The sequence below is a fragment of the Calothrix sp. FACHB-168 genome (assembly GCF_963889195.1).
GTDB lineage: Bacteria > Cyanobacteriota > Cyanobacteriia > Cyanobacteriales > Nostocaceae > Aulosira > Aulosira anomala_A.
Map to the genome: position 1 here is coordinate 1 of NZ_CAWPNJ010000046.1, position 57,671 is coordinate 57,671.

The 57,671-nt window shown below is 41.3% G+C and carries 48 protein-coding genes, 1 tRNA gene, 1 pseudogene and 1 CRISPR repeat array (1 of these 51 running past the window's edge); of the genes and pseudogenes, 28 read left to right on the forward strand and 22 right to left on the reverse strand.

Annotation, left to right across the window (positions count from 1 at the left end; all coding sequences use genetic code 11):
* Window positions 1–91: 91 nt before the first annotated feature.
* Window positions 92–643: a hypothetical protein gene (locus AACW45_RS25925; RefSeq protein ID WP_190541537.1), complete on the reverse strand. Its 552-nt coding sequence runs from the start codon at window positions 641–643 to the stop codon at window positions 92–94.
* 238 nt (window positions 644–881) lie between these two features.
* Here AACW45_RS25925 and AACW45_RS25930 point away from each other — a divergent pair, with 238 nt between their 5' ends.
* The 11 genes from AACW45_RS25930 to AACW45_RS25980 all read left to right on the forward strand — a co-directional run bounded on the left by AACW45_RS25930 (window position 882) and on the right by AACW45_RS25980 (window position 19,228).
* Window positions 882–1,139, forward strand: a complete 258-nt coding sequence (locus tag AACW45_RS25930) for a hypothetical protein (RefSeq protein ID WP_190541540.1) — start codon at window positions 882–884, stop codon at window positions 1,137–1,139.
* Between the two features lie 245 nt (window positions 1,140–1,384).
* Window positions 1,385–2,050 (forward strand): type I-MYXAN CRISPR-associated protein Cas6/Cmx6, encoded by a 666-nt coding sequence (cas6, locus tag AACW45_RS25935; RefSeq protein ID WP_190541543.1) that lies wholly within the window; start codon window positions 1,385–1,387, stop codon window positions 2,048–2,050.
* Window positions 2,047–3,627 carry a type I-MYXAN CRISPR-associated Cas8a1/Cmx1 gene (gene cas8a1, locus AACW45_RS25940; protein WP_199331234.1) on the forward strand — a complete coding sequence of 527 codons (1,581 nt, stop codon included), beginning with the start codon at window positions 2,047–2,049 and terminating at the stop codon, window positions 3,625–3,627. Before cas6 ends, cas8a1 begins: the two co-directional genes overlap by 4 nt.
* On the forward strand, window positions 3,608–4,573 hold the full coding sequence (locus AACW45_RS25945) for a CRISPR-associated protein (RefSeq protein WP_339385094.1): 966 nt from the start codon (window positions 3,608–3,610) through the stop codon (window positions 4,571–4,573). The genes cas8a1 and AACW45_RS25945 overlap by 20 nt, the downstream gene beginning before the upstream one ends.
* The gene (cas5, locus tag AACW45_RS25950) at window positions 4,570–5,208 is read left to right on the forward strand and encodes a type I-MYXAN CRISPR-associated protein Cas5/Cmx5/DevS (protein WP_190635738.1); all 639 of its coding nucleotides are present in this window, start codon (window positions 4,570–4,572) and stop codon (window positions 5,206–5,208) included. Before AACW45_RS25945 ends, cas5 begins: the two co-directional genes overlap by 4 nt.
* 248 nt (window positions 5,209–5,456) lie before the next feature.
* Window positions 5,457–5,852: direct repeats of the CRISPR family, unit length 36 nt; unit sequence GTGATTCGTGGCTTGATGCCGTTAGGCGTTGCTCAA.
* Window positions 5,853–6,559: 707 nt separating this feature from the next.
* On the forward strand, window positions 6,560–8,869 hold the full coding sequence (locus AACW45_RS25955) for a DEAD/DEAH box helicase family protein (RefSeq protein ID WP_190635739.1): 2,310 nt from the start codon (window positions 6,560–6,562) through the stop codon (window positions 8,867–8,869).
* A 9-nt stretch (window positions 8,870–8,878) separates the two neighbouring features.
* A complete protein-coding gene (locus AACW45_RS25960; protein ID WP_190635741.1) occupies window positions 8,879–10,360 on the forward strand; it encodes a type I restriction-modification system subunit M in 1,482 nt (493 codons plus the stop codon).
* Entirely contained in the window at window positions 10,360–11,547 is a 1,188-nt protein-coding gene (locus AACW45_RS25965; protein ID WP_190635743.1) for a restriction endonuclease subunit S, read from the forward strand. The genes AACW45_RS25960 and AACW45_RS25965 overlap by 1 nt, the downstream gene beginning before the upstream one ends.
* 62 nt (window positions 11,548–11,609) lie before the next feature.
* A complete protein-coding gene (locus AACW45_RS25970; RefSeq protein ID WP_190635745.1) occupies window positions 11,610–15,539 on the forward strand; it encodes an N-6 DNA methylase in 3,930 nt (1,309 codons plus the stop codon).
* A gap of 2 nt (window positions 15,540–15,541) precedes the next feature.
* A complete protein-coding gene (locus AACW45_RS25975) occupies window positions 15,542–17,131 on the forward strand; it encodes an AAA family ATPase (protein ID WP_190635747.1) in 1,590 nt (529 codons plus the stop codon).
* Between the two features lie 42 nt (window positions 17,132–17,173).
* On the forward strand, window positions 17,174–19,228 hold the full coding sequence (locus tag AACW45_RS25980; protein WP_190635749.1) for an AAA family ATPase: 2,055 nt from the start codon (window positions 17,174–17,176) through the stop codon (window positions 19,226–19,228).
* A gap of 225 nt (window positions 19,229–19,453) precedes the next feature.
* Here the strand turns inward: AACW45_RS25980 and AACW45_RS25985 are convergent, their stop codons facing one another.
* Window positions 19,454–20,461, reverse strand: coding sequence for a TniQ family protein (locus AACW45_RS25985; RefSeq protein WP_242045762.1), 1,008 nt, complete (start codon window positions 20,459–20,461; stop codon window positions 19,454–19,456).
* Window positions 20,462–20,493: 32 nt separating this feature from the next.
* Window positions 20,494–20,754 carry a helix-turn-helix domain-containing protein gene (locus AACW45_RS25990; protein ID WP_190541569.1) on the reverse strand — a complete coding sequence of 87 codons (261 nt, stop codon included), beginning with the start codon at window positions 20,752–20,754 and terminating at the stop codon, window positions 20,494–20,496.
* 173 nt (window positions 20,755–20,927) lie between these two features.
* On the opposite strand from AACW45_RS25990, the gene AACW45_RS25995 reads away from it, so the two are divergent.
* The 8 genes from AACW45_RS25995 to AACW45_RS26030 all read left to right on the forward strand — a co-directional run bounded on the left by AACW45_RS25995 (window position 20,928) and on the right by AACW45_RS26030 (window position 30,995).
* On the forward strand, window positions 20,928–23,624 hold the full coding sequence (locus AACW45_RS25995; RefSeq protein ID WP_190635751.1) for a TnsA endonuclease N-terminal domain-containing protein: 2,697 nt from the start codon (window positions 20,928–20,930) through the stop codon (window positions 23,622–23,624).
* Between the two features lie 2 nt (window positions 23,625–23,626).
* Window positions 23,627–24,778: an AAA family ATPase gene (locus AACW45_RS26000; protein ID WP_190635753.1), complete on the forward strand. Its 1,152-nt coding sequence runs from the start codon at window positions 23,627–23,629 to the stop codon at window positions 24,776–24,778.
* Window positions 24,768–26,150 (forward strand): TniQ family protein, encoded by a 1,383-nt coding sequence (locus tag AACW45_RS26005; RefSeq protein ID WP_190541578.1) that lies wholly within the window; start codon window positions 24,768–24,770, stop codon window positions 26,148–26,150. The genes AACW45_RS26000 and AACW45_RS26005 overlap by 11 nt, the downstream gene beginning before the upstream one ends.
* A 951-nt stretch (window positions 26,151–27,101) precedes the next feature.
* Window positions 27,102–27,317 carry an NAD(P)H-quinone oxidoreductase subunit L gene (ndhL, locus tag AACW45_RS26010; protein WP_445223157.1) on the forward strand — a complete coding sequence of 72 codons (216 nt, stop codon included), beginning with the start codon at window positions 27,102–27,104 and terminating at the stop codon, window positions 27,315–27,317.
* Window positions 27,318–27,341: 24 nt separating this feature from the next.
* Entirely contained in the window at window positions 27,342–27,653 is a 312-nt protein-coding gene (locus AACW45_RS26015) for a DUF3007 family protein (RefSeq protein WP_190635756.1), read from the forward strand.
* A gap of 366 nt (window positions 27,654–28,019) precedes the next feature.
* On the forward strand, window positions 28,020–28,820 hold the full coding sequence (gene trpA, locus AACW45_RS26020) for a tryptophan synthase subunit alpha (RefSeq protein ID WP_190635759.1): 801 nt from the start codon (window positions 28,020–28,022) through the stop codon (window positions 28,818–28,820).
* A 266-nt stretch (window positions 28,821–29,086) separates the two neighbouring features.
* Complete coding sequence (locus AACW45_RS26025; protein WP_190635761.1) at window positions 29,087–29,725, forward strand: heterocyst differentiation related protein; 639 nt, start codon at window positions 29,087–29,089, stop codon at window positions 29,723–29,725.
* Between the two features lie 844 nt (window positions 29,726–30,569).
* Complete coding sequence (locus AACW45_RS26030) at window positions 30,570–30,995, forward strand: hypothetical protein (RefSeq protein ID WP_190635814.1); 426 nt, start codon at window positions 30,570–30,572, stop codon at window positions 30,993–30,995.
* A 314-nt stretch (window positions 30,996–31,309) separates the two neighbouring features.
* Here the strand turns inward: AACW45_RS26030 and AACW45_RS26035 are convergent, their stop codons facing one another.
* Window positions 31,310–33,760 (reverse strand): GNAT family N-acetyltransferase, encoded by a 2,451-nt coding sequence (locus tag AACW45_RS26035; RefSeq protein ID WP_190635763.1) that lies wholly within the window; start codon window positions 33,758–33,760, stop codon window positions 31,310–31,312.
* A 526-nt stretch (window positions 33,761–34,286) separates the two neighbouring features.
* Between AACW45_RS26035 and AACW45_RS26040 the strand changes: the two genes are divergently transcribed.
* Window positions 34,287–34,907 (forward strand): GNAT family N-acetyltransferase, encoded by a 621-nt coding sequence (locus AACW45_RS26040; protein ID WP_190635764.1) that lies wholly within the window; start codon window positions 34,287–34,289, stop codon window positions 34,905–34,907.
* Between the two features lie 220 nt (window positions 34,908–35,127).
* On the opposite strand, the gene AACW45_RS26045 is transcribed toward AACW45_RS26040, so the two are convergent.
* The 8 genes from AACW45_RS26045 to AACW45_RS26080 all read right to left on the reverse strand — a co-directional run bounded on the left by AACW45_RS26045 (window position 35,128) and on the right by AACW45_RS26080 (window position 40,406).
* Window positions 35,128–36,069 carry a ribonuclease Z gene (locus AACW45_RS26045; RefSeq protein ID WP_190635766.1) on the reverse strand — a complete coding sequence of 314 codons (942 nt, stop codon included), beginning with the start codon at window positions 36,067–36,069 and terminating at the stop codon, window positions 35,128–35,130.
* 8 nt (window positions 36,070–36,077) lie between these two features.
* A complete protein-coding gene (locus tag AACW45_RS26050; protein ID WP_190635768.1) occupies window positions 36,078–36,266 on the reverse strand; it encodes a hypothetical protein in 189 nt (62 codons plus the stop codon).
* 78 nt (window positions 36,267–36,344) lie between these two features.
* Window positions 36,345–37,184: a M48 family metalloprotease gene (locus AACW45_RS26055; protein ID WP_190635816.1), complete on the reverse strand. Its 840-nt coding sequence runs from the start codon at window positions 37,182–37,184 to the stop codon at window positions 36,345–36,347.
* Entirely contained in the window at window positions 37,184–37,603 is a 420-nt protein-coding gene (locus AACW45_RS26060; protein WP_096642420.1) for a BlaI/MecI/CopY family transcriptional regulator, read from the reverse strand. The genes AACW45_RS26055 and AACW45_RS26060 overlap by 1 nt, the downstream gene beginning before the upstream one ends.
* Before the next feature lie 146 nt (window positions 37,604–37,749).
* On the reverse strand, window positions 37,750–39,198 hold the full coding sequence (locus AACW45_RS26065; protein WP_190635769.1) for a DUF3370 domain-containing protein: 1,449 nt from the start codon (window positions 39,196–39,198) through the stop codon (window positions 37,750–37,752).
* 89 nt (window positions 39,199–39,287) lie between these two features.
* Window positions 39,288–39,869, reverse strand: coding sequence for a DUF3611 family protein (locus AACW45_RS26070; protein ID WP_373462099.1), 582 nt, complete (start codon window positions 39,867–39,869; stop codon window positions 39,288–39,290).
* Window positions 39,870–39,885: 16 nt separating this feature from the next.
* Complete coding sequence (locus AACW45_RS26075) at window positions 39,886–40,089, reverse strand: hypothetical protein (RefSeq protein ID WP_190635771.1); 204 nt, start codon at window positions 40,087–40,089, stop codon at window positions 39,886–39,888.
* A 161-nt stretch (window positions 40,090–40,250) separates the two neighbouring features.
* On the reverse strand, window positions 40,251–40,406 hold the full coding sequence (locus tag AACW45_RS26080) for a hypothetical protein (protein ID WP_190635773.1): 156 nt from the start codon (window positions 40,404–40,406) through the stop codon (window positions 40,251–40,253).
* Between AACW45_RS26080 and AACW45_RS26085 the strand changes: the two genes are divergently transcribed.
* Window positions 40,405–40,878: a TspO/MBR family protein gene (locus tag AACW45_RS26085; RefSeq protein WP_190635774.1), complete on the forward strand. Its 474-nt coding sequence runs from the start codon at window positions 40,405–40,407 to the stop codon at window positions 40,876–40,878. The two genes, AACW45_RS26080 and AACW45_RS26085, sit on opposite strands and share 2 nt — an antisense overlap.
* Before the next feature lie 113 nt (window positions 40,879–40,991).
* Here the strand turns inward: AACW45_RS26085 and trhO are convergent, their stop codons facing one another.
* Window positions 40,992–41,897: an oxygen-dependent tRNA uridine(34) hydroxylase TrhO gene (trhO, locus tag AACW45_RS26090; RefSeq protein WP_190635776.1), complete on the reverse strand. Its 906-nt coding sequence runs from the start codon at window positions 41,895–41,897 to the stop codon at window positions 40,992–40,994.
* Between the two features lie 71 nt (window positions 41,898–41,968).
* Here trhO and AACW45_RS26095 point away from each other — a divergent pair.
* Window positions 41,969–42,041 (forward strand) — tRNA-Ala (locus AACW45_RS26095).
* Between the two features lie 281 nt (window positions 42,042–42,322).
* Window positions 42,323–43,405 carry a photosystem II q(b) protein gene (gene psbA / locus AACW45_RS26100; RefSeq protein ID WP_190635777.1) on the forward strand — a complete coding sequence of 361 codons (1,083 nt, stop codon included), beginning with the start codon at window positions 42,323–42,325 and terminating at the stop codon, window positions 43,403–43,405.
* A gap of 66 nt (window positions 43,406–43,471) precedes the next feature.
* Here psbA and AACW45_RS26105 read toward each other — a convergent pair whose 3' ends face one another.
* Complete coding sequence (locus AACW45_RS26105; RefSeq protein WP_190544520.1) at window positions 43,472–43,834, reverse strand: ArsR/SmtB family transcription factor; 363 nt, start codon at window positions 43,832–43,834, stop codon at window positions 43,472–43,474.
* 376 nt (window positions 43,835–44,210) lie between these two features.
* Between AACW45_RS26105 and AACW45_RS26110 the strand changes: the two genes are divergently transcribed.
* Entirely contained in the window at window positions 44,211–44,858 is a 648-nt protein-coding gene (locus AACW45_RS26110) for a DUF4142 domain-containing protein (protein ID WP_242045763.1), read from the forward strand.
* Between the two features lie 241 nt (window positions 44,859–45,099).
* Here AACW45_RS26110 and AACW45_RS26115 read toward each other — a convergent pair whose 3' ends face one another.
* The 3 genes from AACW45_RS26115 to AACW45_RS26125 all read right to left on the reverse strand — a co-directional run bounded on the left by AACW45_RS26115 (window position 45,100) and on the right by AACW45_RS26125 (window position 47,234).
* Window positions 45,100–45,492 carry a DUF309 domain-containing protein gene (locus AACW45_RS26115; protein WP_190635779.1) on the reverse strand — a complete coding sequence of 131 codons (393 nt, stop codon included), beginning with the start codon at window positions 45,490–45,492 and terminating at the stop codon, window positions 45,100–45,102.
* Complete coding sequence (locus AACW45_RS26120) at window positions 45,489–45,854, reverse strand: ferredoxin thioredoxin reductase catalytic beta subunit (protein ID WP_096642430.1); 366 nt, start codon at window positions 45,852–45,854, stop codon at window positions 45,489–45,491. Before AACW45_RS26120 ends, AACW45_RS26115 begins: the two co-directional genes overlap by 4 nt.
* 222 nt (window positions 45,855–46,076) lie before the next feature.
* On the reverse strand, window positions 46,077–47,234 hold the full coding sequence (locus AACW45_RS26125; RefSeq protein WP_190635781.1) for a DUF58 domain-containing protein: 1,158 nt from the start codon (window positions 47,232–47,234) through the stop codon (window positions 46,077–46,079).
* 347 nt (window positions 47,235–47,581) lie between these two features.
* Here AACW45_RS26125 and AACW45_RS26130 point away from each other — a divergent pair, with 347 nt between their 5' ends.
* The gene (locus tag AACW45_RS26130; RefSeq protein ID WP_190635783.1) at window positions 47,582–48,772 is read left to right on the forward strand and encodes a type IV pilus twitching motility protein PilT; all 1,191 of its coding nucleotides are present in this window, start codon (window positions 47,582–47,584) and stop codon (window positions 48,770–48,772) included.
* Between the two features lie 72 nt (window positions 48,773–48,844).
* Here the strand turns inward: AACW45_RS26130 and AACW45_RS26135 are convergent, their stop codons facing one another.
* The 3 genes from AACW45_RS26135 to typA form a co-directional block, all read right to left on the reverse strand.
* Window positions 48,845–49,432, reverse strand: coding sequence for a Uma2 family endonuclease (locus AACW45_RS26135; protein WP_190635784.1), 588 nt, complete (start codon window positions 49,430–49,432; stop codon window positions 48,845–48,847).
* Window positions 49,433–49,443: 11 nt separating this feature from the next.
* Entirely contained in the window at window positions 49,444–50,088 is a 645-nt protein-coding gene (locus AACW45_RS26140; RefSeq protein WP_190635786.1) for a Uma2 family endonuclease, read from the reverse strand.
* Window positions 50,089–50,344: 256 nt separating this feature from the next.
* Window positions 50,345–52,135 (reverse strand): translational GTPase TypA, encoded by a 1,791-nt coding sequence (gene typA, locus AACW45_RS26145; RefSeq protein WP_096642436.1) that lies wholly within the window; start codon window positions 52,133–52,135, stop codon window positions 50,345–50,347.
* A 254-nt stretch (window positions 52,136–52,389) separates the two neighbouring features.
* Here typA and AACW45_RS26150 point away from each other — a divergent pair, with 254 nt between their 5' ends.
* Window positions 52,390–53,688, forward strand: a complete 1,299-nt coding sequence (locus AACW45_RS26150; protein ID WP_242045764.1) for a serine/threonine protein kinase — start codon at window positions 52,390–52,392, stop codon at window positions 53,686–53,688.
* An 887-nt stretch (window positions 53,689–54,575) separates the two neighbouring features.
* A pseudogene (lepB, locus tag AACW45_RS26155) lies at window positions 54,576–55,127 on the forward strand (signal peptidase I); the annotation flags it as partial.
* A 13-nt stretch (window positions 55,128–55,140) separates the two neighbouring features.
* Here the strand turns inward: lepB and AACW45_RS26160 are convergent.
* Window positions 55,141–55,716 (reverse strand): Uma2 family endonuclease, encoded by a 576-nt coding sequence (locus tag AACW45_RS26160; protein ID WP_190635789.1) that lies wholly within the window; start codon window positions 55,714–55,716, stop codon window positions 55,141–55,143.
* Between the two features lie 176 nt (window positions 55,717–55,892).
* Window positions 55,893–56,915, reverse strand: coding sequence for a ribose-phosphate pyrophosphokinase (locus AACW45_RS26165; protein ID WP_096642440.1), 1,023 nt, complete (start codon window positions 56,913–56,915; stop codon window positions 55,893–55,895).
* 745 nt (window positions 56,916–57,660) lie between these two features.
* Here AACW45_RS26165 and AACW45_RS26170 point away from each other — a divergent pair.
* Window positions 57,661–57,671 carry the start of a serine/threonine-protein kinase gene (locus tag AACW45_RS26170; protein ID WP_190635791.1) on the forward strand. 1,672 nt of this gene lie beyond the right edge of the window, so 11 of the gene's 1,683 nt are visible here — the first part of the coding sequence; it begins with the start codon at window positions 57,661–57,663; its stop codon lies off the right edge, out of view.

Consider the following 57,671-nt stretch of genomic DNA (forward strand, 5'->3'; position numbering starts at 1 on the left):
GAGTAAAACTGTTGGGGAGTCATTCCTAAGCGACAGTTAGCGTAAAGCTGAATCAACTTTTGCTCTCGTTCAGTTATGGGACGAGTTTTGTTCATGATGCTTCTGCTGGCGCGAAAGGTTCGAGGTCTTCTTCCCAAGCCGTATCAGCAATTGTCCAGGCGGCGCTAGGACTATCTTTAGCCAGCCAAATCAGGTAGCGCCACATCCAACAACAGCGATGGGGTGCAAAGCTGTAAAATCTGCCGATCGCAATTCCCCAATCTGTGACATCATCAGACGAAACCCAGCGTAGTTTGTCACCGTACAAAAAGCGAGGTATTTCGACGTTTGGGAAATGATTTGGTAGCTCAATCGACGGCGGCGGGATTTCTACATTAATTTGACTTAGCACCAAATCTGATTTGCCTTGCTCAATAGCGCTTAAATAACTGGCGATTAAATTACTTTCAAGGCTATTAGTTAACCTTTGGATGAGTATTACTGCTAGGTTTTCTAGTTCTTGTCTCTCCACCAAGTATGCTGCATCAAAATTTGGATGGGAAAAATTGCTTAACCGCGATAGTAGTTCTGTAATGCCAAAGTCATCTAAAGCCTGTTGATAAATATCCGAGCGATCGCGTTGAACACTCACAGGGTTTACCATAGATAAAATCTCCTTGAATGGGGAAACCAAAAGCCAGCGTCAGCCGTGGAAAGTTGGGCGCTGGCTTTTGCACAGGCGATTGCATGGTTTGGCAACTAAGCGATCGCCTTTGTTTTGTTACTCTATTGTAGTTATTTGTTATTACTAAATCAAGAGCGTCACTACAAAATTTTCCAAACCCTGCAAAATTGAGGTAAATAGAGTTATTACAGATTTAGGGCTTGAAGCAATAACTAATATGGCAAAGCGTCAGACAACAAAGCTGAACAATCAAATTATCGTCAGGATGGACGATGAGACCAAGGAAGCTTTTATGAATAAAGTTCAGTCTGAAGGGAAAACAGCTTCGGAATTAATCATGGGATGGATTCGTTCTTACCTTGCAGAAGAACGTCACGAAGTACCTGATTTAAGCGCAATTCATCAAGACTTAGAGAATTTAAAGCAGCAAGTTGCAGTAATTCAAAACGAACTCTTGGGAAAAATCGCAGCCTGAGAGATGAAAATGATTCTCTCAGGCGATGGATAGACGAAATCATTAATTCTGCACCCAGGATTCCAAAAGACCCATCAGACACATGACGAGTTTGGTTTTCTTAAAGGAAAACTTGTTATTACAGGTATATATACATAGTAACTAATAATAGTGTTTGCGATGACAATGAGGACAATTTTGCACAAGAAAATGTTGATGTATTAACAAACTCTGACATCTTTAAATTTTTCTCAAAATTTCCATCTATGGCAGCCATATTAATTCAAAGTGAGGAATATGTAGACTTAACGTTTAAGCTAAGAGGCGCACCGATTCCTCTTGATAATGGTTATGTTATCTATAGCGCATTGTCCAGGATTTGTCCTATCCTTCACGAACTAGAGTCTATTGGGATTCATCCGATCGCCGGAATCCCGACCAGGAACAAGTTGCTTGAACTTACTGCTCAATCTCGTCTAAAAATTCGGATTCATCATCAACAAATTCCTTTAATTTATCCTTATTTAGCGGGGCAGGCTTTTCATATAGGACAAAATTCTTATCAACTAGATATTCCCGACTACAAACCGTTAATTTCTTCAGAAAGTGTCTATTCCAGATTAGTCGTAATTACAGGGTTTCAAGATTCTACTAACTTTATTGAAGCTGTTCAACGGCAACTAGATAATTTAGGAATACAAGGAAAAATTGAACTTCTTACCAGACAAGATGGAATACCTCAAAAAAGACAATTAACCATCAATAAACAAGGTAAACAGTTTAAAGTTAGAGGACTTGGCGTAAAAATAAGCGAACTCAACCCAGAAGATTCCTTAACTTTGCAAGAACAGGGAATTGGTGGGAAACGAAAGATGATGTGTGGAATATTTGTTCCAGCGACTCGCAGCCAGGAAGAAGAAGAAACCTCATGATAGTCCCTACCCAACCCAAAATTTCCCTATCTCTCGATGCTGCGGATACGACAATAATGCACCGCGTCGGAATGACCGGGCTTTACATGACTTTAAAGCGATTAGAAAAGCAATATCCCTCATCTCGTCAACGCGGAGGACATATATCATGGTCTTTGACTGCTGATACTATTGAATTATTCTGGCAAGGAAGTGATTTCGTTGCTCTATCTTGGTTAATTAAGGAGTCTTTTCAATTAGATGATACAGGTTTAATTCATTTAGCAGGATTAGACAATGATGCAATAGATTTAAGTCAGAAAATCCATATTCATGAGGGAATATGTGCTGTTTTTCTGCGTCTTAATAAGTTTTATCAAGCAGGGGAAATAGTTAACACTGAACTAACGGTTGAAGAAAAAAAAGTCGAGTATCAATATAAATCCCTAACTTGGTACGCACATCAAACCTTTGCTGAGAAATTATGTGAGGTAGATACCCAACAACTCAGGCAGGATGATGTGCAAATAACCAGTTGGTTGTATTTAGGGGGAATTGTCCGCCATGCTAGGACGCAGAATACTACAAAACTGGAAGAGAAACCTGAATACGCCTTAGCATTATTATTTGTACCAGTAGTTTGTCATTATTGCTTACTTCATATTCCATCAGAAGACTTGAAGGAAAAGAAACCCCATCGCTACTTGGTGGTGATTCCAGAAATCAAGGATTTTGAAGATGCTTCTCAAAGAAGATGGCGATTACAGCAATTAGAAACTAAACAGCTTCATGTTAGTAGCCTTGGTGAAGCTGGATTACTTTATTACAGCTTAGACGATATTCAGCCTGAAGGCAGCTACTATCAAGCTTGTCAAGTTTGGTTATATGAAAAAATGAATCAAGCTTCTCGTCAAAGAACATTGATGAGTATAGAAGAAATTGAAATTGATAAAAATACTTTAATCACTTATCAACAGGCTCAAAAATATTTTCAACCCAATTATCACAAGATTGAATATAAGCAAATTTTTATTAAAGTAAATCCGATTCGCTCCCTGATTGCTGATAATTTAGTTACAGGAATTCATTGGTGGTCTAATTTTTGTGAAAAATTGGTGATGGAGGATTCAAAAGGATATTTATTTAACCAGCTATTTTTCAACCGCGAAGGATTAATAATAATGGCAGAGAATAGTGAAGAAGACAAGCAGTATCTTATTTTTATTAAGGTATTTCAGCAAGCCATGAAGGGCAACTTTGCTAAAATGTATGCCAAAGCTGAGGAAGGGAAAGACCCTCCCATTAAGAAGAAGGTTGAACGATTAAGGGCAGAGCTAAACAATTGTTATGATGAATTGTCGTTTAAGGAATATTTATCAGACTTTTTAGTAAAAGGGGGATTAAATAAGTATTTTAATGAGCATCAAGAAGAAATTTTACTACTAATTAAGAAATCATCTTGGCAAGAAATAAGAATTTGGTCATTGTTAGCGATCGCCAGTTATAAACCCAAAGATAAACCCACAAATACGGATGATACTTCATTCCCAAATAATCAAAAATTAGAAGAAGTGAATGATGAGTCAGAAGAAGAATGACAATAATATCCCCAATTATTATCTTTACGGAACAGTCCTCACTCGCTATGGTTTAGCCTCCTTAAATCATGACATGAGACGAGGAAATAAGACTACTCTGCAAAAAGGCTATTGGAATGGTAAAATTCATTCTTTTGTAGGTTCCAGTGCAATTCGTTGGGCGTTACGCTTTTATCTTCAAAAGCAAGGTTATTTAGTAAATCGAGTTTGGGATGAGGACGAACATATTAATCGATTAACAAGTGAAGATTTCGATCCAGAACAATTTTATGATGATGATATTTTTGGGTTTGCTTTATTAGAGTCTGCGGAAACAGAGGACGAGACTTCAACAACCAAGAGAAAAAAGAAACAAACAAAAACTAGCACTCCTAATCAGCGAATGGGTGCTTTAGCGATGAATATGGCTGTGTCGCTAACGCCTTATGATGGTGCAGTCAAGTTAGGAGCGAAAAGTGGCAGAGAAAAGGATAGCACATCGCTTCACTTTACAGAATATCATGCCACTCGGTATCAATATTATTTTGGAATTAATGCCACTCATCTCAAAAAATTTTCGCGGATTTTACCTTTGATAGATGGGATTATGAATATTCCCAAGGTAGGAGGGAGTAGTAATATTTTTAATTATCCTTTCTGTCCTGATAGTTTGGTATTGCATTGGACAAATCATTTTGCTTCATATATTTCCTATTGTTTTGAATATTGCGATCCTAAGAGTAAGGAAGCAAAATTCACCAAAGAATTTATAGATGAAGTGGAATGCGGACAGATTGACTCTAGTCAATTATGGATTGGGGGAACAATTGTTAAGGATTTACAGCAATTGCATAATTTTGAGAGTTCTCCTTTTAAGAAGGCGCATATTTATCGGAATCGAAATGAACTGATTGAAAATTTGAAAACAGTCATTACAAGAGATTTGGGGTTAGAAGAATCAAAATGACTGTGCCATTAATTCTCTATTTGGATGTTCCCTTTGCGACTTTTCGGGAGTCCCATGCAAGGGAAATAGGAAAAACCTACCCTGTCCCGCCTCCAGCAACAGTGTATGGGATGTTGTTGTCTTTGGTAGGGGAAACGGATGTCTATCGCCACTGTGGGGTAGAATTGGCGATCGCAATGTTATCTATCCCCAAAAAGTCGCGAATTTTGCGTCAAATGAGACGCTTTAAGAATGCCGATTTTAGCCATCCAGAGAATGTTATTCCCGGTTATCAAGAAATTTTGTCTAATCTCAAGTGTTTGATTTGGGTTCGTTCTGACGGGGAGAAGATACAACCAAGTTTAAGGGAAAGAATACAGTTAGCGTTTGACTATCCTGAACTAGTAAGGCGGTTTGGTTGTTTATTTTTGGGAGAAAGTGACCAATTGATTAAAACGATCAAACTTGCAAGGGAAGATTATCTAGAGGGGGTGCGACAGTGGGCGATTAGGGATAATCGAGGTAGGTTAACCTTACCCTATTGGGTTGACCATGTGGGGTCAAGAAATACTCGATTTTTGAGATATCGGATTGAGGAAATGACAAGTTCACTACCTCCTGATTTGGCGTGGACAATGATTCAATCCCCAATTTGACAAGTATCTCTTATGGTAAAGGGAATTTAGGGTAAAAGAATAGTGGAAAGGTTTACGCGGTAAGGGATATGGTAATTGAGGCAAGGAACAAGGTGCTTGCCATTTTTGGGAAAGTTTATCGGCACTTGGTTTGAGGGGCTGAAAGTAAGGGAAACTTTAGTAAGTTTTGTGTTTTTGGTTTCTCGATCTGAAAGGTACTTGTAAGATAGTAAATGAGCCTTGCTCAGTTAAGGGTTTTCACCTTTGCTGTGATTCGTGGCTTGATGCCGTTAGGCGTTGCTCAAACATAACAACGGGCTACACCAGCAAACCAATCTGATAGAGTGATTCGTGGCTTGATGCCGTTAGGCGTTGCTCAAGTTGAACCCCAGGTTTGCGCGATAGCTGTTAGTCCGTGATTCGTGGCTTGATGCCGTTAGGCGTTGCTCAATTTCTTATCCTTGGTTCCCTGTGTGCAAGGCTTAAGTGATTCGTGGCTTGATGCCGTTAGGCGTTGCTCAAATTTCTTTTTCCATCCTTGAGGGAGGCTTGGGATATGTGATTCGTCGCTTGATGCCGTTAGGCGTTGCTCAAGTAAGGTTCCCTACCTCGCCCAAGGTTGCTATCCAGTGATTCGTGGCTTGATGCCGTTAGGTGTTGAGCAATGAGATACAGGTGAATTAAGGTTGTGTTTACCACAAATTCCTCTTCAACAACTACTTTGACTAGAAATTTTTCCCATTGCTCAATTTGATGAAGCAGTTCTAACCTGCGATAGCTACTTAGTGCAAATGAAGCAGAGAGAATTTCTATGCATACAAGAAAGAGAGGTAAATTGAATCACCTCTCCAAGCGATGGGATAGGTTCTTGTGTTTTATGCTACGTCGGCTACAAGTAAGCCATTAACAGCGATGATGATTATTTGTGCTGCCAAAGGAGTGTCACAGCATTGCCTGTCATCCCTATTACAGGGTTGTGCTACCCATTTCCCCTAGAGATTTTGTTAGAAAGTGCCAAGTAGTTGAGAACCATTCCAGACTTGATACAGTTCACCCAAGTTATCTGGTACTGAGTAAATTTCAATTTCTGGTAATACTGGGTCGGCAAGTTGGTCAATTATTCCTCAAACTCTGATTCAGCTAAGGTTGAGTGTTACAAAAATTTATAGATATTAAGCAGCTACCAGCCATTGATAGAAATTTTCGTCATTCGCATCAGATGGCTGGTAATTATCTATGTAGTTATGTATAAATGAATTAGAGTTTTGTTTTAAATTCTCATTCTTCGGTAGGGTGATCCCAACAACAGAATATGGTAAAGGCAGACTAACGAAGGCAAAACTCAGTCACTTTTAGGCAGAAAAAGCAAAAGATGCCGCGAAACGAGCAACAAACGTGTCGAGAGATTATTGAACCTGCCTTAAACCAGGCAGGCTGGGAGTTTGACAGGGAGGTGGAGATTGGCCCTGGTAAGGTAAATTTGAGTGGGGAGCAGATGTATGACCCGACACAAAAGATTGTTGCTGACTACGTGCTGCGTCTGTCACGGATGCCTTTGGCAATTTTAGAGGCAAAGGCTGAACATAAGCCTGCTGCTGATGGAATGCAGCAAGGATCGCGTTATGCCCAACGGCTAGGGCTGCGGTTCTCAATTGCTTCTAATGGACAAGAATACATACTCACTGATAATCATACAGGTGCTTATCAGCGGTTAACTCAGGTTCCTACGCCTTGGGAAATTTTAGATCGACTGGGACGCTCCAACATTGATTGGGATGCATGGCAACCTGTATTTGAGTACCCCTGGTATGAAGATCAGATTACTCGCCGCAGAGTGCGCCCATACCAGGAGATGGCTATCTTTGAGACACTATACCGCTTTAGCCAGGGAATGACCCGTGTTCTGTTGTTAATGGCAACGGGTACAGGCAAGACCTTCACGATTTTTCAATTAGCCTGGAAGCTGCTGCATGGTAATGTATTGCAGAACAACAGAATTTTATTTGTCACCGATCGCAATAGTCTTAAAGACCAGGCTTACCGGGCGTTTGCAGGATTTGCTTCTGATGAACGGGTGGTGATTGATAAGAATACAGTACGTCGGAACCAGCACCAGGTTGGCAAGCTTTTCTTCGCCAATTATCAGAATTTGGATGAAGAATTAAATGATAAGAAAATTTACGAGTATTTTGAGCCAGATTTCTTCGATCTGGTGGTAGTGGATGAATGCCATCGTTCTGGATTTGGCGACTGGTTTGGGGTGTTAAAATATTTTGGCTCTGCTTACCAATTAGGCTTGACCGCAACTCCACGGGAAATTGATGATAGTGGTCGTCCTTTAACAGAGGAGGAGCAGCGACGGGATACCTATAATTATTTTGGGGAACCTGCCTATACCTATTCATTAAAGCAGGCGATTGAGGATGGCTACCTAGTTCCCTATCTGCTGGAAGAGCGGATCAGTAACGTAGATGCAAATGGATACACGGGGCCTGATGGCAAACGCTATACAACGAATAACTTTGAGCGAGAGATCCGTTTGCCAGACCGGACTCGGTTTATTGCTGAGGATTTGTGGCAAATTTTGGGTCGATATGGGCTACGCCAGGAGAAGACTATCGTTTTCTGCGTGGATGATACCCATGCGGCATTCATGGCGCAGGAACTCCGCCGAATTTCGGGTGATAATAATTATGCTGCCAGGATTACGCGATCAGAGCGTAATTCTCACCAGCTTGAACGGAATTTTGCGGAAATTGGCTCAGGTAATCCTCGTGTTGCAGTAACGGTTGATTTACTCACGACTGGCTTTGATGCGCCGGATGTGAAAAACATTGTCTTTGCACGTCCGCTTAAGAGTTCCATCCTTTATAAACAGATGAAGGGGCGGGGAACCCGACTTTGTGAGGACATTGACAAACGGTACTTTACTCTATTTGACTACGCTGGAGCAAGCCAGCTTGAGGATTCAGAATTTGATGGACATCCAGCAAATACTCAGAAGCCAAAATCGAAGTCCAAGTCTTCATCTGGCTCTGGATCTACTCACAGGGCGGAAGATACAACTCCTAAGCCCGTGGCTGAGGGTGTATCAGTCATTCTCTCGAATACGGAACGCTATGTCTGTTTAGCTGATGGGCGCAAGATTCCTTTTGATGATTATTGTGAGCAATCGAAGGAAATTATTCGCAGCATTTCTAGTGCAACATTAGATGAACTATTACAAATCTGGATTGACCAAAGCAGCCGAAAAGAACTTTATGAGGAATTGAAGGATCGGGATATTTACATCTCTGCTTTCCAGCACTATCTTGATTTAGATCACACAGACGGGGTAGATATTCTAGCCAAAGTAGGCTTTGACCTAGTAAAAGTTCCAACTCGGCATGATCGCGTAGTGCGTTTTTGGGATCAGGAAGAATATTGGCTCATGAATCAGGTAGATGAACAAGACATTCCAGAAGAGGAGCAGCTAAAGTCTCGGTTCTGGCAAGCAAGCTTAGATCACTATGCCTTGTTTGGCATTGACGACTTGGAGCGGGGAGCTACCTACAGTGCGCCTCAGTTTGTTGCCTTATTTGGTAATTTCAGTAGTATGCTGAGACGCTATGGCGGTGCATCTGCTCTGAGAAATGACCTGGAAGCAGTAAAGCATCATTTATATGTGCCGATGGTAGCATGAGGATAGCGAATGGTAGGGACGACTACAGGAAACGGGACAGTTGATCATCGCCGCCAAGAAGTGCAGCAGGCGGTGAAGAATGCTTGCGATCAACTAAATAGTGATGGGGTAACTCCTCGTGACTATGTTGAGCAATTGGCATGGCTGTTTTTCTTAAAGGCATTTGACGAGATTGAGCAACGGCGTGAAGATGAGGCAGCATTTGAGGATAAACCCTACACTCGCCTTCTGAATGGGGAATTTCAGTGGTCTGAGTGGTCAAAGAAGACTGACAGACCTGACGAAATGTTGGAATTCGTCAACGGGCGTTTGTGGGGGCATCTACAAAACCTAGAAGGAGATGGAGCAGCCGAGCGGATTAAGCGCATTTTTTCTTCTGTTAAAAATCATTCTCGCCGGGGAGCCAGTTTCGCCCGTGTAGTACAGCAGATTAACCGTTTGCACTTCAGTGATGATACTGATGTAATCGTGCTGTCAGAAATTTATGAGGACTTGCTGAAACGGGTAGCAGGTGATTCTGCTGGGTATGCTGGGGAGTTTTACACCCAAAGGCATCTGATTCGGGCTATGGTTCAGGTAGTACGTCCAAAGATGGGCGATCGCATTTATGACCCGTGCTTTGGTACAGCAGGCTTTTTGGCGGAATCTGCGGAATATATTCGCCATAATCATGGCGTATTAAGCGGTGGTGAATTGGAGTGGTTGAAAGATGAAACCTTCTTTGGAGTTGAGAATAAGCCTCTCACCTACCTGCTTGGTACGATGAATATGCTGTTACATCAAATTGAAGGAGCGCGGTTAGAACAGGCGAATACTTTAGAAATTCACACTTCCAATGTGCCAGAGAAACACCGTTACACCGTCATTCTGGCAAATCCGCCCTACGGTGGCAAGATGGCAAAGGAACTGCAAACCAATTTCACGATTAAATCAGGTTCAACTGAAGTTCTATTTTTGCAGCACATTATGGCGAACCTTGCAAAAGGTGGACGGGCAGGGGTAATTGTGCCGGAGGGTGTAATGTTTCGAGGCGGGCCTGATGCCAAAGTGCGAGAACGGTTGCTGACAGAATTTGATGTTCATACAATTCTGTCATTGCCTGCGGGTTGTTTTTTGCCGTATACGGCAGTTAAAACCAGCGTCCTCTTCTTTGATCGTCGAATGGACGGAAAGACGACTGAGAGTGTTTGGTTCTACGACCTCAAGAATGATGGTTTTGAGTTACAAACAAACCGTCGTCCTATTGAAGGTAATCAAATCCCTGATTTCTTAAATAAGTGGGAAAACCGGGTGGAGAGCAAAAGTTCTTGGATGATTTCTCTCAAAGTTCTAAAGGAAAAAAAATGGGATCTCCTACCTAGAAATCCCTATGTTGTTGATGATTATGAACATCGTCCTGCTTTGGAATTAGTAGAAGCTATTAAAACTAGAGAATTAAGAATTATTGAATTGCTAGATGAGCTTGAGGAATTGCTAGGAGTTGAAAAGTAATGGTTTCTAAAGATTGGCAATCTGCAAAGCTCGGAGATGTATTGCTTATTTGCAGGGGAGGAGCATGGGGGGAAGATTGCGATCAACCTAATGTGGGTGTGCTGAGGGCGAATAACATTACTGAAAATTTCCGTCTCTCGTTTGATGGTGTAGCCTGGAGAAAAATTCCTGATCAACAACTTGCTTCGTTGCGCCTAGAAAATGGCGACATCATTTTGACCAAATCAAACAGTATAGGGCGAGTTGGTAGCTGTGCATTATTTCATCAACCTGATGATGACAGAAATTATATTGCAGCTAACTTCTGTCAAATGCTTCGTTTTAACCAAGAAATAATTAATGCTGAATATGCTTATTACTGGCTGATTTCACCTGATGTTCAACAGGCTATAAAGGCAAAAGCTACTGGCACTAGCGAAAGTCTACAAAATATTAGTAGAGAGAAGATTAACCAAATAGATATATTTTTTCCCTCTCTTGATCAGCAGAAACAGCTTGCTGCTCGTATCAAAGAATGTATAGAAAAAGTAGACGAGATTTACCAACTTCACAAAGATAATAGGAAGGAAATAGGGAAACTCAAGTGCAGTTTGGTATTAGGTAAGCAACGTTCTGAGCGTAACTGGATTGAGATAAATGAATTAGTAAGTTGGATACAAAATACTGAATCTGTTAAGGAAAACGAAATATATCATTTTGTTGGTACTAAATCCTTCGGTAAAGGTCTTTTCCATAGTGCAACCCGCACAACCCAAGACTTTAAATACCAGAACTTGCGCCGCTTGAGACATCGAGACTTCATATATCCCAAACTCATGGCTTGGGAAGGTGCATTTGGCATGGTTCCTGAAGAATTCGATGGTTTTGTTGTCTCCCCTGAATTTGTCGTCTTTCGCACCAAAGATGACATCATTTGCCCCGAAGTCCTAGATACTTATTTCCGTTCCCCCATTTGCTTAGAAGATGTTAGAAATGCTAGCACCGGATCAAACAAACGTCGCAGACGACTTAATCCGCAGGCATTTCTAAAACTAAAAATGCCCGTGCCCCCCCATGACGTACAGGAGCAACTGAAAAAAGTTTATGAGTTTGAAGCAAAAGCAGCAGAGAGTTGGAAAGATTTACCAGAGACTTTGGAGAAAATCCGCCAGGGTATTTTGAAGAAAGCATTTGCTGGAGACCTTTAAGCATTTAGGCGAGATTAAGTTATTTTTCTTTCTCTGTTCAGTATCTAAGCATTAGCAATCGGATGAATTTAGAACAGCGAGATTTAAAAAAAGAACTGTGGGGGGTGCTGAATACCTACCGCAGAAGCGGCAGAATGCTTGATCGTGATGTTGTCATTCATACTGCTGCTCTGTTGTTTTTGCGGTGGGCAGATTATTATGAAGCAGAACAAGTAGCGATCGCCGAATTCGAGCTATCTTACTATACCTCTGCTCTGCGAGATAACATTCGTTGGTCTACATTGCGCCTACAAGATCCTCGCGATCTCATGAGAATTTTCCAGCGCGAACTTGTTCCTTCTCTAAAATATGCCGACTCAACACCGCTTGGAAAGAAGCTTTACTGTCTTGGAGTTGCCCTTGAACAAACCGGAATTGAGCAATCTGAATCGCTACCCGCGCTAGAACCTCTCTTTGAGTTATTTCAGTGGATCGACTCTTTACCCTTTGACTCTGCAAGCGATCGTGCTGCTGCCGGAACCATCCTAGAAATTTTGCTCTCAGGCTCTGTGGAAGCCAAAGACATAAGGCAATCAACCACCCCTCAGCCGCTCGCTGATTTAATGATCGAACTTGCTGACCCAAAACCAGGCGATCGCATCTACGATCCCTGCTTTGGTATGGGTAACTTACTCGTTGCCAGCACCCGTCGCCTGCATGAGCAAGCTAAGTTTCTGTCTCCCCGCAACTGGCTAGAAATTCAAGAAGCCAGTATTTTTGGCGTTGAAATTAATCCCATCGCCTACGCGATCGGGATAACTCGTGTTGTACTAGCGGGCATCGATCATCCAAGACTAGAACTTGGTGACACACTGGAACGCTCATTACTCCGCAATCGAACCTCTGAAGGGTTTGACATAATTCTGGCACATCCACCCTGGGGGCAGAAGTCAAACTCCTACGCTTACCGAAATGAATTCCCGATCCACACCTCAACTACAGAAGCCCTTTTCCTGCAACACATCATGGCTTCACTACGTCCAGGTGGTCGAGCCGTCATCGCCTTTCCTCAAAGCATCTTCTTTCGCTCAGGTGCAGAAAAGCAGATTCGCCAACGTTTGCTTTCCGAATTTTGTGTTGAGGGGGTTCTGGCACTTCCTCCTGAAGCTTTTACGCCATTTGCCAACATTCATGCTAACCTGATCGTCTTTCGACGCGACAAGCCTGCCTCCTCTGTTCGCTTCTTTTTAGTCGAGGATTTTCCCTCCGGTCTGCGGAAACGAGAAGCAGCACTACCCGTAGAACAGCAATTATTTGCCAAACAAGTTGCCCAAACTTTCCGCCAAGGCAAACCTGGAACCTACCTCTGGAACACTCCAATTACTACTCTTGAACAAAGAGACTGGGAACTGCTTGTAAAGCGAACGGGAGATGATGCACTTGGCGAACAGTTGAAAACCCTAACAGAAACTGACCCAGAAATAAAGCTGCGATCGCTTGACGAAGTTGCTGATGTTTTCACCGGAATTTCTTACCAGCAGGATGTAATCACCAAAGATGCCAAGCACCCTGACGTTTTAGCTGGATTATTGCGCGTCTCTGATGTAAAAGACATAGGTGTAAAAGCCCCAAAATTATTCCTGACTCAAGCCGGAGAATCGAAAGTTAAAGAAAAATACTATTTGTCTCCCTTAGATATTGTCGTTACAAAGTCTGGCACGATTGGTAAAGTCGGATTAATTTCAGATACTCCTGGAACTGTAAGGGCTATTGCGACTCAAGGTCTGGTTGTCATTAGACCTAAAGAAGGTATTACAGCCCAGTACCTAGCAGAAATTTTACGCTCCCCAGTCTATCAGTCCTGGCTGAAAGGACACTCCCGTGGAGCAACAATTCAATACCTTTCGATAGAAGCACTAAAAAATCTTAGAGTGCCTGTTCCACCCATTCAAATGCAACATCGTCTGTGGCAAGGCACTCATGGACGAATTTCAGATGCTTTAAGCGCATTAGTGCGAATAATAATCGGTGCCAGCGATGATCCTGTATTAAACTGGCTCGAACAATCTAAAACTATTCGAGCAATAGCAGAACTTACTGAGGATACCGAGAGTAAAGCAAGGCTATTATGGTTTGATCGCTTTGGCAAAGAACTTTATCAGCTTAGAAATCAAGGAGTTAGTGAACTTGATACAGTTCCCGCAGATATCATGCCCTGGTTAATGGCAGCTGCAACAGCAGCCGCTGCCCTAAGAGGAATTCATGAGATTCCAGATGGAACAGGCCGTTTGGCTGTTTTAGAGAATGCCCATCGCCAAATTAAAGATGCCCTTGAACTACTTAATAACGCTTCTGTTGCTGTGGTCGAAAGAGCACGAGAGGTAAGCATTGTTACTATTAAGCTCATCACCCGTGAAATTGAATCAACTTTGGCAGTTGTAGAAATTGAGATGCGGCTTGAGCCTTCTAGTGTTGTGGTTGGTACACCCAACGAAGTTGCTTTGCTGATCCGAAATACATCCTCAGTCGCAATTAGAAACCTGACAATTAAGACCACCCCAGCAATTGGAACTGGCAAGATTTCATACCTCCGTAATGGCGATGAGGCCAAAATCTCCCTGCTAGTAGAACCTCAGCAAGCATTCGGTATCTTTAATTTCAATATTACATGGGCTGCATCTCGGTTAGATGGGACATCTATTGTAAAACAAGTACCCTTGACCCTTGCCATTCGCTCCACTCGCGATTTAAATCTCAGCAGTGATTTAGGAACTAGTCCATATATCGTCGCTAGTCCTGTTGACCGGAAAGAAATGTTTTTTGGGCGAAATGATGTAATTGAGCAGATTAAGCGTCAACTCTCTACAAGTAAACGAGCCAATGTAATCTTGATAGAAGGTAATCGGCGTACAGGTAAGACTTCTATTCTCAAGCAACTTCAGAAACTGGAAGTTCTCCCAAACTGGATTTTGATAGATTGCTCTTTCCAAGCTGGAGAAGGGCATCAGAGCAAAGTAGGAATACTAACTCAGGATGTTTATCGGCTCATGGCTCGCAAGATTGCCTCGGCTTGTCATCATGCAGGTGTTAATGTTTGGTTGCCTGGACAATCTATATCAACAAGCAATAAACCGTTCAACTTGCAGTTTACATCAGGATTGAAAGAAGCTTTTTCTGCTGATCATCCTTTTGAAACCTTTGAACTTTACCTACAATCTGTGCTGAAAGCTATCCAACCGCGTCGGCTTCTCCTAATGTTAGATGAATTTGACAAACTCCAAGAGGGTATCGACTCTGGAATTACCAGCCCACAGGTTCCTGAAAACATTCGCTATTTGCTCCACGAATACCCAAATTTGTCAGCAATTATTACAGGCTCGCGACGGCTTAAACGCCTTCGCGAGGAATATTGGTCAGCACTGTTTGGGATTGGGCAACGAATTGGAATTAGCGCATTACCTTTAGAAGCCGCAAGAGCACTGGTCACTGCACCTGTAGCAGGAAAGCTCATTTATCTCCCTGAAGCGAGAGATCGTATTGTAGAGCTTTGTGCCCGTCAGCCTTTTCCAATTCAAACATTCTGCAATCTAGTTTTTGAATATGCAGCAAGGTCGGGTGAACGCACTATTACTCCTTCCCATATTGAAAAAGTTGTCAATGAAATGGCTGGAGACAACGAACACTTCCAAACTTTGTGGGGGTATGCAGCAACTGATCGCCGACGAATGATTTTGGCACTTTGTGAGCAGCTAGCCGGAGGAGATGATCCAGTTAACCTTGCATTACTGGAAGTAAAGTTTGAGGAAGCAGGCATCTTAGTTCCACAAGATTCTGGGCTAGGTTCAGATTTAGAATTTTTACGGGAATTGGAACTAATTGAGCTAGATCCATCAGATCGGCGCGGCTCCTCCTATACTCTTACGATTCCACTAATGGGGGAATGGATTAGGAGAAATGTAGATTTTGCTGATTTGAAACGCAAAGCCATCAAGGAAGCTGAGGAGGAACTGTAAGAATGGATGTTTCATATCAAGTGCTAGGAGCTAATGTTCCTAACTTACTAGGGCGTGAAGCATTATTGACAAAACTTGAGCGTCAATTATTAAAAACCACACCAGATCACGTTTGCGTTGTTGGCCCGGCTCGATATGGCAAAAGTGTATTACTAAACCATCTAGCACAAAAATATCGCAGTGGCAACGAGTATTACATCACTGCTATGTATATCGATCTCAGACACAGCACTCCAACCACGGATGAGGAATTCAAGCAACGTCTTGCTAAGGGGCTTAGAATAACGCTGTCTGAAATCAATTCAGAATTTGCTGACTATCTTGAACCAGATGAAAACGACAGTATATATGAGCTTTTGGATTTAGTATTTGAAGAACTGGATAGCAAAGGTGATCGCTTACTTATAATTTTAGATGGGTTTGATCATGTTCTTCAAGAAACAGGGATCACCCGAAACTTATGGGATCAGCTTAGAAATTTAGCTCAACACAGTAGCCTTCGTTTAGTCACAGGCAGCCGTAAGCACTTACGTAATCTTCGCGATTTCATGCCAACGGATTCTCGTGTTTCAGATTTTTGGGAAATATTTAATCCCACTCCACTTACAGTTGCCAAATTAGACGACTCTGATTGGGATGGTTTCTTACTGCCGTTAAATACAAGAAACATTGAGCTTGATAGCTCTGCTTGCAAAGAAGTCAACAATTGGACAGGCGGAATTCCAATCCTTGCAGCTGCCCTTCTGAGACAGTTGGCTGAACAGACTGAGAATGGAACTAACCTTTCTAAAATTGATGTTGATGCGATCGCTGAGTCTATGGTAGCCAGTCACCATCATCTACTAGAAGATTTGTGGGAAGATTGCACAGATGAGATGAAAGGGGATTTAGCCAGGTCTGCTGAACAAGATATTGACGCAAGCAGTCTACCCCACGAGCGAAAAACAGCTTTAGAGCAACGGGGCTTGCTTCAGCTTGCCGGTAATAAACTCAAGTCTTGCTGCCGCCTGATGAAGAGATATGCTTTACTACGAGCACCTAGCGTTGCAGTGCTACATCGCTTGTTCCAGACTAGCGAAAATTTTGAAGCAAATATTCAACAGGTGTTGCAGATGCGCTTAAACCAAATTCAGGAGGGCGATTCGCAACTGCTTGAATTAATCCAAAAAGCGATTCGGGATATTTCTCCCAATCCTATGGATGCAACAAATTGGATGCGTCGAGTTGTTTCTCGATCCCTTGAGATTATTTGGCTACATGAGTTGCCACCTGACAGAATACTGCCAGTAGGCTGGATCAATGAATGGCAAAGTAAAACAATAACTTACCCTCATGACGCTGGCAGACTTCCTGCAAGCATCGGGGGGCAATGTAATATCCTACAGTTAATTACTGGTTCGCGACAGGGACTAGATCCAATTTCAAAGTATGTAACAAAGCCAACTTATATTCTGGTTAATCACATCCGCGAAGTAGCTGACTTTGGGCAACATACAACTCCTCGCGACAAAGTAACAACTGGGATAGCTGCTGCTTATTGCCTATCTGCCATTAGCCTTTGTGAAAGTCTAAAAAATGATTTGCCTACATAAGTCTAAATGTCCAACTAGAATTCTGTATTTTTCAACTTTGGCATGAATACTCCCCTTGTTTGCCATTTTCTGATAGGCCCACCAGGTAGTGGTAAATCTACCCTGGCTGCCCAGATGAGTCAGCTTATTGCCAATAGCCGAATTATTTCGAGTGATCAAATTCGGGGAAAGCTTTATGGAGATGAACAAATCCAGGGAGATTGGGCAGAAATTGAACAAATTATTTTAGAAGAAATTCAAGAGGCGCTCGCACAGCAGCAACCTGTTATTTATGACGCAACGAATGCCAAACGTGTTTGGCGAATGGGTCTGCTTCAGAGAATAGCTGATTTTGAAGCCCAGTGGGTTGCCTGGCATCTTAAAACTCCACGTCAGTTTTGCCAGAACTGGAATATGCAGCGCGGGCGGCAAGTTTCTCCAACAGTCTTGGATGATTTATTCCAGAGCTTAAAACACTTTCCACCTTTAGCAGGGGAGGGATTTTTAGCAATTTACGAGTTAAATTCAGCCCAGTCTCAAGATTTAATAAGTGAAGTTAAAAGCAAAATTAACCTCCTTCCTCGTAGCGTTATTAATCGCACAAACCGCACTCAGCATAGCCAGAGTGTCTTACATCCCTACTCTAAATTGCTGGATTTTGATCGCCTTTTGTATTTGATTAGTTTGCTGATTCGCTACCCCGGTATTGGTAACTTACAGAGTACAAATCCAGATATCCTCCAGCAGCTCATTGGGGAAGAAATCCAGTTCCAAACAGAAATATCGGAAATATGTGCTATTTTGCAGCGTTTGTACGGCTCTATTTATGCAGATCCTAATGCTATCACCGCAGATATGGAATGGCTGGAAGCAAATAATTTTCTCAGCCCCATTGCTGTTAACCAAGAATTGGTAATTGCTGAAGTCGCAACTATTAATACTGCAACCCATCCATATTCTGACCGAGAAGCATTCAAAAGATTATTAACAACAATACGTTTCATTCTTCAAAATCCCTTTCAATGGAATTCTGATCAGGGCAGCTTGAGAAGCCTGGTTTCTGCTATGCAAAAGCAAGGATTAATTGATGGGAACCAGACGGATGCAATCCGCAAAGATATTGAACGTATACTCAAGCCGTTTCAGCTTCTACCAGAATTTGCCTTAAAACGTGGCTACTTTATAGGAACAGGCATTTTATCAGCATCCCAACTAACTAAGGTTTTTCATGTTCTGCAAGCCCAGGCTAAAAATTTACAAGACCCGATCGCCTTGGGAATTTTGGAAATATTTGACGAACGGATGAGGCAGAGCCAATTGAGTAATCAAGCTATCTACCCTATCCGAGCAATCTGCAATCGGACAATTGTTGACCCGCAACTGCTGCCTCAATCTGCGCTTGCTAGAGAAATCGAGAAACTGGAAGACGAAATTGAACAGGGGCAACTCTTAGAATTAAAACGTTTTTCCGGGGTTGGTCGTTACGCAGAAGAGCAAGAAGAATTCTTCCGCATCTGGCCCCTGCAAATTGTGTTTCATAACATTGGTTGGTATCTCGGCTTTGAAATTGCTGAAGGACAAAACCAAGGGCTATTACAATTTGAACGCCTAGATCGCTTATTTAGAGGCTATCCCCAATCAAATAAACGCGATCGCAGTCAGCAGGATAAGTCTCTCAAAAAACTCCAGTATCTTTACCAAGCTTGCGGAGGACTTTACCTCGGCACAAGTGCCGCCGATCAGCGTCAATTTTTGAGCAAATCCCTAAGCAATAGGGATGCAGTCAGTATAACTGTAGAACTTTGGTTCAATGACTACACTTTTCGATTCATCAGCGAAGGAACCCAACGATTTCCTATCACACAAATGAAGATGTCTCCACGGCTCTCTGGCAGTCAAATTTCCCAGGAACAGGCTTCCCTTTTTAGCCTATCTAAAAGCCCAGATCCTACTCATCCAAACCGATTTCGAGTAAAGTTACCCCGTTGGTCACTAGACGACATCGATCTCCGTCGCTGGATTTTAGGCTTTGGGGATCAGGTGAAAGTTGTTGAACCGGAAGAGTTAACCCAACAAATTCAGGGGATTGGAGTGGCGATCGCAAATCTCTACAGCTAACCGAAGTTTGGGTTTTGTCGTTAGGACATTACCAATTGCCAATAAGGATTGGATTTACAGCCAAGATTCAATAGGCAATGTACAAAGATTAGAATTTGTAATCAAGAATTTATCAGCTTAGTTAAATAATCCGTCACTCTATTGGGTAGAGAGCGTGCTACCAAAACTGAGCAAGATCCACCGTTTTGTCGCAGTTGGATTGGGGTTTAGGGCGTTGCATCACTTCTACAACTTTAATTCCAGACTAAAATTCCCGAACAATATCTTGCTCAATTCCTGAAAATCTAACCCAAACAACTGGGCTATACTAATCTTCGCCTTTTCGCACACAGGAATAATCAACTTCACCAAATGATAAGGTTGACTTTGATTTGTTGTTGAGGCAATCCTCAACGATTCCATGATTCCCCCTAAATCTCCCAATAGCTGCAAATCCTTGCCAATTGCTTGTTCAAACACTAACAAAATTAATTGTAATTTTCGGGTTAACTCAATAGGGATAGGTTTATATCCTAATTGGGGAGTAAGTGCAATTAAGTCGCTAATTCCTTGAATATTAACTCTATATTTCTCTATATCCTCTTCACCTTTAATTTCCTGTCCTAACCACCCGTCACAACGAGAACAAAATCCTGCAGGCGAAAACTTAGCCATTACAGGTAAACGTGAACCACAATGAGAACATTCTTCTATTAATCGCTGTTTGTGAATCAAACAAAATTCTAAATCCTTAAATGACCATAATAAGGGTTCATAGATAGTTTTGTTCTCCTGCATCCACTCTTGCCAACAACAAGGACACCAAGCACGATAGTTCCGAAATAACCCTTTGTCATAAATCATTCCTTTCCAGCTTAAAAGGGTCAAGAAACGTAAATCCTGACGCATTGTTAACTCTTCTAAGACCGTGACTAACTTCCCTGTCATTTCTCGCATTCCGTTGATAGCAGGTTTCGCATCGCTATTTCCCAATAGGTGACTCAGATTTTTTGCCAATAGCTCAGATTTATCCTCATCTTTGAGGATAAGTGGCGCAATTTCTCCCATAACGAGCTTTTGAGAGGTTAAACAATGCGCCTGCGCCAAACGATGGAGATAGCTACTAAGACTTTCTGCGTAGGGAGTTCCCACCGCCACAGGTTCAAGAGAGAATAACCGACTCCGTTGCGGTATTTCTAAAGGTTTTAGGTTCCAATTTTCTAAGTAAATAGTCATCCCTTTTGGATTAACCATTACGCTGGTACTTTAGTTTTAACAGCCGAATTTCAGGAATTAGTCTCCGATTCACTCTTAACCTCGATGCCGTAATTAACAAACAGATCGGAGACAGATATCTCCAAAGCTGCCGCTAACTTAACAATATTTTTTAACGAAGGGTTACGTTCCCCGTTTTCGATACCTGAGATGTAATTGCGATGAAGCCCTGACTTTTCAGCCAGTGCTTCTTGGGATAAATCTAGCTCTCGCCTTCGCCGCCTAATCGCTTTGCCAAAGCGGTACTCAATACTGGGGTATTTCTGCGTCACAAAACAATACTGAACCAGTATCGCGGTTAAATCCACACACTATCAGTAGATTTTTGCACACTATAAGTGTTACAAAGTTAAGTAGTATGGCATCTGCTAAATAAGTTCCTAACTTTATGGTCTGATTTTGATAGGTTCATAAAATCAAGTGCAAAGCGCTTAGTAAGGACTATATGAAAGAGCAATTTGAACAATGGGTTGCTCGCCTGCAAATATCCGAGGCAGGGCAAAAAATTATTGAGAAAGTTCGCTCATCTGAACCATCCCGTCGCGTTGGTGGCGGTAGTAAGAATGTTTCTGGACGCTACCCTAGTCGCAAGATGGGAGTCACGATTCAATTTGAGTCTCATCGGGTTGAACTGCCAGTTATCTATCTGTTAGAACATGATGAAGATGTTCTAGAATTCTACGATCAACCACCGCAAATTAAACTGGACTATCAAGCAAGTAACGGACGTAGATTAGGCGTTTTACACACCCCAGATTTCTTTGTCATCCGAACCAATTCGGCTGGTTGGGAAGAGTGTAAAACTGAGCAGGATTTGAAAAAACTAGCAGAGAAAAGCCCCAATCGTTACTTTTACTCTCAAGAAGATAATCAATGGCATTGTCCGCCAGGAGAAGCCTATGCTGACCAGTTTGGGCTTTATTACCAAATTCGTTCTGATAGAGAAATAAACTGGGTTCTGCAACGTAATCTGCAATTTTTAGAAGACTATTATCGCTCAGAATCCCTAGCAGTGGAAGACACAATTGCTCAATCATTACTTGCAATTGTGTCGTCTCAACCAGGAATCACTTTAGCAGAACTACTCAATCAGTCAACAGGAGCTAAATCTGACAATATCTACACCTTAATTGCTCTTGGGCAAATCTATTTTGATTTAAATGCTGCACCACTTGCTGAACCAGAAAGATGTCTCGTCTTCCGTGACGAACAGACTGCTAGTGCTTATAGATTAATGGTGGAGCAGCCAAGTGTAAATCTTCCGGCTATCTCTCCTGTAATCAATCTTGCTACTGGAACCCCTGTTAGTTGGGACGGCAAAGGTTTAAATATCATCCATGTTGGCGAAACAGAAGTTATACTTGGCGCAGAAAATAATCAGTTAATTGAACTCAAAAAATTTGTATTTGAGAATCTGGTTCGTCAAGGAAAAATCACCAGTCTCCAAACACCAGAAAAAACAGCTATTAGCACAGAATCTTGGCAGCGATTTTATCAAGCTAGTCCAGAAGACCAAGCAGAAGCTCTTGAACGCTACAAAACTATCGAGCCTTACTTAAACGGTCATCCCCCAGAAAACGAAACAATACCTGCTCGTACCATTCGTGACTGGAAAGCTAAATATCTAACTGCACTTCAAAAATACGGTTGCGGCTACATTGGGCTTTTGTCCCATCGCAGTGTCAAAGGTAATTGTCAGCGCAAGCTGCCCGAAGACACCTTAGCAATCATGAAGAAATTTATTTTAGAAGACTACGAAACTCTGAAACAAAAAAAAATGTGGGAGGTTTACGGGGCTTTAGTTCTAGCTTGCGAAAAATCTGCTGTAATTGCTCCGAGCTATAAAACATTTACTAAAGAAATAAAACGCCGTACTGGTTACGAACAGACTAAAAAACGCCAAGGTCGCCGTGCTGCTTATCAGTATGAATCTTTCTATTGGGAGCTTACCCAAACTACCCCAAGACACGGCGATCGCCCCTTAGAAATTGGACATATCGACCATACCCCGTTAGATGTAGAGCTAGCTTGCTCACGTACAGGTCGCAATCTTAACAAACCTTGGGCAACATTTCTCGTAGATGCTTATTCGCGGCGATTGCTGGCAGTTTACCTAACGTTTGACTCACCCTCATATCGTTCTTGCTTAATGGTGCTAAGAATTTGTGTCCAACGTCACGGTAGACTCCCGCAAATTGTAGTCGTAGATAACGGTACAGAGTTTCACAGCGTTTACTTCGAGACACTACTAGCTACTTTTGAATGTACAAAAAAGCAAAGACCCCCAGCCAAAGCTCGTTTTGGTTCGGTTTGCGAACGCCTATTTGGGACTGCCAATACTGAATTTGTTTATAACTTACGCGCTAATACACAAATAACTCGTAACGTCCGCCAAGTCACCAAGTCAGTTAACCCTAAAAATAAAGCTGTATGGACACTTGGTTTACTTTATGAATATCTTTGTGCTTGGGCTTACGAAGTTTACGATACAGACGAACATCCAGCACTTTTCCAAAGTCCGAGGGATGCGTTTGCAGCAGGTATGGCGATTGGTGGCAGTCGGCTTCACCGCATGATTCCTTACGATGAAAACTTTCAGATTCTTACCCTACCTACCACCTCAGAGGGGAAAGCAAAAGTTCAAGTTGGACGCGGTGTAAAAATTAACTACATCTACTACTGGTCTAATAGTTTCCGCGACCCGCAAATTGAAAATACCTCTGTTCCAATCAGATATGACCCGTTTAATATTGGCATCGCTTACGCCTTTGTTCGAGGACAGTGGGTACAGTGTATTTCTCAATATTATGCAGAATTCCAAGGTCGTTCAGAAAAAGAACTGAAGTTAGCTAGTATCGAGTTACGCAAACGCTCCTCAAATCATGCACAACAATCTAAAGTTTCGGCTAAGAATCTAGCAAAATTTTTAGCATCTGTAGAAGCACAAGAAGCTCTACTAGAACAGCGTTCCTATGACGCAGAAGCCAGGGAAGTCTTTAGGGTAATTGAGGGTGGAAAAGCGACAGCAAGCCGCAACGAACAACCAAAGGTTATTCAAGTTCCTTTTGAAAATACTGATACTCAAGTGGCTGAAGATGAAGCGCTCGTCCCAGAAACACTTGTAGTGTATGAGGAGTTTTAATTGTGACAAAATCTACTGGATTTCCGCTTGAACTCCTCACACGACCTGCTACAGAAAGGCTGGCTTACTTTGAGAATTACACCGTAGCGCATCCTCGGCTTAAAGAAGTCTATGAAATTCTCATGCGAACAATTGCCGAACCCGCAGGGGCATCATTTATTTTTGTTTATGGGCCTAGCGGTGTTGGTAAAACAACTTTACGATTGCGTGTTGAGCAGAAATTAACAGAACTAGTATTACCATTACTGGAAAGCGACCGCGGTCGTGTTCCTGTAGTTGGTGTTGAAGCTATAGCCCCAGAATCAAGAAACTTCAACTGGAAAGATTACTACACACGCGCTTTAATCGCCTTAGAAGAACCTTTAATCGATCACAAGTTTGATTACGGTGTGCGTGGTATCTCTCGCGATAATTTTGGCAAAATCAATGTTGAGCCAAAAGTAGTTGCACCTGCTTTACGCAGAGCTTTAGAAAATGCTCTCATCCATCGTCATCCCGACGTATTTTTTGTAGATGAAGCCCAACATTTTGGCAAAATGGCAAGCGGGTACAAGCTGCAAGATCAATTAGACTGCCTCAAATCTCTAGCAAATATGACAGGGATTTTACACTGTCTATTAGGAACTTACGAATTACTGACATTCCGTAATTTAAGCGGTCAACTCTCACGCCGTAGCGTCGATATTCATTTCCGCCGTTATTGTGCTGAAAATCCAGAGGATGTACAAGCTTTCAAAAGTGTATTATTAACCTTCCAGCAGCAGATGCCGCTTGCAGAAGCTCCAGATTTAGTTAGTCATTGGGAATATTTTTACGAACGTACTTTAGGATGTGTTGGCATACTGAAAAATTGGTTAACACGCGCTCTTAAAGATGCTTTGGATCGAGAAGCAACAACAGTCACGCTCAAAGACTTACAAAAACGTGCTTGGTCGGTTGCTCAGTGTCAGAGAATGTTCAAGGAAATTCAAGAGGGTGAACGACAATTATCTGAAACAGAAACAGATATACAAAACTTACGCTCTGCATTAGGACTTGGAACAAAATCAATTGTGCTACCCGAAGAAACGCCAAAAACTACTCGTCCTCCAGGAAAGGTTGGTAAACGCAAACCAAAAAGAGATCCCATCGGAGTGCAACAAGATGTTAGCTAGTGCATTAGAAACATACGAATCTTGGGATTTAAAAAAGCTTTCTATTCCATCTCGTAGTCGCTTGTATCAATTACAGCCTGTTGGTATTGGTACTCCGTTGGTAGAAAGCTTAACTGGTTATATATCTCGGCTAGCAGAAGCCCATTGTGTAACCCCAAAAGCTTTAATATCCAGAGAACTTGTGTCCTTTATACCCAAGACTTACAAAACTACAAATCTTTTTGAAATGCGAAGTTTAACTGGGGCACTCAATGGAATAGGTACGATGGCTCTTGATTTAGTTACAGTGCTAGAGTCATTAACTCTACGTAGTGATTTGCGTTTTCTCTCTCTATTAACATGGGCTGGTATCTTTCCCCAAAGGAGATTACTTCGTGCTAGACGAGCTTGGTGTCCCTACTGTTATGAGGAGTGGTATTCCTCGAAAGACAAAGTAATTTACGAACCCTTAATTTGGTTTTTTGAGGCAGTTAAATTTTGTCATTGGCACAATCAGTCTTTATGCCAACAATGTCCTCATTGCCAACGACAGCTTCCTCCTCTTGCGTCTTATTCGAGACCAGGTTATTGCCCCTATTGCTTAGAATGGCTGGGCGTTACTGATAATTACCCATTTTCCGATAAAGCCCTACCGAGTAAGGAAGAGATTATCTGGCAAAAGTGGGTTATCAAGACTATTGGAGAATTAATTGCTAATACCCCTCACCTACCAAAACCTTTGCAAAGGGAAATAGTTGCTCAAGCGTTCTGTAGATACGTAAACCAATTTACTGAAGGAAACACAGCTGCTTTTGCCCGTATGCTCGACATTCCCAAAAACAAGGTTTGGATGTGGCAGATGGGAAAAGTCTTGCCAGAACTGAATGTAATTTTGAAGATCTGTTTTACTCTTCAGGTATCTGTGCTGGATTTCTTTACTCAAGAGACTGTTAAGGAGAATTATAGTCAATCTCCTGCTATACCTCAAAACCAACTAGGAGATAGCATTACAAAAAAGCTTGAAGTAAAATTCGATAGCGATCGCACTCAACAGTTACTTGAAGATTTGCTTCAAAATAATCAACAACCGTTACCTATGACGGTAGTAGCCAAACGCCTTGGATATCCTAAGCGAATTCTTTATAGACATTTCCCAGAGCTATGCCGAGCAATTTCAGCCCAGTATGTTAAGTATATGAAAGAATCTCGCATCAAACGAATTGAACAGTGCTGTGAGGAGGTAAAACAAGCGGTTAAGCAATTTTACACTGAAGGTATTTATCCTAGTGAAGCAGCTATTTCAAGGCTATTGGCTAAACCTGGATGTTTTCGTGATAAAGAAGTTCGCAATGCCCTTAGAGCAGCACGAAGAGAAATTGGTTTGGAACCATAACTTTGCCACTGTTTATTGGAAACATAAGCTTGCCGTTGCGGCAAAGTTATGGTTCCAGTCACAGTGACAAAAAACTGATAATTTAATTTTTGCATGGGGGTGGAGGGACTTGAACCCACACGACCTTTTACGATCAACGGATTTTCATTCTCTCGCAGCTTTCGCTACTGCCTCATAGTTGTCATAACTCTCGGCTTTGAGAATTGGACTCTCCCTTTACCCTCGACTTTAACGTTAGGGTAGCTCCCGTCGGGTCTCTGCACCTTCCCGCAATCAGAGATTTTGAGTTTTCAATTTTGGATTGTCACCAATCAAAAATTAAAAATCATCATCTGTTCTTGTGGGCTTGGCTCAGGATTGCCATGTCTGTAATCAGATTTAGGTTTCCCTGAGTTTGAGAGCTTACACTTACAAGATTTCTCTAGCAAGGCTCAGTTTTCTAAGTCCGTAGCGTCTACCATTCCGCCACACCCCCCTAATTTTGAGTTAGGAGTTGATTTGATTGAGAGGTAGTAAATACTCTCTCATACATTTCAGCATTAATTACGTTTTTTGTGCAACTAGATTTAATAATTTTGTTGACAAAAAGCAATTGTACTGAATTGGTGACTATGCCAAATACTTGTTGAACTAACAACAGTATTTACTAGCTTTTTTGCGATCGCCACCTAAGAGTAGCATCCCTATTTAATTAGGTAGCTTTAACTCCTTTCGCAAAAGCCTTAACAAAACTAACACATCAATTTATGAATTGCAAGTACCACCGCCAAATAATTTGTCGATAACAATATCTAATACCAACCCCAAAAAAATTATATGCCCCATGCCCACTCGCCCTGAGCGAAGTCGAAGGGATGCCCCATGCCCCATGCCCCATTATCCATATTTCGCCATTCAGCCTATGATGGAAAATAGATGTAATCAACCATCTTGTCTATTACAGAAGCGAAAATTATGATCGTAGCCCTGCTGTATCTGGCTTTGGCTGGAGCTTATTTGTTAGTTCTTCCAGTGGCTGTGCTGTTTTATCTCAAACTGCGCTGGTATGCAGCTAGTTCTATAGAGCGCACCATCATGTACTTTATGGTGTTCTTCTTCTTTCCAGGATTGTTGGTTTTATCGCCATTTGTAAATATTCGACCCCAGCGCCGACAAATTGAAGTTTAACAACATTGGTAGGTCATAATTCTCATGCGACGCATTGATGCTATAGGAATCGGCTTTGGCGTTTTTGTTGCTGGAGGCATAGCATATCTAGGCTTACAGCTAGTAGGTTTAGATAATCAACAAGCTGGTATTTGGAGCCAAGTCTTGCTAGTCAGTTGTTTGCTGGGTTGGCTAGCTACCTATGTTTTTCGTGCGGTGGGTAAAAAAATGACCTACCATCAACAACGCGAAGATTATGAACAGGCGTTTTTCCAAAAGCGGCTAGACGAACTCACCCCGGAAGAACTAGCCAAACTGCAAGCAGAAGTTGAACAGGAAAGACAAAGTCAATCTTAGGGATTTATAAGTAAAAAATATTGCCGAAGGGATTGTTGACTGTTGACTGTTGTACAGACGCGATTAATCGCGTCTCTACTGACTGTTGACGGCTTGAAGGGAATAGTTGATTTTTTTGAGTTTCCTGATTAGGTTGATTGGTCGTTGGTTCGGTGTACGTTGTTTGGTAGGATATGACAACTAACTCTTGAATCTTGACCGTACTAATTTTAGATTTTAGATTTTAGATTTTAGATTATTTCGCCAAAGCCGACACTTAAGGGTGAAACCAGTCCAAAATCCAAAATTTAAAATGTTGAAACCCTGTACGCTAGTGTTCGGGGTAAATCCAAAATCCAAAATTTAAAATCCAAAATCAATTGACCAATGACTGCTATTTCCGACTGCTTTGAAACTCTAGGACGCAATCAAGAATGCGCGCTGATTCCGTTTATTACGGCTGGCGATCCAGATTTAGCAACAACGGCAGCCGCATTGCGAATTCTAGACCGCAGTGGAGCAGATATTATTGAACTGGGGGTTCCCTACTCCGATCCTTTGGCAGATGGCCCGGTAATTCAAGCAGCTGCTACCCGCGCTTTAGAACGGGGAACCACCCTCGACGCAGTACTGGAAATGTTGCAAAAAACTACTCCAGATTTAAAATCGCCTATCGTCCTGTTTACTTACTACAACCCAATTATGCATCGGGGAATTGATAAATTTCTCGAAGAAATTGCTGCGGCTGGGGTAGCAGGTTTGGTAGTACCAGATTTACCTTTGGAAGAAGCTGCTGTGTTACTGGAACCAGCTAGCAAGATGGGAATTGACTTAATTTTACTCATAGCACCCACTAGTTCTGTCGAACGCATAGAAGCGATCGCTCGCGCTTCCCAAGGTTTTATCTACTTAGTCAGTGTTACCGGTGTCACTGGGATGAGAGCGCAGATAGAAACACGAGTTTCAGATTTACTCAAAGAAATACGTAATTTTACAGATAAGCCCATTGGCGTAGGTTTTGGAATTTCGCAAGTAGAGCAAGCGCGTCAAGTGAGAGATTGGGGCGCAGATGCGGCAATTGTGGGCAGCGCTTTTGTCAAACGTTTAGCCGAAGGGACACCGGAAGCAGGGTTAAATGCGATCGCGGAATTTTGCCAAAGTCTTAAAGCAAATCTCCAAGCAAAATAGCATTAGTATAAATACTAGTCTTGATGACTAGGGAAAAGTAGATTAAAAATATATAACAGTGTAGTTTTTTTGCTGGGGATTGGTAGATAATTTAACAGATATAATATTGAATATAAGCAGCAGATATGATGCTGTGCTAAAACCACCTGGGAACATCGCTGATACTTTGGGTATTATGTGAAGTGTAAGTAAACTAAAAAATATGAGTGTGAGAGTGAGTCAGTTAAAAATGATAATTATTACGTCGCATTTGAGGGGCTTAGGCGATGAGTGAGAGTATGGCATTTATCGGTGGAGTCGCCGTAGCTGGTTTAGCGGCTCTAGTATTGCTCAAAGGGGCAGGTAATAATTCTCTACAACCTAATTTTGCGGTTACCCCACAGATGCCTACTGTTGTAGCACCTCAGGTGATGACGCCGCCCCAGTATCCTTATGGGCAACCGATGTATCCCAATAATCAGCCGCCAACTGCGCCCAATTCAGATCAGCGAGCTGAATTAGAAACGCTAAAGTCGGAGATGGCGCGGTTAAGAAGCGATAACGAGCAGTTGAGAACCCAAAATCAACAACTCCAGTGGCAATTCCAAAGCTACAATCAGCAGCAACAACAACTGCAATTCGCCCAACAAAATAATCAGAAAAACGCTCTACAACCGCAAAATCCTTGGTGGTCTTCACCTATAGTTTGGGCGGTAGGCGGTATGACTTTAACCATTGGTGGTGGCGTTGTTGTTGCTGGTGTATTGGCTTTGTTCTCTCCAAAACAGCGTGCTAGGACTGTACAGGTAATTCACCCCTACCAAGGTCAGACATCGCCTTTAGTTCCCATCCGTCGGGCTGAGTTTTTACCGCCACGGATGGAAGCAAGACGGGTAGAAACAGCAGAATATGACGATGTACATTAACGTCAAGCTATAGTGGTTACCAGGGTTAGCAACTACCCCTATATCTCATATTGAATAATCCGATTAAGCGTAACTCGCATTTTTACTTCAGCAATGAAAGCAAATGTGAGTATTTTTATATACATACAGCGAATTGCTTGTTGGTGAGGTACAGATAATCGTTGATTGTAGGGGCATTGGCACTGCCATGCCCCGAAGCGCGTACCTCATTTACCTAAAATATGCTGTATATAAGATAGAAAGAGCGATCGCCTCAAGGTTGGAAGCATCCCCAATATGCAAAAACGCCTTCACCCTCAAGGTTATTGCGTCCAAATTGGGATGTTTCCAGGGAGCATCCCAAATGTGCAAAAACGCCCTCACCCTATAAGGGTGGGGCTAGAAATACGAAGCCTGCCTTCGCAGGCTATCAAACTTTTAGCAAAAGAAGGCAGGCTTTGTTGGTATAGCAATACCCTTGAGGGTATTGCGTCCAAATTGGGATGTTTCTATAAATTTCTTAATTTATACCAATTTAAATAATTTTTGCGGCATATCAATATATTCTATAGGGCATGGCATTGCCATATCCCTACCATCTGTCGCATTATTTTTGCAAATTGGTATTATTTCTCAGCAAACTCTGACTTTTGTTAGAGGGATAAATAATTTTTTCTAGTTAGTCTTAATTTGTAATCAAAAGAGTCATTGGCTTGATTTCATCACTAAATCCATAATTCCATTGATAGCTTAATTTCCTAGAGAAACTAACTTCAGTTTTTCATGAGTTAGCTAATTTTGGAGTGAGCCAATGATATCTCGAAGCTCTAGAAATTATCGAGAATTTTACCAAGGGAGTATTAGCATGAAGAATGTGATTTCTAATGCGATCGCTTATATTAGTTCTTTGTTTCAAGGATTTCAATTCAAGCGGTTTTTATCTGTTGTTTTTATTGGCTTGATTGTACTAACAACTAATGTCGATCATGGTAATAATAGCGCCTACATTGACGATACTGGACGTAGTAGTAGAGAGTTACGCGACCAAGTCCGCGAAAGAGTATCAGAAAATGATGCTCAAAGACCTAAAACTACAGGTCAATGGAATCGCGAAGCAAGGGAAACAAAAGGCGCACCTGGTGAACGTTTACAACGGATTGGTCAACAATCAGCCGAAGCTTTGAAAGAATTTGGCTCTGGCTATGTAGAAGGTGCTAAGGAAACTGCTGGTGGTGTTAAAGATAGTGCAGCTAAAGCAGGTAGAGATATCTCTAACTCAGTGCAACGCTAAATTGTAAATAGTGTAATTGCTATTTGATTTTTGCATAAAACGTAGTGGCGTGTCTAGCTTTAAATGTTGCAATATAATTTTTTTGTGGGTTGGACATCTTGTCCGCCCAGGACGGGCGAGACGCCCATCCCACAAGAGTTTTATTAATGCACTTTTTAGCCTTGCCACGCCAGTAGGGTGTGTTACCGCGCAGCGTAACGCACCGTTTTCACTTAAATTTAGATTTAGGACTTTTGCAAGAGGCGATCGCGATCGTGGCAGTATCATTTTCTTTAACAAGGTTTAAGAAGTCGGGGATATATTACCCCTGAGAATTATTTATTTGTCTTCAGTTGCAAGATACTATTTAAATCTTTGATGGTGATGGTTTGGCGATCGGATGCTGCGCCAATCAGATTTAAACTGTCGGGAATCAGGACAGCATTATGTTTTAGTCCATCAACCGAGGAAATATATTTGTTATTTTGCCAATTCCATATATTTGTAGAACAACAATCGTTAAAAATGATTGTTTGACTATCAGGCGTAACGGTTAAAGATGTTAAGAAAGTAGAATAACCCGGTAATGTTTTTAATAGTTTTAAAGTTTGCGCATCCCAAACTTTCACCATCCAAATTGTACTTAAGTCTTGCCGATCGCTACCGCCAGTGACAATAAATTTACCATCAGGGCTGAGGGCGATTACTTCAACTTCGCGCGAATGTGCCGCCCAGCTTTGGACGAATTTTTGTTGACGTAAATCCCAAATCTTAACTCCGCCCAGGCTAGCGATATATAAATTCTGATTATCTTTGCTAATGGCTAAAGCAAACACATAACCGCGAGAATTAACTTTTTGTAGTAAGTTACCATCTGCTAAATTCCAAACTTTTACAGTTGGATCGTTGGGACTTCCAGTAACTAAGATTTGAGCATCGGCGCTGATGTTTAAAGCTTTAACTTCTCCTAAATGTGCGGGGTAAAATGTTTTATCTAAAGTGCCGCTTTTGTAATCCCATTTTTGAATTATACCTGTAGATGTACCCACTACTAAACTTTGATTATCTGGGCTGACGGCGATAGATTGAATTTTGCCAGAAAATACGCTTAAGGTTTGTTGCAGACTCTTTTTGTTAATATCCCAAACTTGAATTTTGTTGTCCCAATTTCCACTGACGAGTGTTTGGTTATCCGGCGCGATCGCTAAAACTCCAATATGTTCTGGTATTTTCCAAGCTGGGATGGCTGGTTGATTAGTGGAGATATCTTGTTTGGGAGTTTGCGGCTGTGAGTTAGCGTAAATTTGCGGTATTTGCCAAAGTGGTGTCAGCATGTAAATTACCAAGAAGATGACTGCATCGCCAATCAAAAACCACTTGCGATCGCGTGACTTTTTTACTGGTATATTTGCTGGCTGTACCGTTTGCTGGGCGCTAATAGCGGCGATAGTTTTCGCTAACTGATTAGATATATTTGTCGCCCCTTGGGATGTCAGTTTGAAATATACTTGCTCGCTCAATTGAATGATTCTAAATTCTAATGGGAGTTCTTGACGATGAGCGGAAATAAAACCCAAACCATTATAAAACTGTTTATCTCTCCGCCAACCAAGACAGTAAAGAGGTAAGGTGATTTGCGGCTGAATTCGAGCTAATATCAACTTCGTCATTTCTTGAGGTTGATATTGTGCCTCAATATGTAAGTTAAATAACATCGAATAGTTATTATATTTACCAAAGTGAATGTAACCTATTGGGCGTTTATCTTTCTCAATTAGTAACTCTTGCCATCTAAAAACAAACCGATTCAAGATGAAGAATAGAGAAATTAACCAAATAGCGATCGCAATTCCCGAAACTGGCAAATCTAATACAGAATAATCAAATTCAGCGAGCCATGTTAATCCTAGTAATTCTTTGATGATAATTACAGTTAAACTAATTACTACAAAACTGCCGCCAGCTAGTGCAGTAATTATTGTGGCAATATAAATTAGAGACTTTCTAAATCTTTGTCTCTGCCAAAATGTTTGATAAATTTGCCATTGTTCTTGAAAATTTTGGAAAGGACGAATAGAAATACCTGGCGGTAAAGGAAAACTTGTAGATTGTTGTTCGCTGATGGGAATTGGTGGTTGCAATAACACCATTGCAGGGAGTGGAGAAAACTTTAATTCTCTAGGCTTCTCATCATTGGGGAGAGAGACGAACCCAAATTTTTCATAAAATGATTTGAGATAAGGAATATAAATTAGATATACAGGTAAACTGAGATTTTCTAGACAATGCCAGAGTAATTGTGAACCAACACCTTGGCTGCGATGTTTCGGCTCAATATAAATGTTAGACAGGATATTATAGTTAGTTTTAACTACAATGAATGCCCAACCAACAATTTGCTTTTCATACTCAACAAACCATACTTTATCTTTGGTATAACTACGTGCCATTAAATATTCTGAAAGTTTATATATAGCAATGCCAAAGGCAACTGCACTACCCATTGATAAAAACACAAGAAAATCACTTAGTTTGATGGCTGAAGAAATTATTTGCCAATCGAAAAAGTGATTTGGTGGTTTGCCATATTCAAATAAATATGCTTTATGATTTATTTCTAATCGCTTGACAAATGCTTCTAAAACTGTTCTGATACTGACAACTATTGCCAAGATAGATATTAAAATAATTACCCAACCAGAGTATTTAGAGTGGTGCGCTTGTAATTCTGCAACAGAACCTTGACGGAATGAGTATCCTGACGGTGTTTTTGCGGATGAAGACATTGATGAGTCAGCCTTTTAATAGTTGCAAGCCTGGAAAAATATTTATGCGATCGCTCCCAGCTTTTCACGTAATTTAGAAAATAGAGAACCGCAATTACACCGAATGTTCTTATAGATGAGTCTGTTTTATTTTTTCTTTCAGGTACTTCCAGAAAATCAATTATCCAATTTACGAGAGAGAATATTTTCTTTCTCCCCTTGCTCCCTTCCCCTTTACCAAAAAAGCGATAGTATATTTTTTTAGCCGGAAGTCCCTAAACGGGTACATAACTATTCCTTTAACAGTATTTTTACTTAAAACAGTAATATTTTTGACAATGAATGTGGCAATGGATTGAAAAAGTGTGTTTTTTATCCGCAAATTTGTCAATTACTAATCAAAACTTCACTGAAACGAAATATTACTGCCTAAGTAAATCCATATAATAATACTTATAGAAACTATTTGAAAGCGCAAATTTAGTTGCAAATATATTTGCTGTTTTCAAAGCATTAAAAATATTTGCATTTAACTTTAAATAGGCTTATGTTATCAGTAGCATCAGCAGTAGAAGAGTCTGTCAAAATTTTCCATAATGTTCATAATGAATATGTGCCCGCCAAGATTGTACCTATATCTGCCAAACATATTCAAGACATTGAATTACTGTGGCTACCTCAACTGAGAAATCACAATTGTTGGGATCGAGATTTAGATATACACAAATATTTAAATAACCCAGACATTTATGAAGTTTATGTTCTGGAATACGATGCGATCGCGCAAGGTATAATTATTCTCCAAACTAATAAATGTCATTCTCGGTTGGATGTAGATAAAAATTTAATTTATGTCCACTTATTAACTGTAGCGCCTTGGAACCGTGCAGCGATTCTCGGTAGAAGGAATTATAAAGGAGTGGGTACAGTTCTTTTAACATTTGCGATGTTACATAGTTTTAACTTAGGCTTTCAAGGAAGAATTGCCTTAAATACTGTTCAAGAAGCCGAAAATTTTTATCAAAAGTTGCCCTTTTTTGATGGCGGATATGATTTATTCCCATCTGGTAATGATGGCAGATATATTGGTTTAAAATATCTAGAAATGCCGGAAGAGGAAGCAGAATTAGTGATGTTAAATTTATATTTAACAAGTTATTTAAATTAGCATTTATATCTGTTGACAGTTGACTGTTGACAGACTTAAAAGCGTTTTATTGTCAGGATTTTATCTTCGGTTGATGTCCTAATCTATCTGGCTACAGCTATATTGTACATTCAAGGGTTTAAAACCCCTTTATTGACAATGAGTAAATTTTCAGTGGCGGTTGAAATTTCCGATTGAAAATGTCTGAAGTTTTGAATTTTGAATTTTGAATTTTGAATTGTTAATCTGCCTCACGCCGCCGGGGTACATCATAAACCATGAAATCATGAGCCATATTAGTATTGGGAAAAATTGCTCTAGCTTCTTGTAGCAAATCCTTCAATTCTATATTGTTGCCTGGAGCATAACGCGGGCTGAAATGAGTCATGATTAAGCGATGTGCTTGAGCCGCTAAAGCTGTTTGTGCTGCCATTGTACTAGTGGAATGTAGCCTCTGAAATGCCATCTCTGCATCTTGATGGGCAAAAGTCGCTTCGTGAATTAACACATCTGCATCCTGTGCTAATTCCACTGCACCTTCGCAAAATACCGTATCCGTACAATAGGCAATCTTACGGCCAATCTCTGTAGGCCCGCATAATTCTTTACCATCAATTACTCGGCCATCTGTCAGCGTAACAGTTTCACCCCGCTTGAGTTGACCGTAAATCCGACCTGGGGGAATCTGCAATTCCTTAGCTTTTTCTATATCAAAGCGTCCGGCCCGGTCTTTTTCCGCTACTCGGTAGCCAAAAGCTGTAATCCGATGATGTAAAGGCCCACAGGTAACCGTAAATTCATCATCTTCATAAATTACCCCCGGACGGACAGCGTGAATTTTTACCGGGTAAGAAAAGTGCGTATGGGAGTAACGTAAAGCCGATTGGATATATTCATTTAATCCTGGCGGCCCGTAAATATCTATTTTTTCGACATTTCCCGCCAAGCCACAACTAGCTAGCAATCCCATCAAGCCAAAAATGTGGTCGCCATGCATGTGGGTAATAAAAATTCGGGATAGTTGGCTGATTCTGAGTTCACTCCGCAACAGTTGATGCTGAGTACCTTCGCCACAATCGAATAACCACAGTTCTGCCCTTTGGGGTAATCTTAAGGCAACACTGGAAACATTACGCGCTCTTGTGGGTACCCCGGAACTTGTCCCTAAAAATGTGATCTGCACAGCGTTTTTTAGTTTTCCTTTGGCTGATTTGGATACTTTATTTTATTATGGGGCATTGGGCATGGGGCATGGGGCATGGGGCATTGGGTTATCGGCGGAACTAGTGCTGCATGGCGTAAATAACCATACCATTTTATAAATTCATTTTGATAATCTAGAGTAGTGCGAGCATCTTGCTCGCGTTTGTCAGCGAGCAAGATGCTCGCACTACAATGGTATGTTCATTTCCGCCGACCTGTACTAGAACATTTATTACCAGTCCGCCGCGATTGAATTTAAGTATGAAATATTACAGTTAATAAGGGTAAAAATGCTAGGAGAAAGCCATGCCAGGAATGCAATTTAACTGCGGGGATGGGTTCTGGTGGTGCTAAGAGCGCTTCAATTCTTTGTTCTAAGCGATCGCCTGTGGGCGAACCTAAAGCAGCACAACAAATCTCTGATAATACTGGTGTATTGCTAACTACCATGAGCAGCGATTCTGCTAACACTAAGGGGTCTACTTTGCTGGCTGCGTATCCATCGGCGCGGAGTTCGCGCAATACTAGCAATTCTTCCCACAAGGAGTCTGTGTTGGGTAACCAGGCGGTACAAGTACGCACCCAACCTAGCCAGAAAAACCAAAATGTATCTCGGTAATGATAATGACCTTGTTCGTGCGCCAAAACACTTTCTAAATGTTCTGGGGAAAGTGTTTGCAGCAATCCTTGACTAACTACGAGTTCGGGGTGCCAAAAACCAATTTGACCGGCGAAGAGTGCTTCTGTGTTTAAGAGGCGGATTTGTCTGTGACCAAAATTTACTAAGGGACAGTTCCGCGCAGATTGGACAGACTGCCAGCCTTGAATGGTAATTTTGATACATAAAATGCTAAAAATTCCGATATAACACAGAGCTAGGAGATAACTACCCCAACCTGTATACATCCCTGCCATTTTACCTTGAGGCCCCATACAGAGGACAGCGATCGCTGTCATTAATAGTAGCAAGGGGGGGAAGAGAAATAAAAATAGCGATCGCCGCCAGCGCAGATTCCAATTACCTTGAGAACCATTCCAAGAGGATCTTAACCCCCAAGCCACTGCCACAGCAGTCAAAATCATGATTAGATGTATCATTTCCCCTCCCTAGCCTGCCTTGCGGCTTGAATGCGTTTTGCGATCGCTTCTATTTGTTCACTAGCTGTTTCATCCAGACTATCAGCAAAAGCAGCCACGACATCGGGATTACCTACCGCTAAAAATCGCTGCAATTGCTCGTGCGCTCTAATTACTTCTGCTTGCTGTTTCGTCACTAAGGGACGCCAATAAAATGCTTTACCTTTTTTATCGCAGACTAGCCAACCTTTATCGGTGAGGCGGCGCATTACAGTAGTGACAGAGGTGTAAGCTAATTCTCGGTTGGGATCGGACAAAATGCGATCGTGTACATCCTTAACTGTCGCTGAACCCAATTCCCAGATGATTTGTAAAATTTCTGCTTCTAAAGGGCCTACAGATAGCTGTTTAGGTCGGTAGTCGGGTAATGGAGCCATATAAATTTTCCATTAGAGATGGTGGATAAGTAAGTAGATTAAACGCCCAATTCCCTTGTGAATTTGATTAGCTGAGACGGTCAACAGTCAACAGTCAACTGTCAACAGCCCTCACCATAGATTGTGCAACTTAAAAACACAATAGCTTATATTACAGTTCTCACAGTTAAAACCTGTGGTGGTGTTGAATCTGGTGGATAAATTAAATCTACCTGCACTCTACGTTGACTTCCAGGCGCTAGGTTTAGCTGGAGTAAAGGCTCTAAAACCTGGCCTGTTCTGTGCCATAAATGTACGTAGCGCGTTTTTTGTTGTCCTTGCTCGTCTAAATAGCGCAATCGCACCGTACCCCGAAAAAAGGGAAAATCTAAGGATGGTTGACGAAAACGCAGACCACCTTGGGATAATTTATCTTCTTTTAATGGTGTTTCTAATGTGACACTAACTTTCTGATTTTCTTTAGTGTTATTACTTAAGGGTAAGGTGAGATTGTATTCCACTCCATAATTACCATGAGCTTCATAAGCTGTATCTGGATAGCGTACTAACATTTTTGCAGTTTGAATTTGTCCGCTACCTAATTGACCACCGCGTAAGCTACCAATAGCATAAGAAATTGCCTCACCACGTTGGGGAATAGTCAGAGTTTGCGCTTTAGTATTATCTGTCAGTACAGCTTGCCATTGGGAACCGCTAGAGACGCCTGCTACACGCCCATAAATTAGCACACCGCCTGTAGCATTGGGAGGAGTAGGGGTTTTATCTCTGGGGCCGGCAAAGTTGCCATTATTGAGTAAAGCTTGCCATTCTGTTAATGTGGGAGAGCGATCGCTGCCATCAGGATTTTTCTTGGCATACATTGCCAAACTAGCAGCATAAACTTTTCCACTACTACGTAACCGCATAAAAGTAGACCGACCATTGACAGGCTTTGCCAAATTTCTTACCTCAATGCCATGATTCAGCAATAATCGGCTTTGTCCTGGTGGAATAATCAACTTAGCCGGAAACTCTGCTTGGCGTACTCCCCGCAACACATCACTCACCGCACGCGCACCAGGCCCGGAAAAAGCTTTACCATCATTATTTTCGATGTAGGGCGCTAAAGTAGCAAAAGGCGCATCCTTTAATAAATAACTCGCTGCTTGCAAAACATCCACTGTTACAGGTTTTTTACCAGGGTTGTACAACATCACACCCAGGTAGAGAGTCTGTAAATCTTTAGGAGTGTGAGTATAGTGATGGGCAAATAAATCAAAGCGTCCCTGAAACGGAAAATTCAGATGAGCGCCTGGGACTTTTTTACCATTTGGGGGAAATGTAGACAGTAAAATACCCTCTTGTTTCACCCATTCTGGGCTATTGCTATTAAATACGGGGATATTATCCAGCTTTCCAGGTAAAGGACGGACTTCACCAGCTTGCACAATTATTTGAGGTGTTGGCTTAGGTGAACTTTGAGCAACTACTTGAGAATTATTACCTTCATTATTAAAGTTAAAAACTCCCGGTCTAAAAACTTGAGTAAGTGTAACTCCTAATAAAAATAAGCAGATAAATATAGGTAATTTATACTGAGGCTGAGGCGCTGGCATGAGTGTTGATACTCTCAGGAACTTTAATCTTTAGGATGACCTTTTGTAACTACAAGTTCCTGAAGGAATATTTCTCATGTTATGAATTTCTAATGTTGATTGACGCGCTCTAGCAGCCACAGTGAAGAAACTGTACCGACAAAATGAGCCGCAATTCCATTGATGTTTGCTACTGCTACAAATACATCAAGGGCACGAATAATTTTATAAGGGTCAGTAAAAGCTACTCCGGGAGGCTGAGAGATAGATTTTGCTACTAAAACACCTATCGTAGAACCAGCGCCTAAGAGATTTAAAAGTATGCCAATTAAAGCAGCCATAATTCCCCAGCGAATTGCTTTTACTGTATCTGCTTTACTAGGATGAAGTGCTGGATTAACATTTCCTAAACGTTTACCGATGCGAGTATAACGAAAATCCCAATAAACGCTAAATAATAATACAAGAATTCCACATCCAGCCCAAAACACCCCAACCCCAAGACCTGCAATTTTTTGTTCGGCAAAATCTCGCCCAGTAGCAGCAAATAATAAAGTTAAGCCAGAAACCACAGCCAATCCCAACTGTATCCAAAAGGCAATCCAGCCTGTGAAGCGAATAGTATTAGCGATGCTTTGAATTTCTGGCGCGATCGCGCTTGTTTCTGATTGAGTTTGCATATTGCTTTCCATCTGATTAGCTGCTCCCCTAATCGTTAAGAATATGTCTTTCAGCTACCCTCATACCCCCATCCCCAGACAGAATCACTACCACATCCAGAGAAATACAATCGCAACTATCTGGAATTACCCAATTATCCTTTGGCGAAGCAGTTGACAATAAATGTGGTTTTTGTGACAATTTCCAAGCGGGAATTACGGTTGACTCCAAAACCTTACAACCATTCCCCATCAATAGCTATGTAACAAAGAAACAGAGCTAATCTGGATGAAAAAATTTTCATCGCTATGTATGAAAGAGAAGGAGGACAAACAATTCAAAATTCACAATTCAAAATTAAGAATTCTATTTGACTTTTGCCCAATGCCCAATGCCCAATGCCCAATGCCCAGCTAGAAGTAAGCATTTGCAGACTGGGGAAATATCTCTGACTGATGGCGAGTAATCAAACTCAAGGATGATGAGATAAAAGGGCTAAATTGCCAATATTGGACTTGAATGTATGAAATTTCGATAGTTGCTAGCGATCGCAAAGGATAAAGCAGCATGATTAGATCTTGGATGGTAATAGGCGGCGTAGCTTTCGTAGTTGCCTTAGCAGCTAATTTGATTACGCCAAGCGATCGCAAATGGTTTCAGCGATTGCAAAGACCTAACTGGTTAACTTTTGAAGCCGCAATTCCGATTATCTGGACTATAATTTTTATATGTGGTGCTTGGTCAGCTTATATTATTTGGGAAAAAAACCCAGGAAGTGACGCAACTTGGGTAATGATGGCTCTATACTTACTTCTAGAAATTGTGACTATTGCCTATACACCTGTAATGTTCCGCCTGCGTAGCCTAAAAATCGGTACAATTCTTGGCGGTACAGGTTTCATTATCGGTTTACTATTAACCCTGGCAGTTCTAACTACTTCCGGTTGGGCAGCTTTATTATTACTTCCCTACCTAATTTGGAGTCCCATCGGTACTTATACCACCTGGCAGATGATTAACCTCAATCCCCAAGCTGCATAATAACTAGGACAAGGAATTTTAGATTTTAGATTTTAGATTTTAGATTCAAACCCAATCCAAAATTGCAAATCCAAAATCCAAAATTGAATTGCCCCATGCCCAATCCCTTGTAATTATTTATTTTTGCGGTTACTTTTAAGGAGAAACTGTCGCCTTTTTTCCTGCTGACGTACTCTTTTATCTTCCGTAAGGCTGTCAAAACAGTAGGGGCAAGAAATACCTGCTTCATACTGAGGTGAAGTCTTATCTGCTGCGGAAATTGGGCGACCACAACTTTGGCACATCTCATAGCTGCCGCTTTCTAAACCGTGACGCACAGCTACTCGTTCATCAAAGACAAAACATTCTCCTTCCCACAAGCTTTCTTGGGCAGGAACTTCTTCTAAATATTTGAGAATGCCGCCTTTAAGGTGATACACTTCGGCAAAGCCTTGAGATAGCATATAAGATGAGGCTTTTTCGCAGCGAATACCACCAGTGCAAAACATGGCTATCTTTTTATGTTTACTGGGGTCAAGGTTATGGCGGACATAATCGGGAAACTCGCGAAATGAGTGAGTTTGCGGATTTTGTGCCTTCTTAAAAGTGCCAATATTCACCTCGTAATCATTGCGGGTGTCAATCACAATTACTTCGGGGTCAGAAATTAACTCATTCCATTCTTGAGGACTGACATAATTACCCACTTGTTCATTGGGGTCAACTTCCGGCAATCCTAAAGTGACAATTTCTGACTTTAACCGTACTTTCATCCGCTCAAATGGCGGAGTTTCTGTGTAAGATTCTTTGTGTTCTAAGTCTGCCAAACGAGGATCAGAATGCAGAAATTCCAAAACTGCGTCAATCGCCTGACGAGAACCAACAATTGTGCCGTTCATGCCTTCTTGTGCTAACAAAATTGTGCCCTTAATACCTTGCTGTTGGCAATAAGACAACCAAGGGTCTCGCATTTCGGCAAAATCTGGCAAACTGACGAATTTATAAAGTGTTGCCACAACTAAGAGATTTTCTTGCTTCATTCTGGTTGTAAAGTCACCATATTCAGGTAATATAGTAGAGGTAGCTTAATTACCTACTTCTTTAATTTTACGGGGGTTTAGCTCAGTTGGTAGAGCGCCTGCTTTGCAAGCAGGATGTCAGCGGTTCGAGTCCGCTAACCTCCATTAAGTTTTAAGTTTAGTCATTTTGTGATGAAAATACTTTCTTGATGCCTGATTTTTAAAACAGGGAAAATAGCGATCGCACCTGTAATCAAACACATTACTCTCTACAGCTAGGCTAGCACCGACTGTGCCTATAGGCTCTTGGGCTGTTGACAATCCCAAGGCTATCAGATTACTTTCTTATCGCTTGACTATTTAATAACTTTATAGTTATATAATGAAAATGTAGCTAAGGTAACTGGCTACGCGATATCTAACCATACATTCGCACTTATTTAACAATGACAACAATTCTAGAAAAGCGCAGAAGCGCTGGTTTATGGGATCGTTTTTGTAACTGGGTAACTAGTACAGAAAATCGGCTATACCTAGGCTGGTTTGGAGTCATCTTGATTCCTACAGCTTTAACTGCGGCGATTGTTTTCGTTTTGGCTTTCGTTGCTGCGCCGCCTGTAGATGTAGATGGAATTCGCGAACCTGTGACCGGTTCACTACTCTATGGCAATAACATTATTAGTGCAACTGTAGTTCCGACTTCAGCAGCCATTGGCTTGCACTTCTACCCGATTTGGGAAGCCGCTTCTTTAGATGAATGGCTTTATAATGGCGGCCCTTACGAAATGATTATTTTCCACTTTCTCATTGCCGTATATGCTTATATGGGTCGTCAATGGGAATTAAGTTACCGCTTAGGTATGCGTCCTTGGATTCCTGTGGCATTTTCTGCACCTGCGGCAGCAGCAACAGCAGTATTGTTGATTTATCCCATTGGGCAAGGAAGCTTTTCTGATGGCATGATGCTGGGTATTTCCGGCACATTCAACTTTATGATTGTGTTTTCGCCGGAACATAACATTCTCATGCATCCGTTCCACATGCTAGGGGTTGCAGGGGTATTTGGCGGTGCTTTATTTTCGGCAATGCACGGCTCTCTAGTTACTTCTACCTTGGTGCGGGAAACCACAGAAATTGAATCTGCAAATACTGGCTACCAGTTTGGCCAAGAAGAAGAAACCTATAACATCATCGCCGCACATGGTTATTTTGGACGGTTAATCTTCCAATATGCCAGCTTTAATAACTCGCGGGCGTTGCATTTCTTCCTGGCTGCTTGGCCTGTAGTGGGGATTTGGTTTGCAGCCTTGGGTGTAAGCACTATGTCATTTAACTTGAATGGCTTTAATTTTAATAACTCGGTGTTGGATAGCGAAGGACGGACAATTCCCACCTGGGCTGACTTACTCAATCGCGCCAACTTAGGGATTGAGGTGATGCATGAACGCAACGCCCACAACTTCCCCTTAGACTTAGCCTGTGGTGAGGCTCAACCAATCGCCCTCACAGCACCAACCATCGCCAGCTAGGTGATAATTTCTCGATCTCTCCTCTGTTTCATAGCTATTGGCACCCTATTGAGAGGGTGCTTTTTTTTAAAATACTGCTGTATTGCTACGTATAGCTTTGAGACTTTCCGCCTGTTGCAAAATGCGATCGCTAATTCGATTACAAGCTATCTCACACAGTTCAAAAATCATCGGATCGGCAATCTCGTAAAATGCACTAGTCCCTTTAGGCTGACGAGATAACACCCCAGCCTGAGTTAATACTTTTAGATGCTTAGATAGATTTGCTTGCCCTAAACCAGTTGCATCGGCAATTTCCATAACATTCATCGGGCCTGACTTAAGACAGATCAGTATCTGTAGCCGACTTACTTCTGATAGCACCTTGAAATACTCAGCCACCGCCGCAATAACTACTGGTTCAGTCTGAAATGATTTTGTTTTTAGCATAGGTAATATTTAATCAGTCAGCACAAAAATACTTGATTAATTTTCAGTATATTAATATTCTTTGTACACCAGGCTACCCTTTGCCGAAAGCATGGGTCAAGGCTATTTTTCCATAATTAGCTGTCTGGTCAAGTCAAGTCAAGTTTTCCAGAAATATTCTTTATAACTTTACAGTCCCTCTACAGAGAGAATTCAAGCTTATTCCTGTGGTAGAAGTTTTGCACTCGCTTCAATAGCTACCTTTGTCATCAGAAATCAATATAAAATCGAGCCTGCCACAAATATTACCAAAATTTTTTTTACAAAGTGACCTCAGGCAGGTTTGAGTGGGGATCGCCAAGATTGTTACCAGATTCAAACCAATCAATATCAATCAATGAATATGCTATATCAAACTAAAAGTCTGAAAAAGGTGATTACCAGCTTGATCGGCATAGCTAGCGCTAGCGCCTTCATGAGTCTGCCAGTCATTGCCCAAGCTGACTGCAATTCTCAGTCTCAAAACAATTCAAATCGCAATATTTTGACTCAAAATGGCACGCCTGCTACAAGTCCCACAGCTAGTCCGCAGCCTACAAATTCTCAGACTCCAGTTACTACATCGGATATAGAATTTATGAACCAAGCTGCCCAAAGTGACTTAACTGAGATTCAAACAAGTCAGCTGGCACTACAAAAGTCACAAAATAGAGCTGTGCGTAACTTTGCCCAGCAAATGATTAAACAGCATACAGCATCCAGTCAAAAATTAACTGCGATCGCACAAGCTAAAGGTGTCACACTGCCAACAGAACTTGATTCCCAAAACCAAGCCTTATTAACCAAGCTGCAAGGTTTATCTGGGAGGAATTTTGACCAAACTTACATGCAAGCACAGACTCAAGCACATCAAAAAACACTGGCTCAATATCAAAATTATTTGCAAACAGGATTAGATGCTGATTTGAGAATGTTTGCTAGTGGAGTTGCACCGATTGTCAGACAACACTTAGAAATGGCGCAAAAGATGACAGCAAATCGCTAAAGCAAACTGTCAATAATTACACCATATTTCAGGTAAATGAGGTACGCGCTTCGGGGCATGGCAATGCCAATGCCCCTACAATTAACGATTATCTGTACCTCACCAACTTGTAATTCGCTGTAATAGTCAGTAGTTTGGCTACTGACTACTTTTTGATCATGAAACTTAATCCCCCGAATGCATTCGGGGGATTATTTTGAGAGTTGATATCATATTGCGCCTGCACCCCTAAGGTTGATCGCTACTCGTTAAGTCGTTCAATTCTGGGTAAGGGTAAGGTATCAGCTTCGCCAGAGTCATCAGTACCAGTTTTACCCGGGCCTGTCTGTTGTAATGCTTGTAATAAATCTCCAGTCTGGCTCAATAGCGCTTCTAAATCAATGCCTGCATAATTCCCTGGATAGCGGCGCAGACGATTACTGCCTTCTCCCAATAAAATTACAGCACCTCGCCAGTTTTGATTACTCAAATGATAAAGCGCTACAGCAATTTGTAAAATCCCTTGATAGAAGCTTTTGTCTGGTTCGCTGGCTTCGATCCATAAAGCTTCTAACGTGTCGTGACAGGCATAGAACTGCGCAGAATTGAACTGTTCTACACCTAGCCAAAACTCTAAGGGCATGGTCTCATTCATGCCATACTTTCTCGCACTTCTTTGATTGTTTCTAAGGTAATTTCCTGTTGATTGCCTGCAAACTCGTTATCTGAAGTTAGAAACAGCATACAATGACATTCTTTACGTTCTCGCATCGGCACGCAAGGACAGTTCCAATACGCAGCATTGACCTCAGCTTCTTTATCTTCGTAGTGACGACAGGGACATAAGGGTGATCCAAGTTCATCTTTATGTTTGGCTAGCCCTTCGATCACTACTGCTGTTACAGAAGGTTCAGAACAGAAGTATGTTCCAGTACGCTTGGCGTATTGTTCGGAAAAATGCCGCATTGCCTCTAGGCTTTTATCGCTGGATTTTGTGTTAACTTCTGGTGAGATCATGGAATCGGCTGCTCATAATTTAAACATTTCTTTGCATTGTACATCAGCCTTAGAGGGCTATTACTGGGGTATTTCCCCAAGCTGAGAAATTAAATTTGTCTCAGGTTTGCTTAAAGACTGATATTTCTGGATTGCTGGGAAGAAAAAAATTGCAGTTATCAACAAGAATTAATTTTTAGCAACATATTGAAATATTGCACAAATTAAACTCCAAATCCTACATCAAACCAATGGTTTTTGTAATTGGGGTTGTAGTGCTTGGTCGCTTTGCACCATGATGCCAGAAGAATTTTGATTAACTCCTACTGGCGTTGCTGGTAAAGAAGTATTTTGCCACAAAACCCAGCGACTTCCCGAACTTAAAGCAGAAATACTATCAGGATTTTCTGTCAGCCAAATTACCGGGTAGCCTTCAGGTAAAGGTGTTTGGCTATCTTCTTGGGCGTTAGTAGCGGCTAAGGCTTCTTGAATTGTGCGATCGCCTTTGATTAAACCTGTAAATGCTGTCCATAGACTTACCTGCATGTTTTGCCTTTGCGCATAAAAATATAATGAAGCAGCAGCAATTACCGCTTGTTCAAAGTTTTCTGTTTCCCATTGAGATGCACTATCCAAAGCAATAATAATTTCCTGTCCACTAGTCACAATTTCTAATTCTCGTACCCGTAATTCCCCGTAGCGGGCGCTAGTACGCCAGTGAATCAGACGAATAGGATCGCCTATGCGGTAAGGACGTAGCGATCGCACTAGTCCACTAGTTTCTGTTTGCAATGGTTTACCCCGTAGATGGCTAGTATAGCTTTCTTCTTGCCCCATTTCATCAACCAAGGGGCAGTATGACAGAGGTAAGACACTAGGATACACAATCGCTGTGGCTGGACATTCACGCTGACGGCGACACCAAAACAATCCTAGAGGCGCACCCGTAACTAATTCTAGTTTTTGCCAGCGATAGACACCCCGACGCTGGGTAGGTTGGTAATACACCCAACGATAATGACTTTGGGGAGGAATGGTTTCTATCGCCTTGGTAACTGGTTTACCTAAAACAAAGGGCAGAATATCCTCAACCTTCAGTAAATTTACTGATTGCTGCGTCTGATTATAAATTTCGATTTCTACAGTTAATTCATCACCTGCTGATATTGGTCGGATAGGACGGCGTTTGACAGTTAACCCCACAAGCGATCGCGGCGGTAAAATAGCAGCCACAATCAACAACGCAAAACTAATTCCGCTAATCACATACAACCAACCAGCCATTGTGTTAACAGCAGCACCAAAAAAACACAATGCAATTCCTGCTAATACCCAACCACTATATGCAGGCGCACAAGCGCGGGTTTGTAACCAATTAATCATGGGTGTAGTAATTTTCATAATTCCCTTTTTAGCTTACCCATGTTGAAAATTTATAAAACTTCCGTAGTTACCTAAAGAATTGATGAAGATGACTATAAAAATAAAAATATTATCTCTATAAGTAGTAGATTAGATAATCTAAGTAAGTCTACGGTTGACTTAAACTAAATCAGTTAATCTATTCATTTGAGATTAACTAGATATTTTGTTGTCGCCAACAATTTTATATCTTAGATTTTTCTCATATATAAAGCGTGAAACAGTAGCTAAAAAATCTCAACATCAGCAATCTAAAATCAAAAGTTTATCTTCCCAGCTAAGTTTAACCGTTGCTTATTAGCTAATCCTTGCTATGGCAAAATTATATGGACAAAGCACTGCAACTACCACCGCCTCCACCTCCGCCTGTTCCCCATAAACAGCAAAAAAAGGTAGTCTCGATTCAGCAAATGGTTCGCGACGCCTATATTCAGCAAGCCTCAGACATCCATATCCGCGTCGGAGAATTACCGCGATTTCGGATTCGCGGACAAATGGAGGTCTATGAATTAGGAGAATTAGTCACACCACAAATTTTTGCTGCATATTTAGACGAAATTCTCACTCCTTTAGGAAAACAACAGTTTGCCAAAACTAAAGAACTGGATACAGCCATAGTTTATCCGGGATTTATTCGCTGTCGTGTTAACTGTTTTGAAACGTTAACCGGCGGTGCTATGGTACTACGGTTAATTACCTTGCATGTGCCTAGTATTGATAACTTAGGTTTGCCGCCAATTCTCAAAAATATTATTAATAAAAAACAAGGATTAGTATTAGTTACAGGCCCCACAGGTTCAGGAAAATCGACCACAATAGCGGCAATGATTCGCTATTTAAACGAAACCGCCCAAAAGCATATTGTTACCATTGAAGACCCAATTGAATATGTGCATACATCCCAAAATTGCTTAATTAGCCAACGGGAAGTAGGTTTGCATACCCATGAATTTCATGAAGCTTTACGATCGGTGTTGCGGGAAGATCCTGATGTAATTTTAATCGGAGAAATGCGCGATCGCGTAACGGTTGATACTGCCCTCAAAGCTGCACAAACCGGTCACCTAGTTTTGGGTACACTCCACTCGCAAGACAGCATTCGCTCAATTAACCGCTTACTCAACCTCTATAAGCCTGACGAACAACCAATCATGCGGGTGCAAATAGTCGATTCCTTAGTCGCTGTGATTAATCAAAATTTGCTCGCCACAACCGATGGTGGACGCACAGCAGCAATGGAAATTTTGCTCAATACACCCACAATGCAAGATTACCTACTCAAAGGTGAAGAAGCAGAAGCCTATGATTTGATGGAAGCTAGCAGCAAAGAAGGGATGAAAGTCATGAATGACGCCCTTTGTGAATTAATGCTAACTGGTCAAATTAGTATTGAGGATGCTTTTAGCATTACCCAAGATGTTGGCGATTTGCGTCGTCGTTCCCGCAATGAAGGGTTAGATCCATCTCATAGCACCCGTCGAGATGTGTACACAACATATAGCTACAGTTCACAGTAAGTAAAAATAATCTTAGCTTGTAGGGGCACAATATGTTGTGCCCTTACCAATTTCTTACTGTAGTTAATCATGTCAAATCTTGCGCTGTAACCAAGCAAAAACATCATCAACAGATAGTTTCAAATTCAAATTCGTTAATACTGGTAATATATCTTTACCTGTTAACAAATCCGGCAAAGAATTAGGCTGATAAACTAAAATACAGCGCTCGCTTGGGTCAATCAACCATCCTAGCTGACTGCCATTACGCAAACAATGTAAAATATTGCCAGTGACTTTAGTTTGACTTTGAGCAGGCGAAAGAATTTCTATTACCCAAGCAGGTGCAAAATCAATCCCACTGCTGATAATTTCACCATTTTCATCTAGTGGTAGGTGATTGCTAGAAATTACAACCACATCAGGAACTACTGAACGATTACCAAAGGTACAACGCAATTCTGGAAAAGCTTCATAGTTACTGTCTAAACTATCAATTACAGAAACTAAACGTTTTTGCAATAAACTATGTTTAGCACCGCCCATAGGTTTTTGAATCGCTTCTCCGTTAATATATTCCCAAGCTGGCGACTCTTCAATGTATGGAAGTTTTAAGAACTCCTCAAGAGTCGTGCTTACTGTAACTATAATATGTCCTGACTTCAAGCCAATGTTTTTCATAACTTTTTTACTTATTTGGATAAATGCTGTTTTACCCAACTCCGAAAAGCTTTAAATGTTGCATTTCTACCTGCTGTTTTACTTCTTTCTAGATATTGAGGAATCACTTCAATCAAAGGTAAATTGGGAAAATTTAAACTTGACTGCGACTCTACATAACTTCCATCTTGCAACAGATTAATTTTTAAAACACCTTTTTCAAAACGCCACAACTCAGGCACTTTTAAAGCTTGATAAATATCAGGATGGGTACGAGAAGTAATATCAATTTCTAAGGCTAAATCTGGTGGTGGATCGACTGTTAAATCTATACGCTTTTTACCACGAATTAAAGCTTCATTTGTTATATAAAAACACTGGTCAGGTTCTATACCCTGAGCCATAAATTGATTTTTGAATGTGGTAGAGCCAAGACATCTAAATTCAGTATCTAATTCTTCCAACAGTGCTTTGACTAAATCACTGATAATTTCTTTATCATCTTCATGTTCTGGCAATGGTGCCATAATTTCTAATATTCCCTTATCATAAGCAATTCGCGCTGCACGATGTTCACCCAACTCTTCAATAATTGTTTCTAATTCTTGCCAAGTGACATCTTGCAATAATACTCTTTGTCCTGGTGGTATATGTATACGCTTTAACTCCAATAACATCTTTTTTGCTCCTTGCAGCTTTACAGTTATGTGGCGTTATTTATGCTGATTCTACTTGAACAACAATATTTCACGAACAAAATAAAAAGCCCGCAAGCTGCGGGCTTTGTCAATTAATCAAGTAAGGGACTTACAAAAAATAAATTACCCAAATTCCGTAGTGCGAGCATCTTGCTCGCTTTTGAACACCAGCGAGCGAGACGCTCGCACTACAAATTTATTGGGTATTTAAAAAATTGGATGTCCTTAACTTAACTTAACGTTTTACTAACTTCTTCGACATCTTCCGCAAGCGAATCGATTGAGGTGTAACTTCTACCAATTCATCCGGGCCGATATACTCTAAAGCACGTTCCAAACTCATATCTACTGGTGCTTGTAACTGCACTAATTCATCACCACCAGCAGCGCGGTGGTTGGTAAGCTGCTTAGTTTTGCAGATATTCAGTTCTAAGTCTTGAGGACGATTGTGTTCTCCCACAATCATACCTTTGTAAACTTTAGTGCCAGGAGTAATGAAGAATACGCCTCTATCTTCAGCGTTTCTCATCGCATAGAAGGTAGATACACCTTCTTCAAAGGAGATGAGAACGCCTTTGTTACGGGCTTCAATATCGCCAGAAAGCTGACGATAATCCAAGAAGCTGTGGTTCATGATACCTTCGCCACGGGTCATCCGCATGAATTCGCCACGGAAACCAATCAAACCACGGGCGGGGATAACAAACTCTAGCTGGGTGCGTTCGTTACTACCGGGTTGCATATCTTGCATTTCACCCTTGCGTTGTCCCAAGCGTTCGATACAGCTACCAACTGCATCTGCGGGGACATCGAGAACCAAAAGTTCATAGGGTTCACAAGGCTGTCCGTTGACTTCCCGGTAAATTACCTGTGGCTGAGATACTTGAAACTCATAGCCTTCTCGGCGCATAGTTTCAATTAAAATACCCAGGTGAAGTTCTCCACGACCAGACACGAGGAATTTATCAGGAGAATCGGTTTCTTCAACACGCAAAGCTACGTTAGTTTCTAATTCTCGCAGCAAGCGATCGCGTACTTGGCGCGATGTTACCAATTTACCTTCTTGACCTGCAAATGGTGAATCATTCACCCAGAAGGTCATCTGTAAGGTAGGTTCATCTACCTTAATTAGTGGTAAAGCTTGGGGTTCGTTAGGATCTGTAATTGTTTCCCCAATATTGGCGTCAGCAAAACCAGCCACAGCCACAATATAACCGGCGGATGCTTCTTCCATATCCACCCGCTTCAGCCCTTCAAAGCCCATCAACTTGGTGATTTTAGCCTTGACAATTGCGCCGCTTTCTGTTACTAAAGCTGCTTGCTGTCCGGCGCGGATCACACCGTTGTGAATTCTGCCAATGACAATCCGTCCTAGATATTCAGAATAATCTAGAGTTGTAACTTGCAATTGCAGAGGCTTGTTAACATCACCTACTGGGGGTGGTACATGGCGGAGGATAGCTTCAAAGAGTGGTTGCATATCCACTGGTTCCGCATCCAAATCGTCTTTGGCATAACCAGCCAAACCAGAAGCGAATAAATAGGGGAAATCGCACTGATCTTCATCTGCGCCTAATTCTAGGAACAGATCTAATACTTTATCAATTGCGCCGTAGGGGTCAGCTTGGGGACGGTCAATCTTATTGACAACAACAATGGGGCGCAGTCCTTTTTCTAAAGCCTTCTTCAACACAAAGCGTGTTTGCGGCATCGGGCCTTCATTGGCATCGACAATCAGGATACAACCATCAACCATGCCAAGTACACGTTCGACTTCACCACCGAAGTCAGCGTGACCTGGGGTATCAACAATATTGATTAGGGTTTCTTTGTAACGAACTGCTGTATTTTTCGAGAGAATGGTAATTCCCCGTTCCCGTTCCAAGGCGTTGGAATCCATGACGCAATCCGGAACGTCTTCACCTTCTCGGAAGATGCCGGATTGTTTGAGGAGTGCATCAACCAGGGTGGTTTTGCCGTGGTCTACGTGGGCAATAATGGCGACGTTACGAATTGGGAGCGTCATAGAAACTTTTTGTGAACTCTAGAGGGGGTTTTCAGATGTACATCGTAAATGTTATGATGCTAGGCTGTTTTAACAGAATTGAGGATAAAGTACAAACTCTGTAAAGAAGCTTTAACAATTCTAGCTTAATCGTCACAATTCCGGGGACTTTTTTAGCCATTACTTTAAATTTCAACTTGGCAACGACCATATCGAGAAACAATAATTACCGTTGTGCCAATATTGACTTAGTAATTGACTGATAAATTGTGACTATGCTTTGGAAATCAGGACAGCAGTTGCAGGGTGGTAAGTATAAGATTAAACAGGAATTAGGCGAGGGTGGCTTTGGTATCACTTACCGCGCTAGCAGTCATCATGGTTCCGACGTTGTTATTAAAACTTTGAATGAGAAAGTGCAACGCCGTCCCGATTTTGCCAGGTTTCAGCAAGATTTTGTCAATGAGGCGATAAAACTAGCTAAATGTAGTCATCCCCATATTGTGCAGATAGATGAGGTAATCCATGAGGATAACCTGTGGTGCATTGTTATGGAATACATTGATGGCGAAAATTTAGCCCATAAAATTGAGAATCAAGGCATTGTACCAGAGGCGGAAGCTTTAGGATATATTCACCAGATTGGTGAGGCGCTAACTGTAGTGCATAATCACGGCTTGCTACATCGGGATGTGAAACCGCAAAATATTATGTTGCGTGGCAATAAATCAGAAGCTGTATTAATTGATTTTGGCATAGCACGAGAATTTTCTCAAAATTTAACTCAGACTCATACACAAATGCTAGCTGATGGTTTTGCGCCAATTGAGCAATATGATAAACGAGCAAAACGGGGTGCTTTTACAGATGTTTATGCTTTGGCGGCAACGCTGTATTGTTTGGTAACGGGAGAAGTACCAACAATGGCTCCAATCAGAGCAATTGGTACGCCATTAGAAGAACCAAAAAATATAAATTCTAGTATTAGCGATAAAGTTAATCAGGCAATTCTCAAGGGTATGGAGATAAAGCCAGAAAATCGCCCTCAGTCAATTCAAGAGTGGCTTTCACTTTTGAATAAAAATACTAATGTTAACTCTCCTACAAATAACAGTGCTAATTTTACATCAAAAGACCGTATTATCAGGGAGTTTGCTGCATTTGTAGACTATGACAGTCCCGATGCTGGATTACTCATACAACACAAAGATCATCGAAAAAGTTCTACTTTGCACTATCACATAACTATTTCTAAAACTCACGCCTTTAACTTTGGTGGAAACGGATTTGCTATATTTCCAATTCCACGCCAGGCTCAAAGAGTACAACATGTAACTTTATTAGATAGAAAAACAGTGCTTGCTCGATGCTTAATTGCTTATGAACTCTTCAAGGATTGGCATTATGGGGTTTTAGGGTGGAATTGCGAACATTTCGCTAGGTTGGTAACTACAGGTGAAGCTATTAGCTATCAAGTAAAAGAGTCACCTTTAGCGTTTTTAAATCACAATGGTTATCATCCTTTAGCCAAGGAAATGATGGATAAAGCTTGTAAAAGTGCAAAATTATATTAACTTTTTAAAAGCAAAGTAAACTGACAAGCTGATACGCACCTAAATCAAATATTCTGGCGTTATGACTGTCAAGGGTCAATAGTCCAAGGTCAAAGGCTAGCTTGGACTTTGGACTCTTAACTTTTGATAACCTGAGTGCGAAATATACAATTTAAATGCGTAATACAAATTTTTTATGAGGCTGCATAGAATTCGATCCCCCCTAGCCCCCCTTAAAAAAGGGGGGAAAAGAATCAAAGTCCCCCTTTTTAAGGGGGATTTAGGGGGATCTAGATATATGCAACTTCATATTAAATTGGTATAACAGCTTATGATTACTTATAAAATCTTTGTTTTACATCATTTTCACACAAGAGTGATTTGATATGTCTAAAGAACCTTGGCTAGCCGTAAATTTATCAAAAATACTTCCTGGGCTAGGACAAATATATTCAGGAAAAAAAGTTCAGGGATATTTTCTTATATTTATTTATATTGCTTTATATATAACTGCATTGTGGCTTATACTCAGTTCTGACGGTAATATAATAATCGGCTTTGGTCTTTTAGTAAGTCTTTTTTGTGTCTGGGTGTGGAATATTTTCGATGCTTATAATGCAGCAAAAAATCGAAATACTTCAGAATTCGAGGAACTACGCAGACAAAGTAAAGATCCTTGGCTGGCTATGTTCCTGTCACAGCTATTTTTTGGCATCGGTCACTTCTATATTGGTAAGTGGTTATTTGGCATATTCGCAGTTATCTTGATAATTGTTTCTTCAGGTATATCAAGATTTCTCCCAGCGATTATTTATGCTGTGATTTCATATCTAGCGTATGTGTTTTCCCCAGTGCATCGTCAAAGGTCAAAAAATTGGGCATTAATCATCGCAATACTGATAGCAATATCAGGTTTATTAGCTGTAGGCACTGCATTTTTTCTGAGAACATATTTAGCTGAAGCTAGATGGATACCTTCAGGCGCTATGGAACCAACTCTGCACGGTACTCCAAACCAATGGGAGGCAGATAAGGTTATTGTTAATAAGCTTAACTATCGCTTTCAAAATCCTCAACGTGGAGACATTATAGTTTTTGCACCTACCGAAGCCTTACAAAAGGAAGGATACCAGGATGCGTTTATTAAGCGTATAGTTGGGCTACCTGGTGAAAAAGTAGAATTGAAGAATGGGCAGGTTTATATTAACAACCAAGCTTTACCAGAAAACAAGTACTTGAGTTCTAATCAGAGAACTTTAATTGATGTTTGTACATCAGGATTTGAGCAACCTTACCTAGCAAAACCAGTTACTATACCACCTGCATCTTACTTAGCTTTAGGTGATAATCGCAATAGTTCCTACGATGGACGTTGCTGGGGAGTAGTACCTCGTGAATTGATTATTGGTAAAGTCAGCAAAAGATTTTTCCCTTTTAACCGCATTGGCATTATTGAATAGTCAGGCTTGGCGATTACAATAACTTTTTTAATAGCAAGGTAAATCCAGGTACAACATCTTCACCACTCAAAGTGGCTGTGGCTGGATATTGAGTGATTGAACCATCTTGACGATAAACTAAAGCTTGCTGATTTTGACGATCAATTAACCAGCCTAAGCGTACACCGTTAGCAATATACTCTGCCATCTTGGCTTTGAGTTTTTCCAAACTGTCATTTTGAGAACGAATTTCTATAACGAAATCTGGTGCTAAGTTGATAAACTGATCTTCTTGCTCATCCCAACCAATGGGTAAGCGTCCTTTAGCGACAAAAGCAGCATCAGGAGAACGCACAGCAGTATTTGGTAATCTAAAACCTGTACTGGCACTAAAAACTTCGCCTAAATCCTGACTTTCTACCCAATTTAATAGATAAGCTCCGGCTTTGATTTCGCGATCGCCAGAAATGCCTCCCGTAGGTGGCATAGTATCTATAGTCCCATCAGCATTGCGCTCAAACCGCAGTTCTGGGTTTTGCGAACTCATCTGCATTAATTCTCTATCTGTAACCTGATACCAAGATTGCCAGGTTACGGTTTCGCTGTTCATGATGCTTTTACATTATGGGATAAAAGAGCGATCGCTACAGAGAATGAGAAATTTTAGCGACAGATTCCCCTAACTATGAAGGTTGAAGAATGAAGCAAGAAAAATTTTCTACTTCAAACTTCAGACTTCACACTTGTTTACGCAGAACTGTATCGACTGTAACAGTCATTTTTTTGCTAGCGGAACATACTACTTACTGAAGTATCCTCGTGAATTCGCCAGATGGTTTCTCCGAGTAGATTAGCCACTGAAAGCACTACCAGTTGCGGAAAACGATTGCTTTCTGGAATAGGAATCGTGTTGGTAACGATAACTTCCTCAAACAAGCCACTAAGAGACAACCGCTCAACTGCTGGCGGGGAAAATACTGCATGAGTCGCACAGGCGTATACCTGACGCGCTCCTTCTTCACGCAGTAATTTTGCACCCTCAGAAATTGTGCCCCCAGTGTCGATCATATCGTCCACTAAAACAGCAGTTTTACCCTTAACATCACCAATTACATTCATTACTTCGGCGACGTTGTGAGCCTGACGACGTTTATCAATAATCGCCAAGGGAGCATCACCCAGCTTTTTAGCAAATGCTCTAGCTCTGGCTACACCACCAACATCAGGAGAAACTACCACAATATCTGATAGCTGTTTACTCACCAGATAATCTAGTAACACTGGCGAACCATAAACATGATCGAAAGGTATGTCGAAGTAACCCTGAATCTGAGCTGAGTGTAAGTCCATTGCCAAAACACGGTTGGCTCCTGCTTGAGTGATTAGGTTAGCAACCAATTTCGCAGTAATGGATTCTCTTCCTGCTGTTTTGCGATCGGCCCGCGCATAACCATAATAAGGAATTACTGCTGTTACCTGGCGTGCAGAAGCTCGCCGACAGGCATCAATCATAATCAGCAATTCCATTAAATGATCGTTAACCGGCTGACAAGTCGGCTGGATGAGATAGACATCACAACCCCGGATAGACTCCTGGATTTGAATATAGAGTTCGCCGTCCGCAAACCTTTTTCGGATCATGGGGCCTAAGTCCATGCCCAGGTAGCGAGCGACTTCTTGAGACAGTTGTAAATTGGCAGAGCCAGAAAACAGCCGCAGGCGATTATTTTCAGTTATTCCTGTTGCAACTGGCTGCACTTTAGATAAAGTTGCAGAACTGAGCACAGCAGATCCTCGATGTGCATTCATGGCAATCTTAACATCAGCAATTTAGCAAATTTAACCGGAATCGTGTAAAAAAATATCTGTAAAAGTTAAAACATTTCTCCCGAAAATTATGATTTGCTAATTTTTAACTAAGTTTGGTAAACAAACTACTGATAGCTTAACTGAACAACAACTTTATTAACTAGAGCCATTGTTCGGATTTTTGCTTGAAATCAGAAAAATCTCAAATCTCAGATTTTTGCAGGGGAAATTGTTAGTTATACTTACATATTTAGGGAATATGGTACATAATTTTTACATTTCTAACCCACTTACTCCGAGATATTCTAGAGTCGAATATGAATAATTCAACACTTAAGTAGCAGCTAACAATCCTATGATACTAACTGCACAAGCAAACAAAAATTTGAGTTATCAGGGTTTACACACAATACCTGTATGCCTATCTGTTTACCGTTAGCTAGGGTACCACAGTTAAGGCAAAGTTAAAGAGAGAAATTAGCAAAGGAAATTTTTTGTCATCAGCCTTATAGATGATATTTAAGGCGGTTGCTTGAGGATTGTTTATATCCCAGGTATCAGGTACTGACAAAGAGAGTGTAACAATAAAGTTGATCTAGTCTGATTTTTTGTTGGCAGATTTTCGCGAAAATGCCTAAATATGATGGCAGTGGACATATTTGCCCATGAGGTAGGGTAGAATATCGCCGCAAGTAAATATCGTCAAGCCTGAAACCTATCTTGACAGAACACTTATCCCACAATTATGCAACCACC

What these genes read in the sequence shown, in the direction of transcription:
- AACW45_RS26165 (WP_096642440.1), bottom strand. Translation starts at nt 56,915, where the DNA reads ATGAATGCACATCGAGGATCTGCTGTGCTCAGTTCTGCAACTTTATCT.
- AACW45_RS26110 (WP_242045763.1), top strand. Translation starts at nt 44,211, where the DNA reads ATGAATATGCTATATCAAACTAAAAGTCTGAAAAAGGTGATTACCAGC.
- AACW45_RS26070 (WP_373462099.1), bottom strand. Translation starts at nt 39,869, where the DNA reads ATGGAAAGCAATATGCAAACTCAATCAGAAACAAGCGCGATCGCGCCA.
- AACW45_RS25955 (WP_190635739.1), top strand. Translation starts at nt 6,560, where the DNA reads ATGCCGCGAAACGAGCAACAAACGTGTCGAGAGATTATTGAACCTGCC.
- AACW45_RS26080 (WP_190635773.1), bottom strand. Translation starts at nt 40,406, where the DNA reads ATGCTGCTTTATCCTTTGCGATCGCTAGCAACTATCGAAATTTCATAC.
- AACW45_RS26140 (WP_190635786.1), bottom strand. Translation starts at nt 50,088, where the DNA reads ATGTTATTGGAGTTAAAGCGTATACATATACCACCAGGACAAAGAGTA.
- AACW45_RS26035 (WP_190635763.1), bottom strand. Translation starts at nt 33,760, where the DNA reads ATGTCTTCATCCGCAAAAACACCGTCAGGATACTCATTCCGTCAAGGT.
- AACW45_RS26025 (WP_190635761.1), top strand. Translation starts at nt 29,087, where the DNA reads ATGAGTGAGAGTATGGCATTTATCGGTGGAGTCGCCGTAGCTGGTTTA.
- AACW45_RS25960 (WP_190635741.1), top strand. Translation starts at nt 8,879, where the DNA reads ATGGTAGGGACGACTACAGGAAACGGGACAGTTGATCATCGCCGCCAA.
- AACW45_RS26030 (WP_190635814.1), top strand. Translation starts at nt 30,570, where the DNA reads ATGAAGAATGTGATTTCTAATGCGATCGCTTATATTAGTTCTTTGTTT.
- AACW45_RS26075 (WP_190635771.1), bottom strand. Translation starts at nt 40,089, where the DNA reads ATGGGGAATGGTTGTAAGGTTTTGGAGTCAACCGTAATTCCCGCTTGG.
- AACW45_RS26085 (WP_190635774.1), top strand. Translation starts at nt 40,405, where the DNA reads ATGATTAGATCTTGGATGGTAATAGGCGGCGTAGCTTTCGTAGTTGCC.
- AACW45_RS26060 (WP_096642420.1), bottom strand. Translation starts at nt 37,603, where the DNA reads ATGGCTCCATTACCCGACTACCGACCTAAACAGCTATCTGTAGGCCCT.
- AACW45_RS26005 (WP_190541578.1), top strand. Translation starts at nt 24,768, where the DNA reads ATGTTAGCTAGTGCATTAGAAACATACGAATCTTGGGATTTAAAAAAG.
- trpA (WP_190635759.1), top strand. Translation starts at nt 28,020, where the DNA reads ATGACTGCTATTTCCGACTGCTTTGAAACTCTAGGACGCAATCAAGAA.
- cas5 (WP_190635738.1), top strand. Translation starts at nt 4,570, where the DNA reads ATGACTGTGCCATTAATTCTCTATTTGGATGTTCCCTTTGCGACTTTT.
- AACW45_RS26040 (WP_190635764.1), top strand. Translation starts at nt 34,287, where the DNA reads ATGTTATCAGTAGCATCAGCAGTAGAAGAGTCTGTCAAAATTTTCCAT.
- AACW45_RS26160 (WP_190635789.1), bottom strand. Translation starts at nt 55,716, where the DNA reads ATGAACAGCGAAACCGTAACCTGGCAATCTTGGTATCAGGTTACAGAT.
- AACW45_RS26130 (WP_190635783.1), top strand. Translation starts at nt 47,582, where the DNA reads ATGGACAAAGCACTGCAACTACCACCGCCTCCACCTCCGCCTGTTCCC.
- AACW45_RS25970 (WP_190635745.1), top strand. Translation starts at nt 11,610, where the DNA reads ATGAATTTAGAACAGCGAGATTTAAAAAAAGAACTGTGGGGGGTGCTG.
- trhO (WP_190635776.1), bottom strand. Translation starts at nt 41,897, where the DNA reads ATGAAGCAAGAAAATCTCTTAGTTGTGGCAACACTTTATAAATTCGTC.
- AACW45_RS25985 (WP_242045762.1), bottom strand. Translation starts at nt 20,461, where the DNA reads ATGGTTAATCCAAAAGGGATGACTATTTACTTAGAAAATTGGAACCTA.
- AACW45_RS25945 (WP_339385094.1), top strand. Translation starts at nt 3,608, where the DNA reads ATGAGTCAGAAGAAGAATGACAATAATATCCCCAATTATTATCTTTAC.
- AACW45_RS25995 (WP_190635751.1), top strand. Translation starts at nt 20,928, where the DNA reads ATGAAAGAGCAATTTGAACAATGGGTTGCTCGCCTGCAAATATCCGAG.
- AACW45_RS26150 (WP_242045764.1), top strand. Translation starts at nt 52,390, where the DNA reads ATGCTTTGGAAATCAGGACAGCAGTTGCAGGGTGGTAAGTATAAGATT.
- cas8a1 (WP_199331234.1), top strand. Translation starts at nt 2,047, where the DNA reads ATGATAGTCCCTACCCAACCCAAAATTTCCCTATCTCTCGATGCTGCG.
- AACW45_RS25930 (WP_190541540.1), top strand. Translation starts at nt 882, where the DNA reads ATGGCAAAGCGTCAGACAACAAAGCTGAACAATCAAATTATCGTCAGG.
- AACW45_RS25965 (WP_190635743.1), top strand. Translation starts at nt 10,360, where the DNA reads ATGGTTTCTAAAGATTGGCAATCTGCAAAGCTCGGAGATGTATTGCTT.
- AACW45_RS26135 (WP_190635784.1), bottom strand. Translation starts at nt 49,432, where the DNA reads ATGAAAAACATTGGCTTGAAGTCAGGACATATTATAGTTACAGTAAGC.
- typA (WP_096642436.1), bottom strand. Translation starts at nt 52,135, where the DNA reads ATGACGCTCCCAATTCGTAACGTCGCCATTATTGCCCACGTAGACCAC.
- psbA (WP_190635777.1), top strand. Translation starts at nt 42,323, where the DNA reads ATGACAACAATTCTAGAAAAGCGCAGAAGCGCTGGTTTATGGGATCGT.
- AACW45_RS26120 (WP_096642430.1), bottom strand. Translation starts at nt 45,854, where the DNA reads ATGATCTCACCAGAAGTTAACACAAAATCCAGCGATAAAAGCCTAGAG.
- AACW45_RS25925 (WP_190541537.1), bottom strand. Translation starts at nt 643, where the DNA reads ATGGTAAACCCTGTGAGTGTTCAACGCGATCGCTCGGATATTTATCAA.
- AACW45_RS25980 (WP_190635749.1), top strand. Translation starts at nt 17,174, where the DNA reads ATGAATACTCCCCTTGTTTGCCATTTTCTGATAGGCCCACCAGGTAGT.
- AACW45_RS25975 (WP_190635747.1), top strand. Translation starts at nt 15,542, where the DNA reads ATGGATGTTTCATATCAAGTGCTAGGAGCTAATGTTCCTAACTTACTA.
- AACW45_RS26105 (WP_190544520.1), bottom strand. Translation starts at nt 43,834, where the DNA reads ATGCTAAAAACAAAATCATTTCAGACTGAACCAGTAGTTATTGCGGCG.
- AACW45_RS26115 (WP_190635779.1), bottom strand. Translation starts at nt 45,492, where the DNA reads ATGAATGAGACCATGCCCTTAGAGTTTTGGCTAGGTGTAGAACAGTTC.
- AACW45_RS26065 (WP_190635769.1), bottom strand. Translation starts at nt 39,198, where the DNA reads ATGCCAGCGCCTCAGCCTCAGTATAAATTACCTATATTTATCTGCTTA.
- AACW45_RS26125 (WP_190635781.1), bottom strand. Translation starts at nt 47,234, where the DNA reads ATGAAAATTACTACACCCATGATTAATTGGTTACAAACCCGCGCTTGT.
- AACW45_RS26015 (WP_190635756.1), top strand. Translation starts at nt 27,342, where the DNA reads ATGCGACGCATTGATGCTATAGGAATCGGCTTTGGCGTTTTTGTTGCT.
- cas6 (WP_190541543.1), top strand. Translation starts at nt 1,385, where the DNA reads ATGGCAGCCATATTAATTCAAAGTGAGGAATATGTAGACTTAACGTTT.